Source organism: Cupriavidus sp. C2SS-8b, assembly GCF_057073745.1.
In genome coordinates this window covers 849,530-907,200 of record NZ_CP172716.1, presented here as the reverse complement: position 1 = coordinate 907,200, position 57,671 = coordinate 849,530, and the positions used below count along the sequence as shown (strand labels likewise).

45 protein-coding genes, 1 tRNA gene and 1 pseudogene (1 of these 47 cut by a window edge) are annotated in these 57,671 nt (G+C 65.8%); 22 read left to right on the top strand and 25 right to left on the bottom strand.

What is annotated here, in order from left to right; translation table 11 throughout:
• From ACIGJB_RS04135 to rpoD, 4 genes are all read right to left on the bottom strand, one after another.
• Positions 1-1,318: the 5' portion of an MFS transporter gene (locus ACIGJB_RS04135; RefSeq protein ID WP_483731528.1), read on the bottom strand. The gene continues 32 nt to the left of window position 1, outside the view; 1,318 of the gene's 1,350 nt are visible here — the first part of the coding sequence; its start codon is at positions 1,316-1,318; its stop codon lies beyond the left edge, outside the window.
• A 209-nt stretch (positions 1,319-1,527) separates the two neighbouring features.
• Positions 1,528-1,887 carry a single-stranded DNA-binding protein gene (locus tag ACIGJB_RS04130; protein ID WP_483731527.1) on the bottom strand — a complete coding sequence of 120 codons (360 nt, stop codon included), beginning with the start codon at positions 1,885-1,887 and terminating at the stop codon, positions 1,528-1,530.
• Between the two features lie 115 nt (positions 1,888-2,002).
• Positions 2,003-2,081: transfer RNA gene (locus tag ACIGJB_RS04125), tRNA-Ile, on the bottom strand.
• Positions 2,082-2,091: 10 nt separating this feature from the next.
• Positions 2,092-4,362, bottom strand: a complete 2,271-nt coding sequence (gene rpoD, locus ACIGJB_RS04120) for an RNA polymerase sigma factor RpoD (protein ID WP_483731526.1) — start codon at positions 4,360-4,362, stop codon at positions 2,092-2,094.
• Here rpoD and ACIGJB_RS04115 point away from each other — a divergent pair.
• On the top strand, positions 4,352-4,753 hold the full coding sequence (locus tag ACIGJB_RS04115; protein ID WP_483731525.1) for a hypothetical protein: 402 nt from the start codon (positions 4,352-4,354) through the stop codon (positions 4,751-4,753). The two genes, rpoD and ACIGJB_RS04115, sit on opposite strands and share 11 nt — an antisense overlap.
• A gap of 97 nt (positions 4,754-4,850) precedes the next feature.
• Here the strand turns inward: ACIGJB_RS04115 and dnaG are convergent, their stop codons facing one another.
• The 3 genes from dnaG to ACIGJB_RS04100 all read right to left on the bottom strand — a co-directional run bounded on the left by dnaG (position 4,851) and on the right by ACIGJB_RS04100 (position 8,784).
• The gene (dnaG, locus tag ACIGJB_RS04110) at positions 4,851-6,665 is read right to left on the bottom strand and encodes a DNA primase (RefSeq protein WP_483731524.1); all 1,815 of its coding nucleotides are present in this window, start codon (positions 6,663-6,665) and stop codon (positions 4,851-4,853) included.
• Between the two features lie 196 nt (positions 6,666-6,861).
• On the bottom strand, positions 6,862-7,308 hold the full coding sequence (locus ACIGJB_RS04105; RefSeq protein WP_483731523.1) for a GatB/YqeY domain-containing protein: 447 nt from the start codon (positions 7,306-7,308) through the stop codon (positions 6,862-6,864).
• A gap of 225 nt (positions 7,309-7,533) precedes the next feature.
• Positions 7,534-8,784: a BaiN/RdsA family NAD(P)/FAD-dependent oxidoreductase gene (locus ACIGJB_RS04100; RefSeq protein ID WP_483731522.1), complete on the bottom strand. Its 1,251-nt coding sequence runs from the start codon at positions 8,782-8,784 to the stop codon at positions 7,534-7,536.
• Between the two features lie 165 nt (positions 8,785-8,949).
• On the opposite strand from ACIGJB_RS04100, the gene tsaD reads away from it, so the two are divergent.
• Entirely contained in the window at positions 8,950-9,984 is a 1,035-nt protein-coding gene (gene tsaD, locus ACIGJB_RS04095) for a tRNA (adenosine(37)-N6)-threonylcarbamoyltransferase complex transferase subunit TsaD (RefSeq protein ID WP_483731521.1), read from the top strand.
• A gap of 69 nt (positions 9,985-10,053) precedes the next feature.
• On the opposite strand, the gene folE2 is transcribed toward tsaD, so the two are convergent.
• The 4 genes from folE2 to ACIGJB_RS04075 all read right to left on the bottom strand — a co-directional run bounded on the left by folE2 (position 10,054) and on the right by ACIGJB_RS04075 (position 14,243).
• On the bottom strand, positions 10,054-10,866 hold the full coding sequence (folE2, locus tag ACIGJB_RS04090) for a GTP cyclohydrolase FolE2 (protein ID WP_483731520.1): 813 nt from the start codon (positions 10,864-10,866) through the stop codon (positions 10,054-10,056).
• A gap of 233 nt (positions 10,867-11,099) precedes the next feature.
• Entirely contained in the window at positions 11,100-13,016 is a 1,917-nt protein-coding gene (dxs, locus tag ACIGJB_RS04085; protein WP_483731519.1) for a 1-deoxy-D-xylulose-5-phosphate synthase, read from the bottom strand.
• Positions 13,017-13,059: 43 nt separating this feature from the next.
• On the bottom strand, positions 13,060-13,944 hold the full coding sequence (locus tag ACIGJB_RS04080) for a polyprenyl synthetase family protein (protein ID WP_483731518.1): 885 nt from the start codon (positions 13,942-13,944) through the stop codon (positions 13,060-13,062).
• On the bottom strand, positions 13,941-14,243 hold the full coding sequence (locus tag ACIGJB_RS04075) for an exodeoxyribonuclease VII small subunit (RefSeq protein ID WP_483731517.1): 303 nt from the start codon (positions 14,241-14,243) through the stop codon (positions 13,941-13,943). Before ACIGJB_RS04075 ends, ACIGJB_RS04080 begins: the two co-directional genes overlap by 4 nt.
• Positions 14,244-14,608: 365 nt before the next feature.
• Here ACIGJB_RS04075 and ACIGJB_RS04070 point away from each other — a divergent pair, with 365 nt between their 5' ends.
• From ACIGJB_RS04070 to ACIGJB_RS04060, 3 genes are all read left to right on the top strand, one after another.
• Positions 14,609-15,712 (top strand): aromatic ring-hydroxylating oxygenase subunit alpha, encoded by a 1,104-nt coding sequence (locus ACIGJB_RS04070; RefSeq protein WP_483731516.1) that lies wholly within the window; start codon positions 14,609-14,611, stop codon positions 15,710-15,712.
• Between the two features lie 196 nt (positions 15,713-15,908).
• Positions 15,909-16,832: a DMT family transporter gene (locus ACIGJB_RS04065; protein WP_483732252.1), complete on the top strand. Its 924-nt coding sequence runs from the start codon at positions 15,909-15,911 to the stop codon at positions 16,830-16,832.
• Between the two features lie 34 nt (positions 16,833-16,866).
• Positions 16,867-17,730: a sulfurtransferase gene (locus ACIGJB_RS04060; RefSeq protein WP_483731515.1), complete on the top strand. Its 864-nt coding sequence runs from the start codon at positions 16,867-16,869 to the stop codon at positions 17,728-17,730.
• A gap of 14 nt (positions 17,731-17,744) precedes the next feature.
• Here the strand turns inward: ACIGJB_RS04060 and ACIGJB_RS04055 are convergent, their stop codons facing one another.
• The 4 genes from ACIGJB_RS04055 to polA form a co-directional block, all read right to left on the bottom strand.
• Positions 17,745-18,557, bottom strand: coding sequence for a ZIP family metal transporter (locus tag ACIGJB_RS04055; protein WP_483711522.1), 813 nt, complete (start codon positions 18,555-18,557; stop codon positions 17,745-17,747).
• Between the two features lie 160 nt (positions 18,558-18,717).
• Positions 18,718-19,593, bottom strand: a complete 876-nt coding sequence (locus ACIGJB_RS04050) for a dienelactone hydrolase family protein (protein WP_483731514.1) — start codon at positions 19,591-19,593, stop codon at positions 18,718-18,720.
• 119 nt (positions 19,594-19,712) lie between these two features.
• A complete protein-coding gene (locus tag ACIGJB_RS04045) occupies positions 19,713-21,047 on the bottom strand; it encodes an NAD(P)/FAD-dependent oxidoreductase (RefSeq protein WP_483731513.1) in 1,335 nt (444 codons plus the stop codon).
• A 219-nt stretch (positions 21,048-21,266) separates the two neighbouring features.
• Complete coding sequence (gene polA, locus ACIGJB_RS04040) at positions 21,267-24,095, bottom strand: DNA polymerase I (protein WP_483731512.1); 2,829 nt, start codon at positions 24,093-24,095, stop codon at positions 21,267-21,269.
• A gap of 4 nt (positions 24,096-24,099) precedes the next feature.
• Between polA and ACIGJB_RS04035 the strand changes: the two genes are divergently transcribed.
• The 4 genes from ACIGJB_RS04035 to ACIGJB_RS04020 all read left to right on the top strand — a co-directional run bounded on the left by ACIGJB_RS04035 (position 24,100) and on the right by ACIGJB_RS04020 (position 27,569).
• Complete coding sequence (locus ACIGJB_RS04035) at positions 24,100-25,041, top strand: LOG family protein (RefSeq protein ID WP_483731511.1); 942 nt, start codon at positions 24,100-24,102, stop codon at positions 25,039-25,041.
• A gap of 223 nt (positions 25,042-25,264) precedes the next feature.
• A complete protein-coding gene (locus ACIGJB_RS04030) occupies positions 25,265-25,666 on the top strand; it encodes a hypothetical protein (RefSeq protein ID WP_483731510.1) in 402 nt (133 codons plus the stop codon).
• 113 nt (positions 25,667-25,779) lie between these two features.
• The gene (locus tag ACIGJB_RS04025; RefSeq protein WP_483731509.1) at positions 25,780-26,775 is read left to right on the top strand and encodes a homoserine kinase; all 996 of its coding nucleotides are present in this window, start codon (positions 25,780-25,782) and stop codon (positions 26,773-26,775) included.
• Positions 26,776-26,780: 5 nt separating this feature from the next.
• Positions 26,781-27,569 (top strand): BPSS1780 family membrane protein, encoded by a 789-nt coding sequence (locus tag ACIGJB_RS04020; protein WP_483731508.1) that lies wholly within the window; start codon positions 26,781-26,783, stop codon positions 27,567-27,569.
• Positions 27,570-27,656: 87 nt separating this feature from the next.
• On the opposite strand, the pseudogene ACIGJB_RS04015 reads toward ACIGJB_RS04020, so the two are convergent.
• Positions 27,657-30,016 (bottom strand): annotated as a pseudogene (locus ACIGJB_RS04015) (UvrD-helicase domain-containing protein).
• Between the two features lie 931 nt (positions 30,017-30,947).
• Between ACIGJB_RS04015 and ACIGJB_RS04010 the strand changes: the two are divergent.
• Both ACIGJB_RS04010 and galU read left to right on the top strand, forming a co-directional pair.
• A complete protein-coding gene (locus ACIGJB_RS04010) occupies positions 30,948-33,815 on the top strand; it encodes a valine--tRNA ligase (protein ID WP_483731507.1) in 2,868 nt (955 codons plus the stop codon).
• Positions 33,816-33,926: 111 nt separating this feature from the next.
• Positions 33,927-34,823, top strand: a complete 897-nt coding sequence (galU, locus tag ACIGJB_RS04005; RefSeq protein ID WP_483731506.1) for a UTP--glucose-1-phosphate uridylyltransferase GalU — start codon at positions 33,927-33,929, stop codon at positions 34,821-34,823.
• A 74-nt stretch (positions 34,824-34,897) separates the two neighbouring features.
• On the opposite strand, the gene ACIGJB_RS04000 is transcribed toward galU, so the two are convergent.
• The 6 genes from ACIGJB_RS04000 to ACIGJB_RS03975 form a co-directional block, all read right to left on the bottom strand.
• The gene (locus tag ACIGJB_RS04000) at positions 34,898-35,125 is read right to left on the bottom strand and encodes a sulfurtransferase TusA family protein (RefSeq protein ID WP_211954366.1); all 228 of its coding nucleotides are present in this window, start codon (positions 35,123-35,125) and stop codon (positions 34,898-34,900) included.
• Between the two features lie 27 nt (positions 35,126-35,152).
• Positions 35,153-35,737, bottom strand: coding sequence for an NUDIX domain-containing protein (locus ACIGJB_RS03995; protein ID WP_483731505.1), 585 nt, complete (start codon positions 35,735-35,737; stop codon positions 35,153-35,155).
• A 67-nt stretch (positions 35,738-35,804) separates the two neighbouring features.
• A complete protein-coding gene (locus ACIGJB_RS03990) occupies positions 35,805-36,839 on the bottom strand; it encodes a threonine aldolase family protein (protein ID WP_483731504.1) in 1,035 nt (344 codons plus the stop codon).
• A gap of 27 nt (positions 36,840-36,866) precedes the next feature.
• The gene (locus ACIGJB_RS03985; RefSeq protein ID WP_483731503.1) at positions 36,867-37,055 is read right to left on the bottom strand and encodes a 4-oxalocrotonate tautomerase; all 189 of its coding nucleotides are present in this window, start codon (positions 37,053-37,055) and stop codon (positions 36,867-36,869) included.
• Between the two features lie 54 nt (positions 37,056-37,109).
• Positions 37,110-37,883, bottom strand: coding sequence for a class II aldolase/adducin family protein (locus ACIGJB_RS03980; protein ID WP_483731502.1), 774 nt, complete (start codon positions 37,881-37,883; stop codon positions 37,110-37,112).
• Between the two features lie 90 nt (positions 37,884-37,973).
• Positions 37,974-39,233: a YbfB/YjiJ family MFS transporter gene (locus ACIGJB_RS03975; protein ID WP_483731501.1), complete on the bottom strand. Its 1,260-nt coding sequence runs from the start codon at positions 39,231-39,233 to the stop codon at positions 37,974-37,976.
• A 147-nt stretch (positions 39,234-39,380) separates the two neighbouring features.
• Between ACIGJB_RS03975 and ACIGJB_RS03970 the strand changes: the two genes are divergently transcribed.
• The 3 genes from ACIGJB_RS03970 (at position 39,381) to ACIGJB_RS03960 (ending at position 42,611) form a co-directional block, all read left to right on the top strand.
• Positions 39,381-40,274, top strand: coding sequence for a LysR substrate-binding domain-containing protein (locus ACIGJB_RS03970; RefSeq protein ID WP_483731500.1), 894 nt, complete (start codon positions 39,381-39,383; stop codon positions 40,272-40,274).
• Between the two features lie 94 nt (positions 40,275-40,368).
• Positions 40,369-41,838 carry an NfeD family protein gene (locus ACIGJB_RS03965; RefSeq protein WP_483731499.1) on the top strand — a complete coding sequence of 490 codons (1,470 nt, stop codon included), beginning with the start codon at positions 40,369-40,371 and terminating at the stop codon, positions 41,836-41,838.
• Positions 41,839-41,840: 2 nt separating this feature from the next.
• The gene (locus ACIGJB_RS03960) at positions 41,841-42,611 is read left to right on the top strand and encodes a slipin family protein (RefSeq protein WP_483731498.1); all 771 of its coding nucleotides are present in this window, start codon (positions 41,841-41,843) and stop codon (positions 42,609-42,611) included.
• Between the two features lie 275 nt (positions 42,612-42,886).
• On the opposite strand, the gene alaS is transcribed toward ACIGJB_RS03960, so the two are convergent.
• Positions 42,887-45,511 carry an alanine--tRNA ligase gene (alaS, locus tag ACIGJB_RS03955; RefSeq protein WP_483731497.1) on the bottom strand — a complete coding sequence of 875 codons (2,625 nt, stop codon included), beginning with the start codon at positions 45,509-45,511 and terminating at the stop codon, positions 42,887-42,889.
• 289 nt (positions 45,512-45,800) lie between these two features.
• Between alaS and ACIGJB_RS03950 the strand changes: the two genes are divergently transcribed.
• From ACIGJB_RS03950 to ACIGJB_RS03940, 3 genes are all read left to right on the top strand, one after another.
• The gene (locus ACIGJB_RS03950) at positions 45,801-47,021 is read left to right on the top strand and encodes a CaiB/BaiF CoA transferase family protein (protein WP_483731496.1); all 1,221 of its coding nucleotides are present in this window, start codon (positions 45,801-45,803) and stop codon (positions 47,019-47,021) included.
• Positions 47,022-47,163: 142 nt separating this feature from the next.
• Positions 47,164-47,619, top strand: coding sequence for a DUF2214 family protein (locus tag ACIGJB_RS03945; protein ID WP_483731495.1), 456 nt, complete (start codon positions 47,164-47,166; stop codon positions 47,617-47,619).
• 40 nt (positions 47,620-47,659) lie between these two features.
• On the top strand, positions 47,660-48,664 hold the full coding sequence (locus ACIGJB_RS03940) for a Bug family tripartite tricarboxylate transporter substrate binding protein (protein WP_483731494.1): 1,005 nt from the start codon (positions 47,660-47,662) through the stop codon (positions 48,662-48,664).
• A 4-nt stretch (positions 48,665-48,668) separates the two neighbouring features.
• Here the strand turns inward: ACIGJB_RS03940 and ACIGJB_RS03935 are convergent, their stop codons facing one another.
• Entirely contained in the window at positions 48,669-50,435 is a 1,767-nt protein-coding gene (locus ACIGJB_RS03935) for a potassium/proton antiporter (protein ID WP_483731493.1), read from the bottom strand.
• Positions 50,436-50,783: 348 nt separating this feature from the next.
• On the opposite strand from ACIGJB_RS03935, the gene ACIGJB_RS03930 reads away from it, so the two are divergent.
• Both ACIGJB_RS03930 and ACIGJB_RS03925 read left to right on the top strand, forming a co-directional pair.
• Positions 50,784-51,245 carry a tripartite tricarboxylate transporter TctB family protein gene (locus tag ACIGJB_RS03930; protein ID WP_483731492.1) on the top strand — a complete coding sequence of 154 codons (462 nt, stop codon included), beginning with the start codon at positions 50,784-50,786 and terminating at the stop codon, positions 51,243-51,245.
• 12 nt (positions 51,246-51,257) lie between these two features.
• Complete coding sequence (locus ACIGJB_RS03925; RefSeq protein WP_483731491.1) at positions 51,258-52,760, top strand: tripartite tricarboxylate transporter permease; 1,503 nt, start codon at positions 51,258-51,260, stop codon at positions 52,758-52,760.
• A gap of 107 nt (positions 52,761-52,867) precedes the next feature.
• On the opposite strand, the gene ACIGJB_RS03920 is transcribed toward ACIGJB_RS03925, so the two are convergent.
• Complete coding sequence (locus ACIGJB_RS03920) at positions 52,868-53,752, bottom strand: LysR substrate-binding domain-containing protein (RefSeq protein WP_483731490.1); 885 nt, start codon at positions 53,750-53,752, stop codon at positions 52,868-52,870.
• Between the two features lie 204 nt (positions 53,753-53,956).
• Here ACIGJB_RS03920 and ACIGJB_RS03915 point away from each other — a divergent pair, with 204 nt between their 5' ends.
• The 3 genes from ACIGJB_RS03915 to ACIGJB_RS03905 all read left to right on the top strand — a co-directional run bounded on the left by ACIGJB_RS03915 (position 53,957) and on the right by ACIGJB_RS03905 (position 57,657).
• Entirely contained in the window at positions 53,957-54,934 is a 978-nt protein-coding gene (locus ACIGJB_RS03915; protein ID WP_483731489.1) for a Bug family tripartite tricarboxylate transporter substrate binding protein, read from the top strand.
• Positions 54,935-54,990: 56 nt separating this feature from the next.
• Positions 54,991-56,616 carry a gamma-glutamyltransferase gene (gene ggt / locus ACIGJB_RS03910; protein ID WP_483731488.1) on the top strand — a complete coding sequence of 542 codons (1,626 nt, stop codon included), beginning with the start codon at positions 54,991-54,993 and terminating at the stop codon, positions 56,614-56,616.
• Positions 56,617-56,796: 180 nt separating this feature from the next.
• Positions 56,797-57,657 (top strand): PhzF family phenazine biosynthesis protein, encoded by an 861-nt coding sequence (locus tag ACIGJB_RS03905; RefSeq protein WP_483731487.1) that lies wholly within the window; start codon positions 56,797-56,799, stop codon positions 57,655-57,657.
• Positions 57,658-57,671 lie beyond the last annotated feature (14 nt).

The window sequence follows — 57,671 nt, the reverse complement described above, 5'->3', positions numbered from 1 at the left end:
CAAAGCGCGTGCCGGCCAGGCTGATGGCGGCCGCGATCATGACGTAGATCGCGGGCGCCATGCTGCTGCCGGTGGTGGCGATCAGCCAGGTGATGATGAACGACGCAAAGCCGCCGAAGATCGTCACCGCGAAGTTGTAGGCCACGGACAGGCCGGTCGACAGCACGCGCGCGGGGAACAGCTCGGAGAACGCGGCCAGGATCGGGCCGGTATAAGCAGCGATCAGGATGCCGAACACCAGCTGGAACACCAACAGCGACAACAGGCCGGGCACATGGTTGATGTACGCGAACATCGGCCAGGCCAGCACCAGGATCAGCAGCGCCGATCCGCTCAGCAGCACGCGGCGGCCGATGCGGTCCGCGAGCCTGCCGACCAGCGGCGCGAACAGCATGATGGTGCAGCCGCCCACCATGCCGGCGATAAAGCCGTCCGACTGCGGCACGTTCAGCACCTTGACGGCATAGGTCGGCATGTAGAACAGCAGCACGTAGGTGCACACCGTCCACAGGATCACCATCGAGAAGCTGGCGAACGTTTCGCGCGGGTAGGCCTGGAACACCTCCTTCAGCGGCGAGTCGGCGCGCTCGGCGGTTTCGCGGAAGGTCGGGGTCTCGTCGAGATGGTGGCGGATGTAGTAGCCAACGGGCCCGATCACGATGCCGAGCAGGAACGGCAGGCGCCAGCCCCAGCTGTTGAGCGCTTCGGGGCTCAGCGAACGCGTGACGAAGGTGCCGACCGCCGCGCCGAGCAGCACGGCCACGCCGATGCTCGCCTGGATCCAGCTCGAGTAGTAAGCGCGCTCGCGCTCGGGCGCGTATTCGGTCAGAAAGGCCGTGGCGCCGCCCATCTCGCCGCCGGCGGAGAAGCCCTGCAGCAGGCGCGCCACCACGATCAGCAGCGGCGCGAAGATCCCCACTTGCTGGTAGGTCGGCGCGATGCCGATCAGCGTGGTGCCCAGCGCCATCAGCAGGATGGTCATCGACAGCGCAGCCTTGCGGCCGACGCGGTCGGCATAGATGCCGAGCACGATGCCGCCGACCGGCCGCATGAAGAAGCCCACGCCAAAGGTGGCCACGGCCAGCAGCAGCGAGCTGAGGTCATTGCCGGTGGGAAAGAACAGCTTCGCGATGATGATCGCGAAGAAGCTGTAGACGGTAAAGTCGAACCACTCCAAACCATTGCCGATCACCGTGGCGATGATGGCGCGACGCCGTTGGGCGGGCTCGATGACAGGCTCGATCACGGGTTCGGACATGGCCCGGCCTGTCGGCGAATAGGTGGCGGTGGCGCTCGTGGGCGCGGCGCTGTTGTGCATGGGTCTCCTCATCGGTAACCACTGCCGCGGTTCATGGCGGGGATGCAACGCACGCCCGGCTGGCAGATGGTGAGGCGATGTTAGGAGAACAGGCGCAGCGAGCGTTAGCGATATCTCTGCATGCGGGCATGCGCGTAGCGCATGGGTCGGTCAGGGCCGCTATGAATCATTCCACCGCACGGAAAGGAGACTTCATCCGGCGCGCACCGTTACCGCGGGATGTCGTCGTTCTCGACCCCGCGCTCACCCTCCATCGCCTCGCGCTTGTGCTTCACGTGGTAGGGCGTCAGCACGGCATGCGCCACCAGGTCGAGCGCGGGTCGTACTTGGCCATTCTTGTCCGTCCAGACCTTCGGCGTCAGCGAACCAGACAGCGACACGCTGTCGCCGTCCTGCAGGGCCAGGAGCGAATCTCCCACGCTATGCGTGAACGTGATCACGTTCACAATCACGGGTTCGTTGTCGCCGGCCGCGGCGCGCACTCTGGCGGTGACGAAGCGGTGGCCACCGTTGCCGGTGCGCTCGGCCGGCTGGCCGTACAGCTTTCCTGAGATCAGGGCATCAATCATTGGGGGTCTCTTATGGTGGTAGTCGGTGTGGATGGCGACTGTCGGGCAAAGTCTCCCGCCAGGCAAAAAACAAAAGGGGTTGCGGAAAAATTCCCGCAACCCCTCGCGTGGTAATTGGTGGGCCTCCCGTGAGTCGAACACGGCACCAACGGATTATGAGTCCGCTGCTCTAACCAGGCATGAGCTAGAGGCCCGTGGAAGCGTTTAACTGCCTTCCAGGAAACTCTTGAGCTTATCAGAGCGGCTCGGATGGCGCAGCTTTCTTAGTGCCTTGGCTTCTATCTGGCGGATCCGTTCACGCGTGACATCGAATTGCTTGCCGACCTCTTCCAGCGTGTGGTCGGTGCTCATTTCAATGCCGAAGCGCATGCGCAGCACCTTGGCTTCGCGCGGCGTGAGCGAATCGAGCACGTCCTTGACGACGCCGCGCATGGAGCCGTGCAGTGCCGCTTCGGCCGGAGCCAGCGTGTTGGTGTCCTCGATGAAGTCGCCCAGATGGGAGTCGTCGTCGTCACCGATCGGCGTTTCCATGGAGATCGGCTCCTTGGCGATCTTCATGATCTTGCGGATCTTGTCTTCCGGCATCTCCATCTTCTCGGCCAGCGTTGCCGGATCCGGCTCATTGCCGGTTTCCTGCAGGATCTGGCGCGAGATGCGGTTCATCTTGTTGATGGTCTCGATCATATGCACCGGGATACGGATGGTGCGCGCCTGGTCGGCGATCGAGCGCGTGATGGCCTGGCGGATCCACCACGTCGCATACGTCGAGAACTTGTAGCCGCGGCGGTATTCGAACTTGTCCACCGCCTTCATCAGGCCGATGTTGCCTTCCTGGATCAGGTCGAGGAACTGCAAGCCGCGGTTGGTGTACTTCTTGGCAATCGAGATCACCAGGCGCAGGTTGGCCTCTGTCATCTCGCGCTTGGCTTCGCGCGCGCGCTTCTCGCCCTCGGCCATCTTGCGGTTGACGCCCTTGAGTTCCTTGAGCGGCAACACCACGCGCGCCTGCAGGTCGATCAGCTTCTGCTGCAACTCATGCACGGCCGGCACATTGCGCTCGACGATGGTGCTGTACGGCTTGCCGTCGGCAACCACCGTGTGGATCCATTCGAGGTTGGTCTCGTTGCCCGGGAAGCGGGCAACGAAATCCGCGCGCGGCATGCCGCACTTGTCTACCACGTTGTTCAGGATGGCGCGTTCGAGCTTGCGCACTTCGTCCACCTGGCCGCGCAGCGTATCGCACAGGCGCTCGACGCTGCGGGCGGTGAAGCGGATGCCCATCAGCTCGGACTGGATGGCTTCCTGCGCCTTGACGTAAGGCTTGGACTTGTAGCCTTCCTTTTCGAAGGCGCGGCGCATCTTGTCGAACTGCTCGGCGATCACGCGGAATTTCTCGAGCGCGGACAGCTTCAGCTCTTCGAGCTGGCGCGCCGAAGCACCGGCGCCGGCAGCGTCGTCGTCCTCGTCGTCTTCGTCGGATTCCTCTTCGTCTTCCGACTCCAGCTCTTCCTCGTCCGCCGCCGATGCGCCGGCAGCGTCTTGCGCCACGTCATCGGCGTTCGGGTCGATCAGGCCATCGACGAATTCGTCGATCTTGATCTCGTCGCTGGCGACGCGCTCGGCATTGGCCAGGATCTCCGAGATCGTCACCGGGCAGGCGGAAATGGCCATCACCATGTCCTTCAGGCCCGCCTCGATGCGCTTGGCGATCACGATTTCGCCTTCGCGCGTCAGCAGCTCCACCGTACCCATCTCACGCATATACATGCGCACGGGGTCCGTGGTGCGGCCGAATTCGGAGTCCACCGTCGACAGCGCGGCCTCGGCTTCTTCTTCAGCCTCTTCCTCGCTGGTGGCCGACGGGGCGTTGTCGTTCAACAGCAGCGTTTCGGCGTCCGGCGCCTGCTCGTACACGGCGATGCCGATGTCGTTCAGGGTGGCGACGAGCGTGTCGATCGTCTCCGAATCGACCATGTCGTCCGGCAGGTGATCGTTGATCTCGGCGTACGTGAGATAGCCGCGCGACTTGCCGAGCTTGATCAGCGCCTTGAGCTTCTGGCGGCGCAGCTCGAGTTCTTCCTCGGTGCCCTGCCGGGTCGAGGCGAACTCCTTGAGCAGCGCCTTTTCCTTGGCCTTGCGGTCCTTGGCTTTCTGCTTTTCGGACTTCGGTGCCGCGGCAGGCGTCGCGGTGCGGGTCTCGTTCTCGTCGAACTCGTCGGTCACGTCGCCCGTCGTGCTGTCATCGTGCTGCATCTCGGCCTTGGGCTTGCGGCCGCGCTTTTTCGGCTCGGGCTTGCTGGCCGGCGCTGCGGGACGCTCGGATGCAACGGCTGCAGGAGATGCCGCGCGTGCCTTCGGCGCCGGCGCAGCAGCGCCTGCCTTGGCGCTCGCGCTCCTGGCACCGGCGGCGGCCGGCTGTTTGCTCTCGACTTCGGTATTCTGCTGTTTCGCCACGGTGATACTCTTGCCTTTCACTGGTGCAGATGCGGCGACCTTGCCGCTGGTACTGGCGCTCCTGGCGCCCTTGCCGCTCTCGCGTGCCGAAGTCGAGGCTTTTGTCTCAGATGTGCGATTTCTGGTGGCAGTGATCTCGGCGGGCGATTCAGCGCCTCGCGCGGACTTTGATGGCGCAGACCGGGCTGGCGTCTTGACAGGAGCGGTCGATGTTTTCGCCGCCGCGGATTTCACAGACGCCTTGCCGCTCCCGGATTGGGGAGCCTTTACGGAAACCTTTTCGGTTGCTTTGGCCTTTGCCATTGGCACGCTCACTTTCACCAGATATGGAGAGAAAGATTTCGCAATCCAAACTGCCTATTGTAGCACGCCACAGATAGCCAGCTTCCTGTCAGGTATGGGTTTCACCTGAAAAATCAAGGGTTAAGCTCAACACTGCGATGGCTTTCCCCTTTACCGCCTCGTTGGCGCCACCTCCCAATGCACCACCGATTGTGCTTATCTGCGCACTAGCCAAGCCGCCTGCGGCGATGGACTTCGCCAACCAGCCAGCGCATGCGCTCCTTCCCTGCCTCGTCGGCCGTGCCCGCGATCACGGCGGCCTGAAGCCGTTCCAACTCACGATTCAACGGCTCAGCGAGCAGTTTGGTAACGGCGGCGTCGAATTCCTGTGTCGCCGGCTCCTCTTCAATCTCTTCACGCAACACCGCGGTACGCGCTGCCGCGTACGCCTCGGCGAAGGGCGATTGCGCCAGATGCTCGCTGAATGCCGCGAAATTCACCTGGCCCTCCACCTCGTCGCAGGCAGCGACCAGATGCGCGAGAACGTCGGCTTCGCCGCCCTCCGAATCTAACAGAAGTGCACGACTGTCCTCGTCCAGCCGAGCCGATAATGACGGATAGCACATCAGCAACTGCAATACGCGCTGCTCCAGGCCCGTTGGCGCCTGGCGCCGGGTGCGCGGTCGCGGCTGGGCAAAGCGGCCAGCGCGCGCCGGGTCGCTGCGCAGGCCGCAGAGCGCCTCGATTTCGGCGGGCGTCGTACCGGTAGCATCGGCAAGCTCGCGGATAATCTGTAGCCGCAGGCCGCCAGCCGGCATGGCCTGCAGCAGGGGCTTGGCCTCATACTGCGCGCGGGCGCGGCCTTCCGGCTGGCGCAGGTCGAGTTCTTCCGTCACCGACTGCAGCAGGAAGCGCGACAGCGGCATGGCATCGCGCACCTGCGCCGCGAACGCCTCGGTGCCCTCTTCGCGCACATAGCTGTCGGGGTCATGCTCGGCCGGCAGGAACAGGAAGCGGATGGACTTGTTGTCCGCCACATGCGGCAAGCAGGCTTCCAGTCCCCGGCGGGCAGCACGGCGGCCCGCCGCGTCACCGTCGAATGAAAACACCACGGAATCGGTCTGCCGCAACAGCTTCTGCACGTGCACGGGCGTACACGCCGTGCCGAGCGTCGCCACGGCATTGGCAAACCCGAGCTGCGCCAGCGCCACCACGTCCATATACCCTTCGACCACGAGGACGTAGCCAGTTTCCCGGATCGCATGACGTGCCTCGAACAGCCCGTACAGCTCGGTGCCCTTGCTGAACAGCGGCGTCTCGGGCGAGTTGAGGTATTTGGGCTCGCCCTGTCCCATGACGCGGCCGCCGAAGCCAATCACGGCCCCTTTGGTGTTGCGGATGGGGAACATGATGCGGTCGCGGAAGCGGTCATAGCGGCGCGGCTTGCCGTCCGCATCGCGCTTTTCGCTGCTCTCGATCAGCAGGCCGGCCTCCACGAGCGGCGCCGCAATGCCGTCGTCGCGGTAGCTGCCAAACACCGCTTCCAGCCCCTGCCAGTCATCCGGCGCGTAGCCCAGGCCGAAACTGGCCGCAATCTCGCCCGTCAGGCCGCGCCCTTTCAAGTACTGAATGGCTTGGGGCGCACCACGCAACTGGCGCCGGTAGAAATCGGTGGCCCGCGTCATGGCGTCGGAGAGCGCCAATGAACGCGCCTGCTGCTCCGCACGCTGCCCCGGGGGCAATCGATCGCGCTCCTCGGGCACGGTCATGCCGACCGACTGGGCGAGTTCGCGCACCGTTTCCGGATAAGACTGCCCGGAATACTCCATCAGGAAACCGATGGCCGATCCGTGCGCACCGCAGCCAAAGCAGTGATAGAACTGTTTGGTCGGCGATACCGTGAACGACGGCGACTTCTCGTTATGGAACGGGCACAGCCCCATGAAATTGGCGCCGCCCTTCTTCAGCTGCACATACTTGCCCACCACATCGACAATGTCGACACGGTTGAGCAGGTCCTGAATGAAGGATTGCGGAATCACCCGACTGACCGTCCTGATGGCATGGCCGCCCGGTGGCCGGGCAGCCGCTTTTTTGAAAATGCGTGACCGGAAAGGCTCCCGGCTGCTATCGAATAATTGTAGTGTAGGCGCGACATTGCACCCGCATTATCTGCATCACCGGCCATTTTCCTGCTATCTGCCGGCAATCTTCGACCTTACTGGGTCAAATGCGCAGTTACTTGCTTAGTGCCGCCTTGACCAGCGCCGAGACGGCGGTCATGTCGGCACGGCCCGCCAGCTTGGGCTTGAGCACGCCCATGACCTTGCCCATGTCCTGGGGACCGGCAGCGCCGGTATCGGCCACGGCTTGCTGGACTTCGGCGGCGATCTCGGCATCGGAGAGCGCGGCGGGCATATAGACCTTGAGCACATCGACCTCGGCTTGCTCCTTCTGCACCAGGTCGTCACGGCCAGCCTGCTGGAACTGGGTGATCGAGTCCTTGCGCTGCTTGAGCATCTTGTCCACAACGGCGAGCACCGCGGTGTCGTCCAGCTCGATGCGCTCGTCGACTTCGCGCTGCTTGATCGCGGCCAGCAGCAGGCGGATGGTGCCGAGACGCTCGGTTTCGCGGGCGCGCATGGCGGCCTTCATGTCGTCGCTGATTCTGGCTTTGAGGGACATCGTGATCTTCCGGAAACGGGTTGGCAGGCGGCTGCGGCAAGCCAGAAACGCAAAAACCCGCCGCGGCCTGGCCACAGCGGGCCTGCGCGCAAAGGCGGGCGCCGTCAGTACAGCAATGTTGGGCAGCACCTGGCTGCCAATGTGCTTGTCGCAGGGCCAGTTATGCAGAGTTGTCGATTGTAGCACCACGCCTCATCGGCGGAAAATGTGCCCCGGACACCTCACTCAGGCGATGGCGCGCCCGCTATGCGCCGTCTCGGCCAGCGCCTGTCCGGCCGCGACGGCGGAAGCCCAGGCCCACTGGAAGTTGTAGCCGCCCAGCCAGCCGGTCACATCGACGACTTCGCCAATGAAGTACAGGCCCGGAACGTCCCGCGCCATCATGGTGGTGGAAGACAGCCCGCGCGTATCCACCCCGCCCAGCGTCACTTCGGCCTTGCGATACCCTTCGGTGCCCGACGGCACCACGCGCCAGTCGTTCAGCGCTGCGCCAAGCCGCCGCAGCGCCTTGTCGGCAATGTCGTGCAGCGGCAGGCCGCCGTCCACGCCAGCCGCCGTGCACCACGCATCCGCAAGGCGGGCCGGCAGGCGCTGCCCCAGCAGGTTAGCCAGGTGCTTGCGGCTGCCCGCCTTGTGCTCCAGCAGCCAGTCGGCGGCATCTTCGCCGTCGAACAGGTCGATCTTGATGGGCGTCGCCGGCTGCCAGAAGCTCGATATCTGCAATACAGCCGGACCGGAGAGTCCGCGGTGCGTCCACAGCAGGTCTTCGCGGAAGGCGCCGGCGGTCTTGCCCGAGCCAGTGGAGATATCCACCTCCAGCGACACCCCGGCCAGCGGCACAAACGGCTGCCAGGCCTGGCCATCGAAGGTCAGCGGCACCAACGCCGGCCGGGTCTCCACGACCTTCAGCCCGAACTGGCGTGCAATACGGTAGCCAATGTCGGTGGCGCCGATCTTGGGAATCGACAGGCCGCCGGTGGCCACCACGATCGCGCCCGCGCGCACGGCGCCCTGCGAGGACAGCAGCAGGTAGTCGTCGCCCTCACGCCGGATCTCGGCGATGCTGCAGCCGGTCTGCCAGCGCACGTGGCCGGCATCGCACTCGGCGCGCAGCATGGCGATGACGTCTTCGGCGCTGTCATTGCAGAACAGTTGGCCGCGGTGCTTCTCGTGCCAGTCGATACGGTAGCGCCGCATCAGGTCAAGGAAGTGCTGTGGCGTGTAGCGCGCCAGCGCCGAGCGGCAGAAGTGCGGATTGGCCGAGAGATAGTTGGCCGGCCCCGCCTGCAGGTTGGTGAAATTGCAGCGGCCGCCGCCCGAAATGCGGATCTTCTCGGCCAGCCGCGTGGCGTGGTCGATCAGCACCACGCGCGCGCCGCCCTGGCCCGCCACGGCGGCACACATCATGCCGGCCGCGCCAGCGCCCAGCACGGCCACGTCATACCGGCCCGCCTGCAAGCCCGCCGAACCGCTCATCCCATTCCTCGCCAAATCCAGACCCTGCCACGCAGGAAAGCGCAGATTGTAGCGAAAAGCAGGGCACGCGCCGGTGTGCTACCCTGCTACGCTTCACGCAACCCGTTGTTTTGACGGCTGTTTCGTCCGGCTCCGCGACCGGACCGGACCGCCGCACCGCTCCCCATGCTTGTCCTCGGCATCGAATCCTCCTGCGACGAAACCGGCCTCGCCCTCTACGACACCGAGGCCGGCCTGCTCGCCCACGCCCTGCATTCGCAGATCGCCATGCATCGCGACTACGGCGGCGTGGTCCCCGAACTGGCATCGCGCGACCATATCCGCCGCGTGTTGCCGCTGCTGCAGCAGGTGCTTGACGATGCCGGCCGCAGCCGCGCCGACATCGATGCCATCGCCTTCACGCAGGGCCCGGGGCTGGCCGGCGCGCTGCTGGTGGGCGCCTCGGTCGCCAATGCACTGGGCTTCGCGTTGAACGTGCCGATGATCGGCGTGCATCATCTCGAAGGCCACCTGCTGTCGCCGCTGCTCACGCCAGAGCCGCCGCCGTTCCCGTTCGTGGCACTGCTGGTTTCCGGCGGCCACACCCAGTTGATGGAAGTGAAAGGCATCGGCGACTATGCCCTGCTCGGCGAAACACTCGACGACGCCGCCGGCGAGGCCTTCGACAAGACCGCCAAGCTGCTGGGCCTGGGCTACCCCGGCGGCCCCGAGGTCTCGCGCCTGGCCGAATTCGGCACGCCCGGCGCGTTCGAGCTGCCGCGGCCGATGCTGCATTCGGGCAACCTCGATTTCTCGTTTGCCGGCCTCAAGACCGCCGTGCTGACGCAGACGCGCAAGCTGGCCAATACCTGCGAGCAGGACCGCGCCAACCTGGCCCGGTCCTTCGTCGACGCCATCGTCGACGTCCTGGCCGCCAAGTCGATGACCGCCCTCAAGCAGACCGGGCACAAGCGGCTGGTGGTAGCCGGCGGCGTCGGCGCCAATCGCCAGTTGCGCGAACGCCTGGACCAGCTTGGCAAGCAGCGCAAGATCGACGTCTACTACCCGGATCTGGCTTTCTGCACCGACAACGGCGCGATGATCGCCTTCGCCGGCGCCATGCGGCTGCAGGCGGCGCCGCAACTCGCGCAGCGCAACTACGGCTATGGCGTGACGCCGCGCTGGGACCTGTCGGATATCCGCCTGCCTTCTGCCGCCTGAACGGGCTGCCTGCGCAGGAAACAAAAAGGCCACCGGAAAGGTGGCCTTTTTGTTTGGATGGAGACGGGCTTACGCAGCCGGTTCCAGCCGCTTGTCACGCTCGATCACCGCATAGGCACTGTGGTTGTGGATCGATTCGAAGTTCTCGGCTTCGAGCACGTAGGCCACGATGCGATCATCGGCGTTGAGCCGCATGGCAATGTCGCGCACCAGGTCTTCCACGAACTTGGGATTCTCGTAGGCGCGCTCGGTCACGAACTTCTCGTCGGGACGCTTGAGCAGGCCCCACAGCTCGCACGAGGCCTCTTCCTCGGCCATGCGCACCAGCGCCTCCACCGGCAGGTCGCCGGCCAGTTCCACGTTCATCGTGATGTGCGAACGCTGGTTGTGCGCGCCGTACTGCGAGATCTTCTTCGAGCACGGGCACAGGCTGGTCACCGGCACCAGCGCCTTCAGGAACACGCGCGTCACGCCGTTGCGGATCTCGCCGGTCAGCGTGACCTCGTAGTCCATCAGCGACTCCACGCCCGACACGGGCGCAATCTTGCTGATGAAGTAGGGGAACGTGACCTCGATGCGGCCGGCCTCGGCTTCGAGCTTCTCCAGCATCTTGTCGAGCAGCACGCGGAAGCTCGCCAGTTCCAGCGGCGCGCGCTCTTCTTCCAGCAGCGCGACGAAGCGCGACATATGCGTGCCCTTGACCTCGGCAGGCAGGTGCACGTCGAGGTTGAAGGTGCCCACGCTCGGGACCACGCCGGCCGGCGTCTTCAGCGAGACGGGGTAGCGCACGCCCTTGACACCGACACGCTGGATGGGGATCTGGCGGGTGTCACGGCTCGACTGGACGTCGGGCATCACGAAGGCGGGATTGATGTCATTCATCTACGGTTTCCTCCAGGACCACACCAGGGGGTGGCGCAAGTCCTTACGGTCGCGGCATTTTCGCAGTCCATCCATGCCGCGCAACGAGTGTGAAACCACGGCGCCGGCAAAATTCAAGCCGACCCGCAGCTGCGAACACAAAAAAAAAGGGAGTTTAAGGGAATTCACACGGAGCCGCCCGAAGCGGCTCCGTACCCTTACAGATCGTACGGGTGATCAGCGCCCTGGCCGTGTCAGGCCACGCGCGAAGCGATCGCGACGGGCGCCTGGCCAATGCCGAAACGTTCGCGCACCGAGCGTTCGATGCCGGCGGCGTCGAGTCCGCACTGCGACAGCAGCAGGGCCGGGTCGCCATGGTCGATAAAGCGGTCGGGCAGGCCCAGCACCAGCACCGGGATATCGATGCCGGCTTCGGCCAGCGCCTCGAGCACGGCGCTGCCTGCGCCGCCCATGACGCTGCCCTCTTCCACCGTGACCAGGTAGTCGTTGTCCCGGGCCAGGCGCTTGACCAGTTCGACATCGAGCGGCTTGACGAAACGCATGTCGGCCACCGATGCGTCCAGCGCCTGTGCCGCGCCGAGCGCCGGGTGCACCATCGAACCGAAGCCCAGCAGCGCCACCCGCTGGCCCGCGCGTGCGCCGCCGGTGCGGCGCATCACGCCCTTGCCCACCGGCAGGTCCTTCAGCGCAGCCTCGGTGGCAACGCCCTGGCCAGCGCCGCGCGGATAACGCACGGCGGTCGGGCAGTTTTGGTGGAACGCGGTCGTCAGCAACTGGCGGCACTCGTTCTCGTCGGACGGCGTCATCACCATCATGTTGGGGATGCAGCGCAGGTAGGGGATATCGTAGGCCCCGGCGTGCGTGGCACCGTCGGCGCCGACGAGGCCCGCGCGGTCCAGCGCGAATACCACCGGCAGGTTCTGCAGCGCCACGTCGTGGATCAGCTGGTCATAGCCACGCTGCAGGAACGTCGAGTAGATCGCCACGACCGGCTTCAGGCCTTCGCAGGCCATGCCGCCCGCGAACGTCACCGCGTGCTGCTCGGCGATGCCGACGTCGTAGTAGCGTTCCGGAAAGCGCTTCTCGAACTCGACCATGCCCGAGCCCTCGCGCATCGCCGGCGTAATGCCGACCAGGCGCTTGTCGGCGGCGGCCATGTCGCACAGCCATTCGCCGAAGACCTGCGTATAGGTCTTGCGCGCCGGCTTGGCGGCCGGGCGGATGCCCTCGGCCGGGTTGAACTTGCCCGGACCGTGGTACAGGATCGGATCGGCCTCGGCGAGTTTGTAGCCCTGGCCCTTCTTGGTCACCACGTGCAGGAACATCGGGCCCGCACCTTCCAGCGCGCGCTTGCGGATGTTTTGCAGCGTCGGCACGAGCGAATCGAGATCATGGCCGTCGATCGGCCCGATGTAGTTGAAGCCGAATTCCTCGAACAGCGTTGCCGGCACCATCATGCCCTTGGCGTGTTCCTCGAAACGCTTGGCGAATTCCAGCACCGGCGGCGCCACCGACAGCACCTTCTCGATGCCCTTCTTTGTGGCCGCATAGAACTGGCCGCTCAGCAGCCGCGCCAGGTGCTTGTTGAGGGCGCCGACGGGCGGCGAGATCGACATGTCGTTGTCGTTCAGCACCACCAGCAGCGGCAGGTCCTTGTAGACGCCGGCATTGTTCAGGGCCTCGAAGGCCATGCCCGCGGTCATCGCCCCGTCGCCGATCACGGCGATCGACACACGCTTCTCGCCCAGCGTGCGCGCGCCCAGGGCCATGCCCAGCGCGGCCGAGATCGAGGTCGACGAATGCGCCGTGCCGAAGGTGTCGTACTCGCTTTCGCTGCGGCGCGGGAAGCCCGAGATGCCGCCGAACTGGCGCAGCGTATTCATGCGGTCGCGCCGGCCGGTCAGGATCTTGTGCGGGTAGCTCTGGTGACCGACGTCCCAGACGACGCGGTCGTCGGGGGTGTGGAAAACGTAATGCAGCGCGATGGTCAGTTCCACCGTGCCGAGATTCGACGAAAGGTGGCCGCCAGTCTGCGAGACCGACTCCAGCACATAGGCGCGAAGTTCATCGGCCAGTGTCCGCAATTCGCGCCGGTCCAGCTTGCGCAGGTCTGCGGGGGCGTCAATCTTTTTGAGCAGTGCGTAGGTCATGATGTCCGTTCGGCCGCCGGTTTCTGCTGTCCGGCTTGTCAGTTCAATGTGTGCGCAGCACGATCAGGTCAGCCAGATCGGCCAGGCGGGTCGCCCGTGCGCCGAATCCGGCCAGGGCGTCATGCGCCGACTGGCGCAGTTCCGCCGCCAGGGCGCGCGCCGCTTCCAGTCCCATCAGCGAGACATAGGTCGGCTTGTCATGCGCGGCGTCCTTGCCCGCGGTCTTGCCCAGCGTGGCGGTATCGGCGGTGACGTCCAGAATATCGTCCACCACCTGAAACGCCAATCCCACGGCCGCGGCGTACCGGTCCAGCGCCGCCAGGCCCTGGGCGTCGATTTCACCACACAGCGCGCCCATGCGCACGCTCGCGCGCAGCAGCGCGCCGGTCTTCATGCGGTGCATGGCCTCCAGCGCCTCGCGCGACATCGCCTTGCCGACGTTCTGCAGGTCGATGGCCTGTCCGCCGGCCATGCCGACCGAACCCGACGCCATGGCCAGTTCGGCGACGAGCTTCAGCCGCGCCTCGGGCTGTACCGCCTGCGCCTGGGCCAGCACGATGAAGGCCTGGGTCTGCAGCGCATCGCCCACCAGCAGCGCGGTGGCCTCGTCATAGGCCTTGTGCACGGTCGGCCGCCCGCGGCGCAGGTCGTCGTCGTCCATGCAGGGCATGTCGTCGTGCACCAGCGAATACGCGTGGATCATTTCCACCGCGCAGGCCGCGGCATCGCAGGCCTCGGCACGCGCACCCGTCACATCGCCGGCGGCATGCACCAGCAGCGGCCGCACGCGCTTGCCGCCGCCGAGCACAGCATAGCGCATGGCCTCGTGCAGTGTCTGGGGCACGGTGTCGGCATTTGGCAACGCCTGGTCCAGCGCGGTCTCGGTCCGGGCGCCCTGCGCCCGCATCCAGCTTGCGAAATCCGTCATTCCTGCTCCAGGCCGTTGGCGTTGCCGGCATTTCCGGCGTCTGCAGCCATGGGTTTCAGCACGTCGCCTTCCAGCACCCGGACCTGCTGCTCCACGCGTTCGAGTTTCTGCTGGCAATAGCGGACCAGCTCGGCGCCGCGGCGATACGCCGCGAGCGACGCTTCCAGCGGCAGTTCGCCGCTTTCCATGCTGGCGACCAGCGTTTCCAGTTCGGCCATTGCCGCTTCATACGACGCGGGCGGCGCGGAGCCCGCGGCAGTGTCTTCGGTCTGGACCGGATCGGTCGTGGTTCTTGGCATGTCAGGCCCTGAATCAGTGGGAAGCCGGATTTTACGCCAAAGCTGGCTCCCGCCCCACTCCGGCGCCAGGCGAATCCGTCACCTCGCGTTCACCATTTGGTGGAATGTGACTTGTGCGCTTGGGTCGTCTTTCCGAATGCGCCCAGTACGGCACCCAAAAGACGACCCGGGTCGACTTTTTCGCTAAAAAGGCAAAAAAATCAGGCCCTTAACTTTTTGGCCGGGGTACAATCCCCGGCTCGTCGCCGCAGTCCGCGCCAGCCCTGCCAGGCCCGCAAGGCGGTCGACAAAGTTTCCCAAATCGATTCATTTTTCGATGGTTGGGTTGTTCACTGCTTTCACCTAGTTATCTGGGAGTGGGGATAATGTCCAATCTCAGCACCGCGCTCCAACTGGCGCCGGCTGATACGCAACTGCCCGTTGATGTTTACTTCGATGAGGCGCTGCATCAACAAGAACTAGAACTGCTGTTCAGGAATGGTCCGGGCTATGTCGGCCACGAACTGATGGTTCCGGAGGTCGGCGACTACCACACGCTGAAGGCCGAGGATGAAGGCCGCATGCTGGTCCGCAACGCGGCTGGCGTGGAGCTGATGTCCAACGTCTGCCGCCATCGCCAGGCCATCATGCTTAACGGCAAGGGCAATTCGAAGAACATCGTCTGCCCGCTGCACCGCTGGACCTACGACCTGAAGGGCGAGCTGCTCGGCGCGCCGCATTTCGACCAGCAGCCCTGCCTGCACCTGAAGCGTTCGCCCCTGCAGAACTGGAACGGCCTGCTGTTCGACGGCAAGCGCGACGTGCGCGCGGATCTTGCCCGGCTGGGTGTCGCCGACGACCTGAACTTCGAAGGCTACCTGCTCGACCACGTCGAGGTCCACGAGTGCAACTACAACTGGAAGACCTTTATCGAGGTCTATCTGGAGGACTACCACGTCGTGCCGTTCCACCCGGGACTGGGCAGCTTTGTCTCGTGCGACGACCTGAAGTGGGAGTTCGGCGAGTGGCACAGCGTGCAGACCGTGGGCCTGCACGCCGGCCTGAAGCGGCCCGGCAGCATGACGTACCAGAAGTGGCACGACGAAGTCCTGCGCTTCAATAACGGCGTGCTGCCCAAGCACGGGGCGATCTGGCTGACGTACTACCCCAACATCATGGTGGAGTGGTACCCAAACGTGCTGGTGGTCTCCACGCTGCACCCGCTGGGCCCGCGCAAGACCCGCAACGTGGTCGAGTTCTACTACCCCGAGGAAATCACGCTGTTCGAGCGCGAGTTCGTCGAGGCCGAGCGCGCCGCCTACATGGAGACGTGCATCGAGGACGACGAGATCGCCGAGCGCATGGATGCCGGCCGCCTGGCGCTGCTCAAGCGCGGCACCAGCGAAGTCGGCCCGTACCAGTCGCCGATGGAAGACGGCATGCAGCACTTCCATGAGTGGTACCGGCGCGCCATGGCCTACCAGGACTGACCCGACGGTCGATTACCGCACAAGGCAGACAGGAACGGACCGCCCAGGCGGTCCGTTCTGCGTTGGCGGCATCACAACGCACGCTACAATGCTCGCTTCGGCCGAGGCCCCCGCCTCGCCACACCGATTCGCGACGCGGCCCCGCACCATGAAGCCCCGCTCGCGCACCCATTCGATCCGCCCCCTCCTCCCCGCCATGCAATCGCTCTGGATGTTGTTTGCCGCCTTCTCGTTTTCGTTGATGGGGGTGGGCGTCAAGCTGGCATCCGAGTTCTACACCACGGGCGAAATCGTCTTCTACCGCAGTGTGATCGGCGTGGCCATCATGTGGGCGCTGATGGCGTCGCAGGGCGTGTCGGTGCGCACGCCGCACATGGTGACGCACATCAAGCGCAGCCTGTTCGGCGTGACCGCGCTGTTGCTGTGGTTCACGTCCATCACGCTGCTGCCGCTGGCCACGGCCATGACGCTGAACTACATGTCGCCCGTGTGGATCGCGCTGATCCTGGGCGCCAGTGCCGCGCTCGCGGGCACCGCGGGCACGGCGGATAAAAAGCTGATCGTGGCCATCCTGATGTCCTTCGCCGGCGTGCTGTTCCTGCTGCAGCCGTCGGTGGGCAAGGACCAGCTCACCGGCGGCCTGATCGGGCTGATCTCGGGCATGTTCACCGCGCTGGCCTATGTCGAGGTCCGGCAGCTCGGACAGCTTGGCGAGCCCGAGCACCGCATCGTCTTCTACTTCTCGGCCGTCGGCCTGGTGGTCGGGCTGGTCTGGATGCTGTATGCCGGCCCCACCGCTCACACCTGGCACGGCATTGGCCTGCTGCTCGCCATCGGCGTCCTGGCCACGCTCGGCCAGACCGCCATGACGCGCGCCTACAAGCGCGGCAATACGCTGCTGACGGCCAACCTGCAGTACGCCGGCATTGTGTTTTCGAGCATCTGGGGCATGCTGATCTGGTCGGACAAGCTGAACTGGATTTCGTGGCTCGGCATGGGGCTGATCATTGCCAGCGGCATCGCCACCACGCTCGCCCGCGCGCGCCAGGACTCCGGTCACAAGCCGACGCCGGATACGCCGGTCAAATCGCTGGAGGCGGAAGTGCACCCGGAGGTGTAGCATTTTCGGGGTCACTCACTGTTTCAGGAGCCCCATGCCAAATCCCCTGATTTCCGTCGCCGCGCTGCAGGCCTTGCAGGCCGCGCCGGGGCGCCACGTTGTGGTCATCGACTGCGGCTTTGACCTGGCCAACCCGGCCGCCGGCCGCGAAGCCTACCAGGTCGGCCATTTGCCCGGCGCGTTCTACCTGCATCTCGACAACGAACTATCCGGGCCGAAAACAGGCCGCAACGGCCGCCACCCGCTGCCAGACCCCGACGCCTTCACGGCCCGGCTGCGCGCGCTGGGCGTGAACAGCGACACCGAAGTCGTTGCCTATGACGCGCAAGGTGGCATGTACGCCGCCCGCCTGTGGTGGATGCTGCGCTGGATCGGCCACGCCGCCGTGAGCGTGCTCGATGGCGGCAAGCCCGCCTGGGTCAAGGCCGGACTACCGCTCGAACATGGCGCAACACCGGACCCTGAGACGCCAGGCAATCTGGAGCGCGGCCAGCCGCTGGTCGCCACCGTGGACGCCGCCGCGCTGCTCGAAAACCTCGACCGCCCGACACGGCTGGTCGTGGACGCCCGCTCGCCGGACCGCTTCCGCGGCGAGAACGAGACGCTGGATCCCGTCGGCGGACACATCCCGGGCGCGGCCAACCGCTTCTTCAAGGACAACCTGACTTCGGAAGGCCAGTTCAAGCCAGCGGCCGAACTGCGCGCGGAGTTTGCGGCCGTGCTGGGTCAGCATGCGGCGGCGAACGCCGTGATGCAATGCGGCTCGGGCGTTACCGCCTGCCACAACCTGCTGGCGCTGGAAGTGGCCGGGCTGGAAGGCGCCGCGCTGTATCCCGGTTCATGGAGCGAATGGTGCGCCGATCCGGCTCGCCCGGTCGCGACCGGCGCCGCGGGCTGATCCTCGCGGAAGACTCAGTCGGCAGCCACGGCTGCCGCGTGGCCATGGCCGACGTGGGCGTGGCGCTCGTGAACCCCATTGGTGATGAAGACGATCGCCGTGATGCCGGCGGCCACTAGCACCACCTGGATGGCCGACTCGCGCCAGCGCGGCTTGCGCTGCATCTGCGGCATCAGGTCGCTCACGGCGATGTAGAGGAAGCTGCTGGACGCGATCACCAGCACATACGGAATCCATCCACTCATCTGGTCGAGCAGGAAATACCCGACCAGGCCGCCGGCCACGGCCGCGACACTCGACAACAGGTTGAAGGCGAACGCGCGTGCCTTCGAGAAGCCGGCGTTGAGCAGCACGATGAAATCGCCGACTTCCTGCGGAATTTCGTGCGCGGCAATGGCCAGCGCCGTGACCAGGCCGATATGCGGGTCGGCCAGGAAAGCCGCCGCGATCACGATGCCGTCGGCAAAGTTGTGGAAGGTGTCGCCGACCAGGATGGTTAGGCCGCTGCGGCCTGCTTCCTCGCGGTCATGCCCGTGGTGATGGTGGTGCCCGTCGCCTTCATGATGGTGCGAATGGCGCAGCAACGAGATCTTTTCCAGCAGGAAGAAGCCGAGCAGGCCGGCCAGCAGCGTGCCGAACAGCGCCCGCGGATCGGCGCCCGATTCGAACGCCTCCGGCAGCGAGTGGAGCAAGGCGGTGGCCAGCAGCACGCCGACCGAGAAGCTGACCATGCGCTCGACCACGCGCCCGGCCATCGTCAGCGACAGCAGCGCCGCGCCAAAAATGCTGCCCACGCCGGAAATGGTGGCGGCGAGCAGGATATACAGAAGGGTCGAGTGGATGATGGGCTCCCGGGGCGGCCATGCCGCATCCGCCCGGCGCTGGTCGGACGGCAAACGCAACAATGTTGCAACTACTGGAAGGCCGCATTGTACGTATTCCGGCGCCGACTTTGCAATCCTTGCGCGCCGGCGCCCGCATAGTCCGTCAGGCGACGCCGTGTTGCCGGAGCCAGTCCAGGCACTTGTTCCAGCCGTCCTTGGCATCCGCTTCCCGATAACTGGGCCGGTAATCAGCGTGGAAAGCGTGGCCCGAGTCCGGATAGACGATCAACCTGGACGCCTTCGACTCCGGGTCGGAGGACGCTGACAGCGCCGCCTTCATTTTTTCCACCTGCTCCTGCGTGATGCCCGTGTCCTTGCCGCCATAAAGGCCCAGCACCGGCGCGTCCAGCTTGCCGACCAGGTCCAGAGGGCTCTTTGGCTTCAGCGGCGTGGGCTCGCCGGCCAGTTGACCGTACCAGGCCACTGCCGCCTTCAGGCGCTCGTTGTGCGCAGCATACAGCCACGTGATGCGGCCACCCCAGCAGAAACCCGTGATCGCCAGCCGCGACACATCGCCGCCATTGGCGCCGGCCCAGGCCACCGCCGCGTCGAGGTCGCCCATGACCTGCGCGTCGGGCACCTTGGCGATCACGTTGGCCTGCAGTTCCTGGATGGTGCCGAAGCTCTGCGGGTCGCCTTGGCGCGCAAACAGCTCCGGCGCGATCGCCAGGTAACCGAGCTTGGCAAAACGGCGGCAGACATCGGCGATGTACTCGTGCACGCCGAAGATTTCGCTGACCACCAGCACCACCGGCAACTTCGTCTTGCTTTCAGGCTGCGCCCGGTAGGCCGGCATGCCGAATCCGCCCGAAGGGATCGTCACCTCGCCGGCGGTCAGGCCCGCGAAGTCAGTCTTGATCGCCTGCGCCATCACGGGCAAGGCGGCCGCGGCGAACGCCGAGCCCAGCGCTGTCTTGACGAAGCCGCGGCGATTGAAAGTCTGCCCGGGTACCAGGCTCTCCACTTCGGGTTTCAGCATGCATGTCTCCAGGATCGATGGCGGTTGGGTGGCCGCCCCGGGAAACGCCCGAGGCGACGCCAACCGCCGATTCTAAGCAAACATGCCGTCCCGTGCACCCGCCCTCGCGCGGGGGCCGCTCAGTGCAGCTTTACGCGCGGGCTCGTCTTGCTGCGCAGCCAGTGCGTCACCGTGTCCAGCCCCATGCCGACTGCGCCGTGCAGCGCCAGCACGTGCATGCGGTAGAGCGAGGTGTACATGAAGCGCGCCATCAGCCCTTCGATAAACATCGAGCCGCCGATCAGCCCGCCCATCAGGCTGCCCACCGCGCTGAAATGCCCCAGTGACACCAGCGAGCCGAAATCCTTGAACCCGAATTCCGGCAGCGGCTTGCCGGCCAGCCGCGCGCGCAGCGCATCGAACAGGAAGGTGGCCTGCTGGTGCGCGGCCTGGGCACGCGGCGGCACCGCGGTCTGCTTTTCGGGCCATGGGCAGCTTGCGCAATCGCCGAACGCGAAGATGTCCGGATCGCCCTCGCTCTGCAGCGTCGGGCGCACCAGGATCTGACCCTGACGGCCGACGGGCAGCCCGAGCTCGGCCAGGACCGGCGGCGCCGTGATGCCCGCCGCCCACACCGTCAGGTCGGCATCGATGCGCTTGCCGCTGGCGGTCAGCACTGCTTCGGTGGTCACCTCGGTCACGCGCTCGCTGGTGAAGACATCGACATCGAGCTTGCGCAGCAGCTTCGCCGTCTCGGCCGAGACGCGTTCGGACAGTGCCGGCAGGATGCGCGGGCCGGCCTCGATCACGTGGATGCGCACATCGCGGCGAGGGTCGAGCTGGTGCAGTCCGTAAGCATTGAGCACGTGCGCGGTGTTGCGCAGTTCCGCCGACAACTCCACGCCAGTCGCGCCCGCACCGATGATGGCCACATCCACGCGTGGCCGGCCGTCTTCGCCGACACGCCCGCGACCGTTCTGCGCGCGCACGCAGGCCGCAATCAGCCTGCGGCGGAAACGCTCCGCCTGCGCGACGGTATCGAGCGCAATCGCGTTCTGCGCCGCGCCGGGCACGCCGAAGAAATGCGTGACGCAGCCGATGGCCAGCACCAGCGTGTCGTACCGCAGCTCGCGCGCCGGCAGCAGTTCCGCGTCGTCCGGGTCCATGCACGCGGCAACCGAAATCGTCTTGCGCGTGCGGTCGATGCCGGTCAGTTCGCCCTGCTGGAACTCGAAGTGGTGCCAGCGCGCCTGCGCCGCATATTCGAGCTGGTGCGTGTTGGGATCCATGCTGCCCGCGGCAACTTCGTGCAGCAGCGGTTTCCAGATATGCGTGGGCAAGCGGTCCACGAGCACCACCTCGGCGACACCCTTCTTGCCGAGCTTGTCGCCCAGCCGTGTCACCAGCTCCAGTCCGCCTGCCCCGCCCCCTACAACGATGATGCGATGCGCCCTGCCGTCTGCTCCTGTGGTCATGGTCTACCCGATGCTTTTTTTGCTGAGAAACGCTTGGCCGTTCGGCACTTGCCCTCAGTTTGCTGCATTGCAATAGCCCAGGCAAGACGGCAATTACCGATTCAGCGGTCGCTTCATTCTGTACATGAGGTGTCGTATTTTCGAGGCTTCAAGGGCATGCAAATGAATACGGCCGGGTACTCCCCGGCCGTATTCATTCATTGCGTGCGCAACGTGGTCTTAGTGCGCTTCTTCCCAGTTCGCGCCGGTGCCGACTTCCGCGACCAGTGGCACGCGCAGCTGCGCCACCGAACACATCAGTTCCGGCAACCTGACCTTGACCAGCTCCAGCTCGCCCTGCGGCACTTCGAGCACCAGTTCATCGTGCACCTGCATGATTTGGCGTGTCTGCAAGCCGTCGCGTTCCAGCCAGCCCTGCACCGCGATCATCGACAGCTTGATCAGGTCCGCGGCCGTGCCTTGCATCGGCGCGTTGATGGCCGCGCGCTCCGCAGCCTGCCGGCGCGGCCCGCTGCCGCCCTTGATATCCGGCAACCACAGGCGCCGGCCGAACACGGTCTCGACATAGCCCTGTTCGCGCGCGGTCTGGCGCGTGTCTTCCATGTATTGCGCCACGCCGGGGTAGCGCATGAAGTAGCGGTCGATATAGTGCTTGGCGGCCTCGCGCTCGATGCCCAGGTTGCTGGCCAGCCCGAACGCGCTCATGCCGTAAATCAGGCCGAAGTTGATCACCTTGGCATAGCGGCGCTGCTCGCTGTTGACGGCCTCGCGCTCCACGCCGAAGATCTCCGCCGCGGTGGCGCGGTGGATGTCCTCGCCGTTGGCAAACGCGCGCAGCAGGTTCTCGTCGCCCGAGATATGGGCCATGATGCGCAGCTCGATCTGCGAATAGTCGGCTGACACGATCACGCTGCCCGGCGGCGCGATAAACGCTTCGCGGATGCGTCGGCCTTCTTCCGTGCGCACCGGGATGTTCTGCAGGTTCGGCTCCGTCGATGCCAGCCGGCCGGTCACCGCCGTAGCCTGACCGTAGCTGGTATGCACGCGGCCGGTGTTCGGGTTGACCATCTTCGGCAGCTTGTCCGTGTAGGTGGACTTGAGCTTGGCCAGGCCGCGGTAGTCCAGCAGCACCTTGGGCAGCGGGTAATCCTCGGCCAGCTTCTGCAGCACCTCTTCGTCGGTCGACGGCGCGCCGCTCGCGGTCTTCTTGACCACCGGCAGCTTCATCTGGTTGAACAGGATCTCGCCGATCTGCTTGGGCGAGCCCAGGTTGAACGGTTGCCCCGCCGCGTCGTACGCCGCCTGCTCCAGCGCGAGCATGCGCTGGCCCAGTTCGGCGCTCTGCGTGGCAAGCCTTTCGGCATCGATCAGGACGCCGTTGCGTTCGATCTTCTGCAGCACCACGGACACCGGGATCTCGATCTCCTCGTACACGCGGCGCAAGCCCGGCGCAGCGTGCACCTGCGCGAACATCTTGCGATGCAGGCGCAGCGTGACGTCGGCGTCTTCGGCCGCGTATTCCGTCGCGCGTTCAAGGTCGATCTGGTCGAAACCGATCTGGCTCGCGCCCTTGCCGCAGACTTCTTCGTAGGTGATGGTCTTCAGGTTCAGCAGGCGCTCAGCCAGGCTGTCCATGCCGTGATTGCGGTGCGAGGCCAGCACGTAGCTTTCCAGCATGGTGTCCTGCGCAACACCGCGCAGCGTCACGCCATGGTTGGCGAACACGTGGATGTCGTACTTGATGTTCTGGCCGAGCTTTGGCTTGCTGTCGTCCTCGAGCCATGCGCGCATGCGGGCGAGCACGGCATCGCGCGAAAGCTGGCCGTTGTTCTCCATGCCGGCGACGTCGGGCCCGCGATGGCCGACCGGGATATAGCACGCCTCGCCAGGCTCTACCGACAGCGAGATGCCGACCAGCTGGGCGAGCATCGGATCGAGAGATGTGGTCTCGGTATCGAGCGCCGTCAGCGGCGCGCTTTCGATGCGCTGCATCCACGCTTCGAACGCGGCTTCACTCGTCACCCGCTCGTAGCGGATTTCACTCGGCGCCGCGTCCTCGGCGGGCATGGCATCCGGCGCGGCCGATGGGGTGGCCGATGCGGCGGGCGCATCGAACAGGCCGCCTTGCGCCGGTGCCGCCGCGGCGCGTGCGCGTGCCTGCGCGCGCGGATCAGGCAAGCTTTCGCCGGTCGCCTCGCGCAGCCACGTCTTGAAGCCATAGCGCGTGAAAAACGCGATCAGCTTTTCCTTGTCCTCGCCCATTTCGCGCAGCGCGTGGAAATCCGCCACCGAGGCATTGAGGTCGCAGTCGGTCTTCACCGTGACCAGCTCGCGCGCCTTCGGCAACCAGTCCAGCGTATTGCGCAGGTTCTCGCCGACCACACCCTTGATGCCCGCGGCGTTCGCCATGATCGCGTCGAGCGTGCCGTGTTCGGTCAGCCATTTCACGGCGGTCTTGGGGCCGACCTTGGGCACGCCGGGCACGTTGTCGACCGCATCGCCGATCAGCGACAGGTAGTCGACGATGCGTTCCGGCGGCACGCCGAACTTGTTGCTGACGCCGGCCGGGTCGAGCACTTCGCCGCTCATGGTGTTGACCAGCGTGACGTGGTCGTTGACGAGCTGCGCAAGATCCTTGTCGCCGGTGGACACCACCGTGCGCACGCCCTGCTCGCACGCCTGGCGCGCGAGCGTGCCGATCACGTCGTCGGCCTCCACGCCGTCGACCACGACGATCGGCCAGCCGAGCGCGCGCACGGCTTCGTGGATCGGCTCGATCTGGCGCGCCAGGTCTTCGGGCATCGACGGGCGATGCTCCTTGTACGCCGGGTACATGTCGTCGCGGAAGGTCTTGCCCTTGGCGTCGAACACGCAGGCGCTATACTCTGCCGGGTAATCGTTGCGCAGCTTGCGCAGCATATTGATCATGCCGTAGATTGCCCCTGTGGGCAGACCCTCACCATTCCTCAGGTCCGGCAGCGCGTGATAAGCGCGATACAAATAGCTCGATCCATCGACGAGCAAGAGTGTTTTTGGACTATCCGACATTCCCATGGACTCAAAATTGACTGGTGCTGCAGCAGGCGGTGCCTCGACCGCCCCCCTTGCCGACCCGGATGTTTCCGATATCTCCGGCGATACCGTACAACCCCCGCCGGAAGCTGCTTCCGAACACGCGGCTGCGGTCGCCCGCGCGGCCGATGCCGCCGCCGCTGGCAACCCCGCGCAGCCGGCCGCGGATGGCCCCGCTGCGTCGCGTGCCAATCCGCGCAAGATGATTCCCAGCCTGCGTGCGCTGGCCGACGAAGATCGCGCGACCGCAAAGAAGGCGCGCGCCTCGTGGCAAATGTTCACGATTATGGCAGAGTTCATCGAGGCCACCGAGTACCTCTCGGAGATCCGGCCAGCGGTATCGATCTATGGCAGCGCGCGCCTGCGCGAAGACTCGCCTTACTACCAGCGCACCATCGAAATCGCGCGGCTGTTCTCCGATGCCGGCTTCGCGGTGATCTCCGGCGGCGGCCCCGGCATCATGGAAGCGGCCAACAAAGGCGCGCACGCCGGCAAGTCGGCCAGCGTCGGCCTGAACATCGAACTGCCGCACGAACAGCAGGGCAATCCGTACCAGGACATTGCCATGCGGTTCCGCCATTTCTTTACGCGCAAGGTCACCTTCGTCAAGAACTCCGACGCCTTCATCGTCATGCCGGGCGGTTTCGGCACGCTCGATGAACTCGCCGAGGTGCTGACGCTGGTGCAGACCGGCAAGTCGCGTTCCGTGCCCGTGGTGATGTTCGGCAGCCGCTTCTGGAAAGGCCTGCTCGACTGGTTCCGCTTTACGCTGCTGCCCATGGGCCTGATCGCCGAACACGATCTCGACCTGATGAAGATCGTCGACGAGCCGCATGAAGTGCTCGAGGCAGTCTACGAGTACTACGAGCAACGCGGCGGCGACAAGCCGATCCCGCCGAAGGAAGAAATGTTCTACCTGTAAGACAAGAGTGGTGGACAAGGGAGCCCTGCGTCACAGGCGCAAGGGCCACCCGATGCGGCGTTGCCGGGGTGCCCCAGAGGCCACGGCAGCGGCCCTTTCGCGGCAGGAATTGCTAGAATGGGAGGTATCCGCTTGCCAAAGCCCGGCGTCCCGGGTTGCAGCCAACGCCCCATTCCGCCGCGCAGCGTGCCGTCTCGACCGCTGCGCCGCACAGGAGCCCCTGATGAACTCCCCCTCACTCCGGTCCACAGCGAAAGCCACTGCTCGGACGCCGCGCCTGGCCCTGGCCGCCGCAGTGTTCGCGCTGGCCCTGCCGGGCCTGGCGCTGGCGCAGCCCGCCGAGGAAAGCAACGCCCTGACGCAGCAGGAACTGAACCGGATCAACAACCAGCCGATTGCCCCGGCCGCCAAGTCGCAGATCAACCAGCCGCGCGAGCCGAGCTTTCAGCTCAATGAGCGCGATGGCACGCAAGTGCGCGAGTACCGCGACAAGGGCCGTGCCACCGATATCCAGGTAAGGTCCGGGTTCGGCACCAAGTACCAGATGAGCAAGCCGGAAGACAGCTCGCCCAAGATCCGCGAGCATGACGTCAATCGCGTGCCTTCGGTCAACCTGCAGTTCTGATTCCGACTACCCACGGCCCGGGCACGCCCGGGCCGCGCCGGTCCTCCGGCAGTCTTGCCGCGGCGGCGGCTCCCTTTGTGCCGCCGCTTTCCGTTTCGCATCACACGACGAGTATGGCCGTATTCACCACGGTCTCGCAGGACGAGATCGCCCGCTGGCTGCTTGACTACGACCTTGGCGAAGTCCGCGCATTGCGCGGCATCGCCTCCGGCATCGAGAACAGCAACTTCTTTCTGACCATGGAGCAGGATGGCTGCACGCGCGAGTACGTGCTGACCATCTTCGAGCGGCTCACGTTCGCGCAGCTGCCCTACTACCTGCACCTGATGGCGCACCTTGCCGCACGCGACATCACCGTGCCCGCGCCCATCCCGGCGCGCGACGGCGAGATCCTGCGCACGCTCAAGGGCAAGCCAGCCACCATCGTCACGCGCCTGCCGGGCGCATCCCAACTCAAGCCCGACGCCGAGCATTGCGCGCAGGTCGGCGACATGCTCGCGCGCATGCACGTGGCCGGCGAGGACTACCCGCGCCAGCAGCCCAACCTGCGCAGCCTGTCCTGGTGGCAGCAGACCGAAGCGGAGATCGTGCCGTTCCTGGACGCGCAGCAGCGCACGCTGCTGCAGCAGGAAATCGCGCACCAGGCAGCCTTCTTCGGCAGCGCCGACTACGCGGTGCTGCAGGGCGGCCCGTGCCACTGCGACCTGTTCCGCGACAATGCGCTGTTCGAGGAAGACGGCAAGGGCCACCACCGCCTGGGCGGCTTCTTCGATTTCTATTTCGCCGGCAACGACAAGTGGCTGTTCGACCTGGCCGTGACTGTCAACGACTGGTGCATCGATCTGGCCAGCGGCGAGCTGGACAACGCCCGGGCGCAGGCACTGGTGCGGGCCTATCATGCGGTCAGGCCGCTGACCGACACCGAAACCACGCACTGGCGCGACATGCTGCGCGCGGGCGCACTGCGCTTCTGGGTGTCGCGCCTGTGGGATTTCTACCTCCCGCGCGAAGCCGACATGCTTCAGCCGCATGACCCGACCCATTTCGAACGCATTCTGCGCCGGCGCCTTGCCATGACCGCGGACGCCGCCGCGCTCGCCTGGATCTGATTGGTATGCAACTACTGGAAGTCCCCGCCAAGGAAGGCTACGTCTGGTTCCGCCAGGGCATCTGGCTGTTCCGCAAGAATCCGCTTGCGTTCCTGATGCTGCTGTTCATCTACCTGATCGCGGCACAGCTGGCCATCGTGGTACCGCTGATCGGCATCATTGCGCTGCTGGTCGTGACGCCCGGCCTGTCGGTGGGCGTGATGACGGCCTGCCGTGAAGTCATCCAGAACAAGCGCGTGCTGCCGACGGTGCTACTGGCCGGATTTCGCACCAACGGCAAGGAAGCCACGCGCAACCTGCTGGTGCTCGGCGGGGTCTATGCGGGGCTGGTGTTCCTGCTGAGCCTGATCGCCGGCGCGCTGGTGGACATGAGCGCGCTGTTGCCGATCCTGCTGAAGGAAGAGACGCTGACGGCCGAGGCCGTGCGCCAGCTCTACTACGCGCTGCTGATCGGCGCGCTGCTCTACACGCCGATCGCGATGATGTTCTGGTTCGCGCCGCTGCTGGCAGCCTGGCACGGCGTGCCGCCCGTCAAGGCGATGTTCTTCAGCTGGACCGCGTGCTGGCGCAACCGCGGAGCCTTCTTCACCTACGTGGTGCTGTTCGCCGTGCTGCTGGTGGCGATTCCGTTCTTCCTGGAGATCCTCTTCAGCGCGTTCGGCGCCGAGACCGTGCTGTCGTTCCTGGTCACGCCGTATTCGCTGCTGATGCTGGCCATCCTGTACTGCTCGTTCTACGCGACGTACCGGGGCTGCTTCAATGTCGTCCCCGCGGAAGAAGCCACGCCGACCTGAACGGCCAGGGCAACGGTCGGCGCGGCGGGAAAGGACCGCCGAAATCCGGCCACCCCTCCCCTGAATTCGCCACGAAGCCGGCCCCGCTCAGTTGATCGGGTCCAGCTTCGCCACCGCCAGCGCCAGCCACTTGGTGCCGTGGCGCTTGAAATCGATCTGGGCGCGGGCATCGGCGCCATCTCCTTCCAGCGCCTTGATCTTGCCCTCGCCAAACTTGGTGTGGAAGACCTGCTGGCCGACGCGGAAGCCCGTGCCGGCCTCGCGCTTGGCATCGGCGTAGCCGTTGCCGGTGTCCATGCCGCCGGTGGGCTTGTTGCCGGAGTACGGGACATCCTCGGGCTTGCGGAACCAGTCGCGGCCCCATGCGCTGTCGCGTTCCTGGCGGCTGACGCCGCCGTAGCCCTGCTGCTGCGGCGTCAGCCACTTCAGCGCGCCTTCGGGCAGTTCCTCGAAGAAGCGCGAGCGCACGTGGTAGCGCATCTGGCCGTGCAACACGCGGCTTTGGGCAAAGGACAGGTACAGGCGCTCGCGCGCACGCGTAATCGCCACGTACATCAGGCGACGCTCTTCCTCCAGCCCGTCCGGCTCCATCGCGCTGTTTTCATGCGGGAACAGGCCTTCTTCCAGTCCTGTGATAAACACCACGTTGAACTCCAGGCCCTTGGCGGCATGCACGGTCATCATCTGCACCGCGTCCTGGCCGGCCTGGGCCTGGTTATCGCCGGCCTCCAGCGAAGCGTGGGTCAGGAAGGCCACCAGCGGCGTCATCACCACCGGCAGCGCTTCGGGGTCGAGCACCTGCTGAGCCTGGTCGCCTTCGGCGAGCTGCGGTACGGCCTGCGCCACGCGAGATTCGAAACCGACCGGGATCACAGCGGCCAGCGCATCCAGCCCGTAGCCTTCTTCCACGACAAAGGCCTGCGCCGCGGTCACCAGTTCCTGCAAGTTCTCGATGCGGTCCTGGCCTTCCTTCTCGCCCTGGTAATGCGTGATCAGGCCGCTGGCGTTGGTCACGTACTCGACCACCTCGGCCAGCGTCATGCGGCGCGTCTCGGCGCGCATCTGTTCAATCAGGCGGACGAATGCCGCCAGCTTGCTGCCTGCTGCGCCGGCCACATAGGCGACGGCTTCGGACAGAGAACAGTTGTACTGGCGTGCGGCGTCCTGAAGTTGTTCGAGTGAGCGCGCGCCAATGCCGCGCGCCGGGAAGTTCACCACGCGGCCAAAGGCAGCGTCGTTGCGCGGGTTCTCCAGCAGTTGCAGGTAGGCGAGCGCGTGCTTGATTTCGGCGCGTTCGAAGAAGCGCAGGCCGCCGTACACGCGGTAGGCGATACCGGCCGAGAACAACGCGTGCTCGATCACGCGCGACTGCGCGTTGCTGCGGTAGAGGATCGCGATTTCCGAGCGGCTCATGCCCTGCGCGATCTGGTCGCGGATCTCCTCGATCATCCACGACGCCTCCTGCTGGTCCGAGCCGGCCTGGAACACGCGCACCGGCTCGCCGTGGCCGGCATCGGTGCGCAGGTTCTTGCCCAGGCGGCGGGCATTGTGCGAGATCAGGTGGTTGGCCGAATCGAGGATGTGGCCGTGCGAGCGGTAGTTCTGCTCGAGCTTGATCATCTTGCGCACGCGGAACTCATGCTCGAAGTCGCGCATATTGCCGACGTTCGCGCCACGGAACGCGTAGATGCTCTGGTCATCGTCGCCGACGGCGAACACCGCTGCGGGATTCTGGGTGCCATGGCCCGCCAGCAGCTTGAGCCACTGGTACTGCAGCACGTTGGTGTCCTGGAACTCGTCCACCAGTACATGGCGGAAACGGTGCTGGTAGTGCTGGCGGATTGCGTCGTTGTAGCGCAGTAGTTCGTAGCAGCGCAGCAGCAGCTCGGCAAAGTCGACCACGCCTTCGCGCTGGCACTGCTGGTCGTAGGCGGCGTACAGGTCGACGAAGCGGCGGTTGAAGTCGTCGTTGGCCTCTACGTCGGCCGGGCGCAGGCCTTGTTCCTTGGCGTTGTTGATGAAGTACTGGAGGTTCTTGGCGGGGTACTTCTCGTCGTCGACATTGAGGGCTTTCAGCAGGCGCTTGAGGGCGGAAAGCTGGTCCTGGCTGTCGAGGATGGCAAAGGTCTGCGGCAGGCCGGCATCGCGGAAATGCGCGCGCAACATGCGGTTGCAGAGGCCGTGGAAGGTGCCGATCCACATGCCGCGCGTGTTGATCGGCAACATCGAGGACAAACGCGTTTGCATTTCCTTGGAGGCCTTGTTGGTGAAGGTCACTGCAAGGATGCCCGCGGGGATACGCGTCCGTTCTGGATCAGCCAGGCGATACGCGTGGTCAGCACGCGCGTCTTGCCGCTGCCCGCGCCGGCCAAGATCAGGGCCGGCTCGTCAGGTAGCGTGACGGCGGCTAGTTGTTCGGCGTTTAGGTTGGCGAGCAAGTCGGGCATTTTTTTGGGGAGACGGCGGGGCTGGTGGTTGGGGCTGGGTTGTTGTGCTTGGCAAGCGCTGCTGTTTCGCCGGCGTAGCCGGCGAGTCACTTTTTGTCCGAGCGACAAAAAGTAACCAAAAAACGCGTTTGCTTGCCCTAACGGGCGAATATTGATCGTAGCGTGCGAAGAATTTCGTACGGGTATTCGCTTCAGAGTTTGCCTGGCTGCCTGCCGCGTGGTGCGCGTCCGTATGCAGGCTCTCCAGCAATGATTGAACGAGCCCTGAACCTGTCCGTGGCCCGGGCTCTCCAGCCATATCGCATCATCGCCTTCGGCTGCGCTACGCGCGGCTAAGTAGTCTGAGCACACAGGCCGAGCTACCAAGACAATGGCCCGTGCTCTTGTGAGCCAGTGATGGTGATGCGCCAGCTAACAGACTAGTGAGCCGCGTAGCAGCCGTAGGCGATGATGCGACAGCGTTGGCAGTGTCGGGCCACGGACAGGTTCAGGGCTCGTTCAATCATTGTCGGAGAGCCTGCATACGGGTGCGCACCATGCGGCAGGCAGCCAGGCAGTCTCTGAAGTGAATACCCGTACAACACCCTCGGCACACTACGATCAATATTCGTCCGCTAGGACAAGTAAACGCGTTTTTTGGTTACTTTTTGTCGCTCGGACAAAAAGTGACTCGGCGGCTACGCCGCCGAAACAGCGGCGCATGCCAAGCACGCCAAGGCCAGCCCAACCTCAAAACCCGCCACAAAATCAAATTCAAACCCCAAATTATACCGACCCCCCACCCCGCGGCGCGAACGAATTCCTCCCCGCCCGACGACGTTCCGTATAATTTGGGGTTTCACTGGCGCAATGCACAATGCCCCCCGCCAGCCGCAGGCCTAAGCGCACCCCGCCTGCGACAAGCCCCGACGCAAAACCTCGACATCCCAGCATGACCGCCCAAGACCAATCCCTTGCCAAGAGCTTCGAACCCGCCGCCATCGAGGCGAAGTGGGGCCCCGAGTGGGAGAAGCGCGGCATCGCCCAGCCGACGTTCGACCCGGCCAAGCCAGATTTCGCCATCCAGCTGCCGCCGCCCAACGTGACCGGCACGCTGCACATGGGCCATGCCTTCAACCAGACCATCATGGACGGCCTGACCCGCCATGCGCGCATGCTGGGCGCGAATACGCTCTGGGTGCCGGGCACGGACCACGCGGGCATCGCCACGCAGATCGTGGTCGAGCGCCAGCTCGAAGCGCAAGGCGTATCCCGCCACGACCTGGGCCGTGAAAAATTCACCGAGAAGGTCTGGGCCTGGAAGGAAGAGTCGGGTTCGACCATCACCCGCCAGGTGCGCCGCATGGGCGCGTCGATCGACTGGACCCGCGAATACTTCACGATGTCGCCGGACATGTCGAAGGCGGTCACCGAGGTCTTCGTGCGCCTGCATGAGCAGGGTCTGATCTACCGCGGCAAGCGGCTGGTGAACTGGGACCCGGTGCTGGGCACCGCCGTGTCGGACCTGGAAGTCGACAGCGTCGAGGAAGAAGGCTTCCTCTGGCATATCCGCTACCCGCTGGTCGAGGCCGATGCCAAGGGCGGCCTGACCCACCTGACCGTCGCCACCACCCGCCCCGAAACCATGCTGGGCGACGTGGCAGTCATGGTCCATCCCGAGGACGAGCGCTACGCCCACCTGATCGGCAAGGAAGTGGAACTGCCGCTGACGGGCCGCCGCATTCCCGTGATCGCCGACGAGTACGTCGACCGCGAGTTCGGCACCGGCGTGGTCAAGGTGACGCCGGCGCATGACTTCAACGACTACGCCGTTGGCCAGCGACACAACCTCCCGCAGATCTCGATCCTTACGCTGGACGCGAAGATCACTGCCGACGCACCCGGCCACTATGCCGGCCAGGATCGCTACGACGCCCGCAAGGCCATCGTCGCCGACCTCGACGCACAAGGCCTGCTGGTCGAGACCAAGAAGCACAAGCTGATGACGCCGCGCAGCGAACGCACCGGCAGCGCCATCGAACCGATGCTGACCGACCAGTGGTTCGTTGCCATGAGCAAGCCGGCGCCGGAAGGCACGTTCCACCCGGGCCGCTCGATCGCCGAAGTCGCGCTCGACGCCGTCCAGAGCGGCGAGATCAAGCTGGTGCCCGAGAACTGGAACAGCACCTACAACCAGTGGCTGGCCAACATCCAGGACTGGTGCATCTCGCGCCAGCTGTGGTGGGGCCACCAGATCCCGGCCTGGTACGACGACGCCGGCAACTGCTTCGTTGCCCGCACGGAAGAAGAAGCGCTTGCCAAGGCCAAGGCCGCCGGCAGCGCCGGCGCGCTGCGCCGCGAGGAAGACGTGCTCGACACGTGGTTTTCGTCGGCACTGGTGCCGTTCTCGTCGCTGGGCTGGCCCGAGCAAACGCCTGAACTCAAACACTTCCTGCCGTCGTCGGTGCTGGTCACGGGCTACGACATCATCTTCTTCTGGGTGGCGCGCATGGTCATGATGACCAAGCACTTCACCGGCCAGGTGCCGTTCCATACCGTGTATGTGCACGGCCTGGTGCGCGACTCGGAAGGCAAGAAGATGAGCAAGTCCGAGGGCAATACGCTGGACCCGGTGGACCTGATCGACGGCATCGACCTCGACACGCTGCTCAAGAAGCGCACCACCGGCCTGCGCCGCCCCAAGGACGCACCGAAGATCGAGAAAAAGACGAAGAAGGAATTCCCCGAAGGCATTCCCGCTTTCGGCGCCGATGCGCTGCGCTTCACGTTTGCCTCGCTGGCAACGCTGGGCCGCAACATCAACTTCGACACCGGCCGCTGCGAGGGCTACCGCAACTTCTGCAACAAGCTGTGGAACGCCACGCGCTTCGTGCTGATGAACACCGAAGGCCATGACTGCGGCATGGGCCCGTGCAACAACGACTGCGGCCCGGACGGCTACCTGCACTTCTCGCAGGCCGACCGCTGGATCGTGTCGCTGCTGCAGCGCGTGGAAGCCGAGGTCGAAAAGGGCTTTGCCGAGTACCGCTTCGACAACGTCGCCAACGCCATCTACAAGTTCGTCTGGGACGAGTACTGCGACTGGTACCTGGAACTGGCCAAGGTGCAGATCCAGACCGGCACCGAGGCCCAGCAGCGCGCCACGCGCCGCACGCTGCTGCGCGTGCTGGAAACCGTGCTGCGCCTGGCCCACCCGATCATCCCGTTCATCACGGAAGAACTGTGGCAGAAGGTCGCGCCGCTGGCCGGCCGTGCCAAGGGCGATGGCAGCGAAAGCCTCGCGCAGCAGGCCTACCCGCTGCCGGCCATGGCCAAGATCGATGAAGCCGCCGAGCAATGGGTGGCGCAGCTCAAGGCCATGGTGGACGCCTGCCGCAACTTGCGCGGCGAAATGAATATCTCGCCGGCCCAGCGTATTCCGCTCTACGTGCATGGCGACAACGCCTTCCTGCGCGAAGCCAGCGCGCACATCCAGGCACTGGCGAAGCTGTCGGAGGTACGCGTCTTCGAAGACGACGCCACCCTGCAGACCGAAGGCGCCGGCGCGCCGGTGGCCATCGTCGGTGGCAACCACCTGCTGCTGAAGATCGAAATCGACGTCGCAGCCGAGCGCGTGCGCCTGTCGAAGGAGATCGAGCGCATCGCCGGCGAGATCGGCAAGTGCCGTGGCAAGCTGTCGAACGAGAGCTTTGTCGCCAAGGCGCCGCCCGCCGTGGTGGCACAGGAAACCCAGCGCCTGACCGATTTCGAACAGACGCTGGTCAAGCTGCAGGACCAGTTGCAGCGCCTGCCGGCCTAAACTATTCGAGGGTGCATCGGCCTCTGTTCCGGCTTGCGTCGGACAGAGACCGACAGACGGGCCCCGCACGATCCGGCACGGTTATAAATCGAAACCGAAGGAATACCAGACATGGAAAATCGCGTTACCAAGGCCGTCTTCCCGGTCGCGGGCCTGGGCACCCGTTTTCTGCCGGCCACCAAGGCCAGCCCCAAGGAAATGCTGCCCGTGGTCGACAAACCGCTGATCCAGTACGCGGTGGAAGAAGCCATGGCCGCCGGCATCACCGAAATGATCTTCGTCACCGGCCGCTCCAAGCGCGCCATCGAAGATCACTTCGACAAGGCCTTCGAACTCGAAGTGGAGCTTGAGGCCAAGAACAAGCAGGCGCTGCTCGACGTGGTGCGTTCGATCAAGCCGGCCAACGTGGAGTGCTACTACGTGCGCCAGCCCGAAGCGCTGGGCCTGGGTCACGCCGTGCTGTGCGCCGCGAAGCTCGTGGGTGAAGCCCCGTTCGCGGTGATGCTGGCGGATGACCTGATCGACGGCACCCCGCCGGTGATGAAGCAGATGGTGGATCTGTACAACCACTACAACTGCTCGGTCCTGGGCGTCGAAGAGATCGCCCCGGAACAGAGCCGCTCCTATGGCGTGGTCGATGGCCGCGAATGGGACGAAGGCGTCATCAAGATGTCCGGCATCGTGGAAAAACCCGCGCCGGAAGAAGCCCCGTCCAACCTGGGCGTGGTCGGCCGCTACATCCTGACGCCGCGCATCTTCGACCACCTGCGCGAACTGAAGCCAGGCGCGGGCGGCGAATTCCAGCTGACCGACGCGATCCAGTCGCTGCTCAGCCAGGAACAGGTGCTGGCCTACCGCTACCAGGGCACCCGCTACGACTGCGGCAGCAAGCTCGGCTACCTGAAGGCGACTGTCGAGTACGCGCTGAAGCACCCGGAAGTCAGCACGGGCTTCCGCGACTACCTGGAACACCGCGGCACGTACCTGGCCGACGGTACGGTGGCCTGATCCGCAGCTCGGCCACGCGTTAACGAAGAAAGCCGCCCTCGGGCGGCTTTTCTGCTCTCTGGACGCCTGCGCGTTCAGCGGCGGCGCATATAGAACACGAACACCTTGTCGATTTCCTGGTGCGACAGCAGTTCATTGCCGGTCTGCTTGGCGAACGCCTGGAAATCGCGCGTGGCGCCCGGGTCGGTGGCCAGCACCTTGAGCACGTCGCCGCTGGCCATGTCGGCCAGCGCCTTCTTGGTACGCAGGATCGGCAGCGGGCAGTTCAGGCCGCGCGCATCCACTTCTTTCTGGAACTCCATTCCTCTCTTCCTTGCTTTTATCAGTCTTCAGACCCGGTATTGTAGCGAACCGCTCAGGACGCTGAAGTCACTCGGCTGGCGCGGGTCGGGGATGTCTTCGCCGGTGCGGCGATCGAAGAAGCGTACGGGATAGCCACGCGCGTGCAGCCAGTCGGCCACTGCGAACCCGGTGCCGGCGGACCAGATGCGCATTTTTTCGGGCGCCACCAGCTTGTACTCGACCAGTTCTTCGGACAGTGCGATGTTGCCGCTCGCCTTCACGTGATAAGCGATGATCAGCTCGTTCTTGCGCATGAACTCGTAGACGCCGATCAGCGACACGGCTTCGGTGTCGAGATTGGTCTCCTCTTTCAGCTCGCGCGCCACGCCCAGCTCGGGGGTCTCGTCACGCTCCAGGAAGCCGGTGACCAGCGCGAACATCTGTTCCGGCCACGCCGCATTGCGCGCGAGCAGCAGCTTGCCTTCGTACTCGACCACCGCGGCCAGCACCGGCAGCGGGTTGTTCCAGTGCACGAAGCCGCAGTCCGACTGGACACAGGCGTGGCGTTCGCGCCCCGACAGCGGCAGCACCTCGAGCGGCGCGCCGCATTGCGGGCAGAATCGGTATTGCATGAGGGGCTCCTGGGTATGTCTCGTTATGTTCTGCTACCGCCCGGTATCTTACGCCTGCCGGCTCGTTTCAGCAGGCGGCGCACGCCGCGCGCATATCGGCCGCCAGGGCCTCGACAGTCTCCGGCTGCAGGTCCCACGCACACATGAAGCGGCAGCCGCCCGCGCCGATGAACGTGTAGAAGCGCCAGCCTTTCGCGCGCAGCGCTTCGATCGCCGGCAATGGCAGTTCGGCGAATACGGCATTCGACTCGGTAGGGAACATGATGCGCACGCCGGGGATATCCGCGATGCGCGACTGCAGCAGTTGCGCCATGGCGTTGGAGTGGCGCGCATTGGACAACCAGACATCGTTTTCCAGCAGGCCCAGCCACGGCGCCGAGATGAAACGCATCTTCGACGCAAGCTGGCCGGCCTGCTTGACGCGATAGGCGAAATCCTCGGCCAGGCGGCGATCGAAGAACACCACCGCCTCGCCCACCGGCAAGCCGTTCTTGGTGCCGCCGAAGCACAGCACATCGACGCCGGCGCGCCACGTGATCTCGGACGGATGCACGCCGAGCGAGGCCACGGCGTTGGCGAAACGCGCGCCGTCCATATGCACGCGGAGCTGCCGGCGCTTGGCGATGGCGGCAATCGCGCGCACCTCTTCCACCGTATAGACCGTGCCGACCTCGGTGGACTGCGTGAGCGACACCACCTTGGGCTTCGGGTAATGGATGTCCGAGCGCCGCGTAACCAGTGCCTCGACCGCATCGGCCGTGAGCTTGCCGTTCTCGCCCGGTGCGGTCAGCAGCTTCGAACCGTTGGAGAAGAACTCCGGCCCGCCGCATTCGTCGGTTTCGATATGCGCCAGCTCGTGACAGATGACCGAATGGTACGACTGGCACAGCGCCGACAACGCCAGCGAATTGGCCGCGGTGCCGTTGAAGACAAAGAACACTTCGCAATCGGTCTGAAACAGGTCGCGGATCCGGTCGCAGACCTTCTGCGTCCAGGAGTCGTCGCCGTAGGCCTGCTCATGGCCGGTGCCGTTGGCCTCCAGAAAATACTTCAGGGATTCCGGGCAAAAGCCGGCGTAGTTGTCCGAGGCGAAATGCTGCATGGTCATCTGGCTATGGCGTATCGAGGATTAGGGCTTGTCGGACCACAGCTCGCCGCCTGTGGCCCAGTTCTCGCGCTTGACGTCGGTGATGATGATGTCGACCGCTGAAGCGGTGCAGCCCAGCGTCTCGCAGGTGACGCGCGTGACTTCCTCGACGAACTTGCGCTTCTGCTCGACGGTTCGGCCTTCAAACATCTCTACGTGGAAAGTCGGCATGGATGGCTCCTTGTGTTGTCTTTGCTTGTATTGGGATCGGGTGAACAGGGACGTTCAGTCCCGATATGAGGGATCGATTCTATCGAGTTTGCGCAGCAGCGCCGGCCACTCCAGCACGCCTTCGATGGCGCCGTTGTCGTAGAGCTGTTCGGACGCCTTGTCGGCCACGCCCGGCGCGGGCCGCACCAGCCGGCCACCGGCCTGCGCGCCGATCTGGATCTCGCACGCCTTGATCAGCGTCGCCATCAGCACATAGGCTTCGGCGACGGTGCGGCCGACGGTCAGCGTGCCGTGATTACGCAGCAGCATGGCCGGCTGCTGGCCCAGCGACGCCGTCAGCCGCGCACCCTCCTCCGGCGAGAACGCCAGCCCCTCGTAGTCGTGGTACGCCATGCGGCCGTGGAAGCGCATGGCATGCTGGGACAACGGCAGCAGCCCCTCCGCCTGCGCGGAGACGGCGATGCCGGCGGTGTTGTGCAGGTGCATGACGCACATGGCGTCCGCGCGCGCCGCATGCACGGCGCCGTGCAGCGCGAAGCCGGTCACGTTGACCGGATGCACCGTTTCGCCGACCACCTCGCCGCGGCTATTGATCTTGACGAGATCCGATGCGCGGATTTCCTCGAAGGCGAAGCCAAACGGATTGATCAGGAAATGGTCGGGCTCGCCGGGAACCGTGGCCGAGATGTGGGTGTAGATCAGGTCATCCCAGCCCCGCAGGGCTGACAGCCGATAGGCGGCGGCCAAATCCACGCGGACGCGCTGCTCTTCTGGCGTAGTGGGACTAGCCGCGCCGGCGGCACGCGCCGGCTGCAATGAGAAAGACATGGGGGGTCGCTCCAGCGCCGCCCGGTGTTCGTGGTGCCGGTGTGGTCCCGGCTTGGTGAATCTGGGATCCGCAAAAGGGCGGCGAAGGCGTTACTGTAGCGCAGTCTGCCGCGGCGCCGGCATCGGCCATGCGCGGCGCATCCAGACGAACATCACGGCACCGGCCAGCAACGCGGCCGAAGCGCAGGCGAGCGAGCTGGCAAAGCCGCCCGATCGCGCCACCAGCGCCGTCGCCAGCGGCGGCCCGGCGATCTGCCCGAGTCCGTAGGACGCGGTCATCAGGCCCATCAGGCGCGGCGCCTGCGGTCCCCACAAACGGCGCGCCTCGCGCATCGCAAACGACACCAGCGCGGTGAATGGCAGGCCTGCGAGCAGGCTGCTGACGGCAAACCCGGCAATCGTCGGGAGCACCACGGCGATCGCGACGCCCAGCGCCTGCATGGCGTACGACCACGCGAGCAACCGGCGGTTATCGTGCGCCATGCCAACGCGCGTGGCCAGGAACGCGCCGATCGAAACGCCAGCCCCGAAGACCGGCCAGAACAGATCGGCCCACACCGAGCCAGGCATCGCCTGCCGCGCGATCACGGGCAGGAAGGTCGCGGTGATGATGTAGCCGAAGCCCGCCAGGCCATAGGCAAGGGTCAGCGCCCCGGCCTCGCCGCCGAGCCGCGCGCCATGGGCAGGATGGGTTTCCTGGCGCGTGGCGTCGGCATGCGGCGCACCGTCGTCCGGGGTGAAGATGCGCCAAACCGCCAACACCAGCGCGGCGGCCATCACCGTGAAGGCGATCCACCCCGCCACCGCATGCCAGCCGGCACCGACCATGGCAAACACCGAGACGCCAGTGACCACGATGCCCAGACCCGGCCCGCAGAAGATCAGCCCGCCCAGCGCCGGCTGCCCAAGTTCCGCGAGCCGCTGCATGCACCAGCCCGCGGTGTAGACCATGACCAGCGCACTCGCCACGCCCGCGGCCGCGCGCCACAGCGACCACGCCAGCATGCCGCCCGGCAGCGCCATGCCGAGCGTCAGCAAGACCGTGGCCACCAGCCCGAGCCGGATCATGCGCGCCGGATCGGGCCGGATGAACAGGCACACGGCGGCGCCGACGAAATAGCCGATGTAGTTCAGCGTGGCCAGCCAGCCGCCCTCATGCAGGGTGACCGTGCCGTCGCGCAGCATCATCGGCAGCAGCGGCGTGAAGGCGAAGCGGCCGATTCCCATGACCACGGCCAGCGCAGCCAGGCCCGCCAGCCCAATGGCCCTGGCCCCCGGTTCGCGCCGCATCCGGTGCGCCGCGCCGCCGGTCGCCGGTGTCGGGCTCAGCTTGATATTCGCATGCGGCATGTCGTCTTTCCTGTGTCGCGGTCGGTGGCAAACCCGCCTGGATTCACCTATGCTACGCCTTGACGATCATCTTCAAAAATGAATTATTTAGATGCCTTGCATCATCATCTGAGATGACAGGATAGACCACCCCAACCGGAGGCCCCCATGGACTTGGCCGCGCTTGAAATCTTCCGCACGGTGGTGGAGGCAGGCGGCGTCACGCGCGCCGCCGAACGCCTGCACCGCGTCCAATCCAACGTCACCACGCGCATTCGCCAGCTCGAGGAGTCGCTCGGGGTCGAGCTGTTCCTGCGCGACGGCAAGCGCATGGTGCTCACGCCGGCCGGGCAAACGCTGTTCGACTACGCCTGCCGCATGCTGCGCCTGGCCGAAGAGGCGCGCCACGCGGTGCTGCCGTCGCGCCCGCACGGACGCCTGCGCATCGCGTCGATGGAAAGCACCGCCGCCAGCCGGCTGCCGGCCATACTGGCCGCCTATCACCAGGCCTGGCCGGAGGTTCGGCTCGAGCTGGTCACGCTCACGACCCGCCAGGCGTTCGAGGCACTGGAGCGCTTCGACGCCGACTGCGCCTTCGTGGCCGAGCCGCTCGACAACCCGGCGCTGGCATCGCGGCCCGCTTTCGAGGAGGAGCTGGTCGTGATCGCGCGCGCCGGCCACCGCCCGATCCGCAGCGCCGCCGACCTGGAAACCTCCACGCTGCTCGGTTTCGAGCCGGGCTGCAACTACCGCGCGCGGCTCGAAGCCTGGCACGCGGCCGGGGGCGGCGCGCCGCCGCGCGTGCTGGAACTCGGGTCCTACCACACCATCGTCGCGTGCGCGGCGGCCGGCATCGGCGCCGCCATCGTGCCGCGCTCGGTGCTTGGCTTGTACCGCGACCTGCCCGCCATCAGCGTGCATGGCATGGGCGAGGCCGGCCGCGTGCGCACCTTGCTGGCCTGGCATCCGGCCATGTCGAGCGCGGCGCTGAACGCGCTCGTCCAGGCGCTGCCGGCGCCGGACGCGCCGGCCGGCAACCGGCCCCTGCCGGCCGCTGCCTGAGACTTCCCGGTCCGCCGTGGCCGTGCAGGATGTGCCCGGTCGCCTACACTGAATGTGGCGCCACCATGGCACCCACTGTGCCACGCCCTTTGCGATGAGATTCGCCATTGCGCGCCTCGCGCACCCATGGCTTTATATCGGATTGCTGCTGGCCGGCTTCGCGCTTGCGGGGCTTGCAGCGTTGCCGCCCGCCTCTGTTCCGGCCGCCACCGGAGCAGGCGCCGGTCCCGTGTATGTCATACCGCTCAAGGGCGCCATCGGCCCGGCCAGCGCGGGCTTTGTGCTGCGCGGTATGGAGCGCGCGCGCCAGGGCAGCGCACAGCTGGTCGTGCTGGAAATGGACACGCCCGGCGGGCTCGACCTGTCGATGCGCGAGATCATCCAGGCGATCCTGGCCTCGCCCGTGCCGGTGGCCAGCTATGTCTTCCCTGGTGGTGCGCGCGCCGCCAGCGCCGGCACTTACATCCTGTACGCCAGCCATATCGCGGCGATGGCGCCGGGCACCAATCTGGGCGCGGCCAGCCCCGTGCAGATCGGCATCGGCGGCCCGCAGAAGCCGGAAGCGCTTCCCAACCCCTCGCCCGCCTCCTCGCCCGCCAGCGAGCCCGCCAGCGAGCCCGCGGCGCAGGACACCATGACCCGCAAACAGATGCACGATGCCTCGGCCTATATCCGCGGCCTGGCGCAACTGCGCGGCCGCAATGCCGAATGGGCCGAGCGCGCGGTGCGCGAAGCCGTCAGCCTGTCCGCGAACGAAGCCGTGGCGCAGCACGTGGCGGACATGGTAGCCACGGACCTGCCAGACCTGCTCCGCCAGGTGAACGGCAAGCGCGTGACAGCGGCAGGCGCCGCGCGCGTGCTGCAGACCAGCCACGCCACGATCGTCACGCTCGAACCCGACTGGCGCGCCCGCTTCCTGGCCGTGATCACCGACCCCAGCGTGGCGCTGATCCTGATGATGATCGGCATCTACGGCCTGATCTTCGAGTTTTCCACGCCCGGCATGGTCGTGCCCGGCGTGGCCGGTGCCATCTGCCTGCTGGTCGCGGCGTTCGCCCTGCATATGTTGCCGGTCAACTATGCGGGGCTGGGGCTGATCGCGCTGGGCATCGGCTGCATGGTGGCCGAGTTGTTCCTGCCCTCGTTCGGCACGCTGGGCGTGGGCGGCATCGTCGCGTTTGCCTTTGGCGCCGTCATGCTGATCGACACCGACGTTCCAGGATTCGGCGTGCCGATCGCCTTGATCGCCACGCTGTCGGCCATATCAGCCCTGTTCCTGTTCGGCATGTCGGCGATGCTGCTGCGCGCGCGCCGGCGGCCCGTGGTCAGCGGCGCCGACACCCTGGTAGGCAGTCGCGGCGAAGTGGTGGCCGACCTGCATGAGGAAGGCTGGGCCCAGGTGCGAGGCGAGAACTGGCGGGTGCGCAGCGCAAGCCCGCTGGCGCGCGGCACGCCGGTGCTCGTCACCGCACGGCACGGCCTGCTGCTCGACGTGGTCGCCGCTGGCAACGCCCCGCCGGACAGCGCGCCGCCAATCCCACCGATGCCAGACAAGGGAGCCTGACCATGGCCTACGGATTCAGCTTCGGCGGTGTGATCTTCCTGCTGGCATTGCTGGTGATCATGTCGTTCCGCGTGCTGCGCGAATACGAGCGCGGCGTGGTCTTCATGCTCGGGCGCTTCTGGCGAGTCAAGGGTCCGGGACTGGTGCTGCTGATTCCCGCCGTGCAGCAGATGGTCAGGGTGGACCTGCGCACCGTGGTGATGGACGTGCCCCCGCAGGATGTGATTTCGCGCGACAACGTGTCAGTGAAGGTCAACGCGGTGGTCTACTTCCGCGTGGTGGATCCCGAACGCGCCATCATCCAGGTGGCAAACTTCCTCGAGGCCACCAGCCAGCTTGCGCAGACCACGCTGCGGTCGGTGCTGGGCAAGCATGAACTCGATGAAATGCTGGCCGAGCGGGAGAAGCTCAACCTCGACATCCAGCAGGCGCTGGATGCGCAAACGGACGGCTGGGGCATCAAGGTGTCCAACGTCGAGATCAAGCACGTCGACCTGAACGAAACCATGATCCGCGCGATTGCACGTCAGGCCGAGGCCGAGCGCGAGCGGCGCGCCAAGGTGATCCATGCGGAAGGCGAACTGCAGGCTTCGGAGAAATTGCTGGAAGCGGCCCAGATGCTGTCACGCCAGCCTCAGGCGATGCAGTTGCGGTATATGCAGACGCTGACGCAGATTGCGGGGGACAAGAGTTCGACCATTGTCTTTCCGCTGCCGATGGATTTGCTGTCGGCTTTGGTGGGCAAGGCGGGGAATGCGGAGGGGCGGGAGTAGTGCTGTTTCGCTGACGTGGCCGGCAATGGGGGCCACTCCGAGATCAGCGATTTCGAAGGAGGTGGCTTCCACGAGCTTGGGCTTGTGCCCGCAGGAAAACGCGCTTTTTGGTTACTTTTTGTCGCTCGGACAAAAAGTGACTCGACGGCTACGCCGGCGAAACAGCAGCGCCCGCAAGGCACGACACCCGGACCGTCATCACGAGACCGACTGGCAACAACAAGCCAGAAAAAAAGGGCGCCGAAGCGCCCTTTCCTACAACCAAAACATAACGCTTAAACCTTCGCCGACACCCACTCCGCCACACCGGACAGCGCCTGCGGCAGATTCGCCGGATCAGTCCCACCAGCCTGCGCCATATCCGGACGGCCACCACCCTTGCCTCCAACCTGCTGTGCGACAAAGTTGACCAGTTCGCCAGCCTTGACCTTGCCCGTGGCATCAGCCGTCACGCCGGCGATCAGGCTGACCTTGCCGTCGGCCACTGCGGCCAGCACGATGGCCGCGCTCTGCAGCTTGTCCTTGAGCTTGTCCATGGTCTCGCGCAGCGTCTTCACGTCGGCGCCGTCGAGCTGGGCGGCCAGCACCTTCAGGCCCTTCACGTCGACCGCCTGCGCGGCCAGTTCGTCGCCCTGCGACGAGGCCAGCTTGCTCTTCAGGCGCTCCAGTTCCTTCTCCAGCGCGCGGACCTGCTCCTGCACCTGGCCGATGCGCGGCACCAGTTCCGAAGGCTGGGCCTTCAGCGCGGCGGCGGCTTCGTTCAGCTTGGCGTCGAGCTTCTGCAGGTAATGCAGCGCGTTGTCGCCGGTGATCGCCTCGACGCGGCGGATGCCGGCGGCCACGCCGCCTTCCACCACGATCTTGAACAGGCCGATATCGCCGGTGCGGTGCACGTGGGTGCCGCCGCACAGTTCCTTCGAGGTACCGATCGACAGCACGCGCACATCATCGGCGTACTTCTCGCCGAACAGCGCCATGGCGCCGCTCTTGACCGCGTCGTCGAACGGCATGACTTCGGCGTGCGTGTCCTGGTTGCTCAGGATCTCGGCGTTGACGATCTCTTCGACACGGCGGATCTGCTCGTCCGTCATCGGTGCGTTGTGCGAAAAGTCGAAACGGGTCTTGTCGGCGTCGACCAGCGAGCCCTTCTGCTGCACGTGGCTGCCCAGCACTTCACGCAGGGCCTTGTGCATCAGATGCGTGGCCGAGTGGTTGCGCACGGTGCGCGCGCGGCGCAGTGCATCCACCTGCGGCTGCACGGCATCGCCCACCTTCAGCGCACCGCCTTCCAGCGTGCCCTGGTGGCCAAATACGTCGGCCTGGATCTTGGTGGTGTCAGCAACGGCGAACACGGCATTGCCGGCCTTCAGCACGCCCTGGTCGCCGGCCTGACCGCCGGATTCCGCGTAGAACGGCGTGTTGTCGAGCACCACCACGCCGGTCTGTCCCGGCTGCATGGCGTCGACCGCGGCGCCGTCCACATACAGCGCGATGACCTTGGCCTGCGGCAGTTCCAGCGTCTCGTAGCCGTGGAATACCGTCTTGTCGCCCGAGTACTCCAGGCCTGCCGCCATCTTGAACTTGCCGGCGGCGCGCGCCTGCTCGCGCTGGCGGTTCATGGCGGCGTCGAACGCGGCTTCGTCCACGGCGATTTCCTGCTCGCGGCAGACGTCCTGCGTCAGGTCCAGCGGGAAGCCGAAGGTGTCGTGCAGCTTGAACGCCAGTTCGCCGTCGAGCGTCTTGCCGCCCTTGAGCTTCAGGTCGGCCAGCGCGGCATCGAGGATCGACATGCCGTTTTCGATGGTCTCGAAGAAGCGCTCTTCCTCGGCCTTCAGCACTTCGGTCACGCGGCCCTGGGCATCCGCCAGTTCCGGATAGGCCTGGCCCATCTGCGCGACCAGGTCAGCCACCAGCTTGTGGAAGAACGGGGTCTTCTGGCCCAGCTTGTAGCCATGGCGGATGGCGCGGCGCACGATCCGGCGCAGCACGTAGCCGCGGCCTTCGTTGCCGGGGATCACGCCGTCGACGATCAGGAACGAGCACGCGCGGATATGGTCGGCGATGACCTTCAGCGAGTTCTGGTTCAGGTTGTCGCAATGCGTTTCACGCGCGGCGGCCTTGATCAACGCCTGGAACAGGTCGATCTCGTAGTTGCTGTGCACGTGCTGCAGCACCGCGGCAATCCGCTCCAGGCCCATGCCGGTGTCCACGCACGGCTTGGGCAGCGGCGTCATGGTGCCCTGCTCGTCGCGGTTGAACTGCATGAACACGAGGTTCCACACCTCGATGTAGCGGTCGCCGTCTTCCTCGGGCGATCCCGGCGGGCCGCCCCACACGTCCGGGCCGTGGTCGAAGAAGATTTCCGAGCATGGGCCGCACGGGCCGGTGTCGGCCATCTGCCAGAAGTTGTCCGAGGCGTAGCGCGCGCCCTTGTTGTCCCCGATGCGCACGATGCGCTCTGCCGGCACGCCGACTTCCTTCGCCCAGATATCGTAGGCCTCGTCATCCTCGGCGTAGACCGTCACCCACAGCTTTTCCGCCGGCAGCTGGTAGACCTTGGTCAGCAGTTCCCACGCGTACTGGATGGCTTCGCGCTTGAAGTAGTCGCCGAACGAGAAGTTGCCCAGCATCTCGAAGAACGTATGGTGGCGGGCGGTGTAGCCCACGTTCTCGAGGTCATTGTGCTTGCCGCCGGCACGCACCGAACGCTGCGCCGAGGTGGCGCGGCTGTAGGGGCGCTTGTCGGTGCCGAGGAACACGTCCTTGAACTGCACCATGCCGGAATTGGTGAACAGCAGCGTCGGGTCGTTCGCCGGCACCAGGCTGGACGAGCGGACCACGGTATGGCCCTTCGATTCGAAGTACTGCAGGAACTTGCTGCGAATGTCGGAGACTTTCATGGGATGGCGGACGCTGCCCGCGGCGTGCCGGGCGCGACGAATCAGTGTTGGATTTGCAAACCGTTGATTATACGGGCAAGCCCGCTGCAAAAGGACATGGCAGCCGAGCGCGACAGAGCGACCCCGAGCCGGCCGACTATCGCCCATTTCCGGTGAAGTTAAGCGCAGCATAAAGCACTCGTCAACGTGCCTGCGCTGACCCCGGTGGTACATTTCAGGCTGCCCAGCCGGCCATGCCGCCGGTCCGGCAATCCCCTTTATACCCTGCATCCGGAGCCCCCTCACTGCCATGGGAGCCTTAAGCCATCTTCGCGTTCTCGACCTGACCCGTGTCCTTGCCGGGCCGTGGTGCGCCCAGAACCTTGCCGATTTCGGCGCCGACGTCATCAAGATCGAGCGGCCCGGCGCCGGCGACGACACCCGCACATGGGGTCCGCCGTGGCTCAAGGCCGAGGACGGCAGCGACACCGCGGAAGCCGCCTACTACCTGGCCGCCAACCGCAACAAGCGCTCGGTGACGTGCGACATCTCGTCCCCCGAAGGCCAGAAGCTGGTGCGCGAACTGGCCGCCCAGAGCGATGTGGTGCTCGAGAACTACAAGGTCGGCCAGCTGAAGAAGTACGGCTTGGACTATGAATCGCTGAAGGCAGTCAAGCCGGACATCATCTACTGCTCGGTGACCGGCTTTGGCCAGAGCGGCCCGTATGCGGCCCGGCCCGGCTACGACTTCATCATCCAGGGCATGGGCGGCTTCATGAGCCTGACCGGCGAGCGCGACGACCTGCCCGGTGGCGGTCCGCAGAAGGCCGGCGTGGCCATTTCGGACCTGATGACCGGCCAGTACGCCACCATCGCCGTGCTGGCCGCGCTGGCGTACCGCGATCGCACCGGCGAAGGCCAGTACATCGACATGGCCCTGCTCGACGTGCAGGTGGCGATGCTGGCGAACATGAACACCAACTACCTGGCCAGCGGCCAGGCGCCGCGCCGCTGGGGCAATGCGCATCCGAACATCGTGCCCTACCAGACGTTCCAGGCGGCCGATGGCTGGCTGATCGTCGCGGTCGGCAACGACGGGCAGTTCCGCAAGTTCGTCAACGACGGCGGCCAGCCGGAACTGGCGGACGATCCGCGCTTCGCCACCAACCCGCAGCGCGTGGCCAACCGCGACGTGCTGGTGCCGATCCTGGCCGAGATGGTCCGCACTCGCACCCGCGCGCAGTGGATCAGCGACCTGGAAGCCGCCGGCGTGCCATGCGGCCCGATCAACTCGCTCGACGAGGTGTTCGAGGACGAGCAGGTCAAGGCGCGCGGCCTGCGCGTGGACCTGCCCCACCCGAGCGCCGGCGAGGTCAAGCTGGTGGGCAGCCCGATCAAGATGAGCGTCACGCCGCCCGAGGCGCTGCGCCATCCGCCGCTGCTCGGCGAGCACACCGACACGGTCCTGACCGAGTCTCTTGGCTATAGCGCCGAACAGATCGCGGCGCTGCGCGCCAAGGGCGTGGTATAAGAGCCACTTGCGCCGGAACCGGCGCAAGTGGTTGTTGATCAGTCGTCCCCCGAAGCTGTTCCGCGCGGCCGGCATTGCCTGCGCCCGATGCCCCAGCGGGCCCGGGCCCCGGATCTCGTCGGTGGACCCACCCGGAGATTCCATGCTGACCGATGCCCTGCTGGCCTTCTTCCACTTCCTGGCCATCTTCCTGCTGATCACGCTGATGGCCGCCGAGGCCGTGGTGCTGCGCCCGGACATCACGCCGGCCACGGTGCGCCGGCTGTCGATCTACGATGGCGTGTATTTCGCGTCCGCGCTTGCGGTGCTGGCGACCGGCCTGCTGCGCCTGTTCTACGGCGCCAAGGGCGCCGACTTCTACCTGCACAACCCATGGTTCCACGCCAAGATGACGGTGTTCGTCATCATTGCGCTATGCTCGCTGCCGCCGACCTTCGCGATCGCTCGCTGGCGCAAGCAGAGCCGCAAGCTGCCCGATTTCGTGCCGCCGCCGTCCGAGATCAAGAAGGCCCGCCGCTGGGTCATGATCGAAGCCCACCTGGTCATCCTGCTGCCGCTGTGCGCCGTGATGATGGCGCGCGGCATCGGGGCCAGGTAAGGCACTGCAATTTCCGATTTTCCATTCCCCTGAATTCCCCATGCTGAATAAGCTGCTTGCCGCCACTGTCCTGGCGGCCATCCTGCCCGCCACGGCCGCCTTCGCGGCCACTCCGGCGACCGCTTATCCGACCAAGCCCGTCAAGTTCGTGGTGCCCTACCCAGCCGGCGGCCCGCTCGACACGGTCGCGCGCGCCATCGGCGAGAAACTGCGCGACAGCCTCGGCCAGCCGGTCGTGGTCGAGAACAAGCCCGGCGCCGGCGGCAATCTGGGCGCGGACTACGTCGCCAAGCAGCCGGCCGACGGCTACACCATCGTCATGGGCGCGGTGGCCACGCACGCCATCAACCCGACGCTGTTCAGCAAGATGCCGTATGACCCGGTGAAGGATTTCGCGCCGGTCACGCTGGTGGCGGACGTGCCCAATGTGCTGGTGATGCATCCGGGCAAGGCCGCGGAGCTGCACATCAACAATGTGCGCGAACTGGTCGAGTACGCGCGCAAGCATCCGGGCAAGCTGGACTACGCGTCCGGCGGCAACGGCAGCGCCGGCCACCTGTCGGGCGAGTTGTTCAAGAGCATGGCGAAGGTCAGCATGGTCCATATCCCGTACAACGGCGCATCGCCCGCGCAGTTGTCGGTGCTGTCGGGGCAGACCGACCTGATCTTCGACAACCTGGCCTCGGCCTCGGCCAATATCAAGGCGGGCAAGCTGAAGGCGTTCGCGGTCACCACCGCCAGCCGCGCAGCGGCCTTCCCGGAACTGCCGACCATCGCCGAAGCCGGCAAGGGCCTGGGGCTCGAAGGTTTCGATATCTCCACGTGGTTCGGCGTATTCGCGCCGGCCAACACGCCGCGCGAGATCGTTGACCGCCTCAACCACGACATCGTCGCCATCCTGAAGACCGACGATATGAAGGCGCGGCTGGCCCGCATTGGCGCGCAGCCTGCGCCGACCACGCCGGAGCAGTTCGGCGCGCTGGTGCAGCGCGAGCTGAAGAAGTACGCGCAGATCGTGCGCGTGTCGGGCGCGAAGGTCGATTGAGCAGTTAAGCCGGGCGCTTGCGGCGGATGCCCCAGCGCCGGACGCCCGTCGCGCCTTCGGTGCGGGGCAGCAGCAGGCCGACCTGGATGATGCGCGGCCCTTCCATGCGCGCCGCGGTCAGGTGCAGGCCGGCGATCACGACGCTGTCGCCCTCGACTGGCGGCGAGACGAAGCTGGCCTGCATGGCATCGCCGAGCGTCAGCGGCGACTCGGCAGCGGTCAGCTCCCGTTCGCCGTAAAGCCGCACCACATCGCGCAGGAACGCGTCGCCGGAGAGCAGGAAATCATGCGTCACCTGTTCCCACGCCGGCGCCGGGCCGGGCGCCTGGAACAGCGCCGCGAGCCGCGGCAGCACCGTGGCGGGCGCCATCACCGCCACCGTGTCGCCGGCGCGCAGCACGGTCTGGTCGAGCGGCGCGAGCGCGTCGTCGCGGGCGACCGTCAACAGCCGGCACCTGGGCGGCAACTCCAGCTGGTCGGCCCGGACATTCTCGACCGGCGCGTTGACGCTGACCCGGAACTGCATGACCTCCAGTGTCGGCCCATGGACCCCACGCAGGCGCGAGCGCGCCAGCGGCTCCGGAAATCCCGGACGCAGCACCCGGGCCAGGCGCGCGGCCGGCTTCACGGTCGTGCCTTGCAGCAGCAGGCTGGCCAGCACCACGGCAAACGCCACGCGGAAGATCAGGCCGGACTCCGGCAAGCCGCGCAGCAAGGGAAACAGCGACAGCACGATGGGCACCGCGCCGCGCAGGCCCATCCAGGCGATAAAGCCCTTCTCGCCCACGTTCAGCCGGAACGGCAGCAAGGCGAGGAACACCGACGCCGGCCGGGCCACCAGCATCAGGAACGCCGCCACGGCTATCGCGGGCAGCGCGATCTCCCAGATCCGGTGCGGCGCCACCAGCAAGCCGAGCAGCAGGAACATGGCCGACTGGGCCAGCCAGGCCATGCCGTCCATCGCGCGCATGGTGTCGGACGTCACGGCGCGGTCGCGGTTGCCGACCAGCATGCCGGCCAGGTACACCGCCAGGAAGCCGCTGCCGCTCAGGGTCTGCGTGATGGCAAAGATCATCGCGCCGCCGGAGCAGATCAGGATGGCGTGCAGGCCTTCCGCGACCTCGATGCGCTCCAGCACATGGGCCAGGCAGTAGCCGAGCCCGAGCCCCAACACAGCGCCGACGCCAAACTGCACGCCGAGCCGCATCGCCAGCGCCACCGGCGTCAGTCCGTTGGGCGCGGCAATCCACTCCATCAGGGTCAGCGTCAGGAAAATCGCCATCGGGTCGTTGATGCCCGATTCGATCTCGAGCACGCTCGCGACGCGGTCCTTCAGGCGGATGCCGCTGCTATGCAGCGTCGAAAACACGGCGGCGGCGTCGGTGGAGCCGACGATGGCGCCCAGCAGCAGGCCGAGCTTCCAGTCGATGTCCAGGATCCACGCCGCGAACACGCCGACCAGCCCGGCCGTCATCAGCACGCCCACGGTAGCCAGCGCGAGCGAGGGCCGCAGGGCGACGCGGAAGGTCGCATAGCTGGTACGCAGCCCGCCATCGAGCAGGATCACGGCCAGCGCGAGGTTGCCGACCAGGAAGCTGAGCCAGGTATTCGAGAAGCGGATGCCGCCTGGGCCATCGACGCCGGCCAGCATGCCCACCGCCAGGAACACGAGCAGGAACGGCACGCCGGCGCGTGCGGAGAAGGCGCCCACCACGATGCCCAGCGACATCACGACGGCGCCAATCAGGATGACGTGGTCAACACTTTCCAAGCGGTGCCTTTCTACCTTTCGGTACCTTACAGCGAGTGTCGCTACAGCCACCCGACTGAGCCGGGCGGAGCCTGTCTGATGATAGCGCAGCACCCCGCCAGCCTGCGCGCAGAAGCTGGCCCGATCACCCGCCAGCCCGCCTCCAGTCTCGCTTTGCCGCTTTTAAGCGCAATCTCATTAGGAGATACCCTCAGCATGACCAATATTGCAGACATCTGAAAGGTAGCTGAAAGGTCGCACCCTTACCTTGCACCCTGCCCGAGAGAAGGGCCGGCAGTGCGTCCGCTGTATGGCACCGCACCACCGGCTCCCGGCAGATTTCAAGCAGTCTTATCGAGGAGAATCATTTTGCGCATACGTAGCCAAAAGGACTTTGCCTCCGGCCTGATGTTCATCCTGGTCGGATTCGGCTTTTCCTGGGTCGCACGCGGCTATTCCATGGGAACCGCCGCAAAGATGGGGCCGGGATACTTCCCGTTCTGGCTCGGGATCGTGCTCGCCCTGCTGGGCGCGCTCGTGCTGTGGGGTTCGTTGTCCGCCAAGGCGGAAGAAGACCACCTGGCCCGCTGGGACATCAAGACGTTGTTGTGGATCCTCGGTTCGGTGGTGCTGTTCGGCCTGCTGCTCAAGCCTCTGGGCATGGTGCTGTCGGTGCTGGTGCTGGTGCTGGTGTCGTCGATGGCCAGCCACGAATTCAGCTGGAAGGGCGCGATCCTGAACGCGATCATCCTGGTGCTGATCAGCCTTGGCGCGTTCGTGTACGGCATCAACCTGCAGATGCCGGTGTGGCCGGCTTTCCTCGCAAGCTAAGGAGCCGCGAACATGGAATTGCTCTCTAACCTGGGGCTGGGCTTCGCTACCGCCCTCTCCTTCCAGAACCTGGCCTATGCCTTCCTGGGCTGCGTGCTGGGTACCCTGATCGGCGTGCTGCCGGGCCTGGGGCCGCTGGCCACCATCGCCATGCTGCTGCCGGTGACCTACACGCTGCCGCCGGTGGCCGCGCTGATCATGCTGGCCGGTATTTACTACGGCGCCCAGTACGGCGGCTCGACCACGGCCATCCTGGTGAACCTGCCCGGTGAATCGTCGTCGGTGGTGACCACCATCGACGGCTACCAGATGGCAAGACGAGGGCGAGCGGGGGTCGCGCTGGCCACAGCGGGCCTCGGCTCGTTCTTCGCCGGCTGCGTGGCCACGCTGATCCTGGCCGCCTTTGCCGCGCCGCTGTCGGAACTGGCGTTCAAGTTCGGCCCCGCCGAGTACTTCTCGCTGATGGTGCTGGGCCTGATCGGCGCCGTGGTGCTGGCTTCGGGTTCGCTGGTCAAGGCGATCTCGATGATCGTGCTGGGCCTGCTGCTGGGCCTGGTCGGCACCGACGTGAACTCGGGCGCCGCGCGCTTTTCGTTCGACGTGCCTGAACTGACCGACGGCCTGAACTTCGTGTCGGTGGCCATGGGCGTGTTCGGCTTCGCGGAAATCATCGCGAACCTGGAACAGAAGGACGCCCGCGAGACGTTCACCGACCACATCACCAACCTGTTCCCGACCAAGGCTGACTTCAAGCGCATGATCCCGGCCGTGCTGCGCGGCACAATGCTGGGTTCGGCGCTGGGCATCCTGCCGGGCGGCGGTGCGGCGCTGGCTTCGTTTGCGGCCTATTCGCTGGAAAAGAAGACCTCGAAGTACTCGCATGAGTTCGGCAAGGGCGCGATCGAAGGCGTGGCGGGTCCGGAATCGGCCAACAACGCCGCGGCACAGACCTCGTTCATTCCGCTGCTGACGTTGGGCATTCCGCCCAACGCTGTGATGGCGCTGATGGTCGGTGCGATGACCATCCACAACATCCAGCCTGGTCCGCAGGTGATGTCGAGCAACCCGGCGCTGTTCTGGGGCCTGATCGCCTCGATGTGGATCGGCAACTTCATGCTGATCGTGCTGAACCTGCCGCTGATCGGCATCTGGGTGAAGCTGCTTAAGGTGCCTTACCGCTACCTGTACCCGGCCATCCTGACGTTCTGCTGCATCGGCGTCTATTCGGTCCAGAACACCACCTTCGACGTGTTCCAGACCGCGGCCTTCGGCGTGATCGGCTACCTGTTCATCAAGCTCAAGTGCGAACCGGCGCCGCTGCTGCTCGGCTTCGTGCTGGGACCGATGATGGAAGAGAACTTCCGCCGCTCGCTGCTGCTGTCGCGTGGTGACTTCAGCGTGTTCGTGACCCGTCCGCTGTCGATGGGCCTGCTGATCGCCGCTGCAGTGCTGGTGCTGATCGTGGCCTCGCCGTCGATCAAGGCCAAGCGCGAGGAAGCATTCCAGGAAGAATAAAAAGTAGGACCGCCGGCCATTGGCCGGCAATGCTGTGCAATGCCGGGGCGTCGCGAGACGCCCCTTTTTTCATTGCGCGTCGACGTCCGCCGCGACCGCTCCGCCGCTCAGCCGCCAAACAATTCGGCGCAAGCCGTCCTGACCGCGCTGGTCACATGTCCCCTGCCATGATCGCGCCGCTCCAGCATGCCGATGGTCCGCATGACAGGCTCGTCATTGACCAGCAGCGGCAGGATCCGCAGCGCCCCATCATCGCGCCAGCGCGCGCGCTGCAGCAGCGGCACTACGGTCACGCCAACCTCCTGCCGTACGAGTTCGACGAGTGCCTCGATCGAGTTCAACTCCAGGAACTCGTTGACACGCAGGTGCGCCCGCCGCAGCGCGCGATCGACCAGCATGCCGGTGCGCTGGCTGCGGTCGAAACGCAGGTAGGGATTGGCCGCCAGCGCTTCGCGCACGTCCTGCCCGGCACTGCCCTGTGCGGCAATGGCAACCAGCGGTTCATCGTAGAGCGGCGTCCAGCGCAGCGTGCCGGGTATCCGCGCGGCGCCTTCGACCAGGATGGCGGCATCGAGCTCGCCCGACTCGACCATCGCCGCCAGTTCGATGGACTTGGCCCCGACCAGCCTGACTTCCAGCGCCGGATAGGCCCGCTTCATGCGCGCCACGACATGCGACAGGCCGCCCATCACCGATACCACCGCGCCCACGGCCACCGCGCCGGCCATGGCCTCTGGCTGGGCCTGCGGCAGGCGCATCTCGTCATACAGGGCGAGCAGGTGCCGCGCGCGCGGCAACAGCTCGCGCCCGTCGGCATTCAGGACGGCGACGCGACCGCTGCGGTCGAACAGCTCGCGGCGCAGCTCGGTTTCCAGCGATCTCATCTGCAGGCTTACAGCGGCCTGCGTGAGCGCGACATGGCCGGCGGCGGCGGCGAAGGAACCATGTTCGGCCACGGCAACAAAGGTACGCAGGAATCGGATCGTGCTCATCGGGACATCGGCAAAGCGCCATTGGACTAGGCGCGAACCACAAGGAAAACTTGTGTCAAGGAAAAGAAATATTAGCTTTCTTTGTGATACCGGGCGCGGAATAATAATGGGCAGGCACCCGTGATGCTGCGAGCATCCGGTCTGCCGGCCCTGACGTTGTTCCGCTGTTCCGCCGACCTGATTCGCCCGATTCCGGAGAACCGAATGAAATCCTGGCTGCGCCTGCTCGGCTTCGGCCTTGCCTCTGGTCTTTGCCTGGCCGCGACGCCGGCCCTGGCCGACAACTACCCCAGCAAGCCGATCCGCCTGATCGTGCCGTTCCCGGCCAGCGGCGCCACCGACCTGCTCGCGCGCGCGATCGCGCAAAAGGTCGGCGCCAACATCGGGCAGCAGATCGTGGTGGACAACCGGCCCGGCGCGGGCGGTGCCATCGGCTCGGACATGGCGGCGAAGGCGCCGCCTGACGGCTACACGCTGCTGATCGCCACGACCAGCACGCATTCGATCGGCCCGTACATCAACACGCGCCTGCCCTACAACACCGAATCCGACTTCACGCCGGTCGGCCAGGTCGCGATTGCCACCAATGTGCTGGTGGTGCCCAACAGCTTGCCTGTGAAGAACGTGCGCGAGCTGATCGACTACGCAAAGAAGCACCCGGGCGAACTGAACTACGCGTCCAGCGGCAACGGCACCGTCGTGCACCTGACCGCGGAGGCGTTCAAGGCCCAGGCCGGCGTCTTCATCACCCACATCCCCTACCGTGGCACGGCGCTCGCGGTACCGGACCTGATCTCGGGCAAGGTGCAGGTGCTGTTCGACAGCATCGTGTCCGGCCTGCCGCACGTGAAGGACGGCAAGCTGAAGGCGCTGGCCGTGACGAGCCTGAAGCGTTCGCCGCTGGCGCCGGAGATTCCGACCGCCAGCGAATCGGGCCTGCCCGGCTTTGAATCGGATACCTGGTTCGGCATCTACGGCCCCAAGGGCATGCCGGCCGACCTGGTCAACCGGCTCAACGCCGAATTCAACAAGGCCATCCAGTCGCAGGACGTGAAGGACCGCCTGGCCAAGCTCGGCGCCGAGCCCGTCGGCGGCACGCCGGCACAGTTCGCGGCGATGGTGAAGAAGGACAGCGCCCGCTGGGGCAAGCTGATCAAGGATCGCAAGATCACGGCAGAATGACGTGATGCCGCGGCCGGCTCCGCCAGGCCGGCGGCCACGAGACAACGGACAAGACCATGCAGAACTTCAACTGGACCAACCCCTACCCCTCCGTCCGCATTCCGCTGTTCGCGCGCAACGTGGTGTCGACCTCGCATCCGCTCGCCGCGCAGGCGGGCCTGCGCATGCTGCTCAAGGGCGGCAATGCCGTGGATGCGGCAATAGCGGCCGCGGCAACGATCACGCTCGTCGAGCCCGTGTCCTGCGGCCTGGGCAGCGACGCCTTTGCCATCCTGTGGGACGGCAAGGCACTGCACGGCCTGAACTCGTCCGGCGTCGCGCCGGCCGCCTGGAACCCAGAGTATTTCAAGAGCAAGTACGGCACCGATGCCAACGGACTGGCGAACCGCCCGATCCGCGGGTGGGACTCGGTCACGGTTCCCGGCGTGGTCGCGGGCTGGGCCGCGCTGCATGAACGCTTCGGCAAGCTGCCGTTTGCCGACCTGATGGAACCGGCTATCGAGATCGCCGAACGTGGCTACGCCGTGCCGCCCGTGGTGGCGCACAAGTGGGCCGCGGCGGTGCCGGAGCTGAAGGACCAGCCGGGCTTTGCCGAGACCTTCATGCCCAACGGCCGCGCGCCGCAGGTCGGTGAAAAGTTCACGATGAAGGCCGCCGCCGAGACGCTGCGCAAGATCGGCGAGACGCGTGGCCGCTCGTACTACGAAGGCGAGATCGCCGAAAAGATCGCCGCCTTCAGCAAGCAGTGCGGCGGCGCGATGACGCTGGACGACCTGCGCAACTACCGGCCCGACTGGGTCAAGCCGATCAGCAAGTCCTATCGCGGCTACGAGCTGCACGAGATCCCGCCGAACGGCCAGGGCATCGCGGCGCTGATCGCGCTGGGCATCCTCGATCAGTTCGACATGAGCGCCCTGCCGGTCGACTCGGTCGATTCGCAGCACCTGCAGATCGAAGCGATGAAGCTGGCGTTCGCCGACCTCTACCGCTACGTGGCCGACCCGCGCAGCATGGAAGTCACGCCCGAGCAGATGCTCGATGACGCCTACCTGAAGTCGCGCGCGAAGCTGATCGACATGCAGCGCGCCACGCATTTTGATTTCGGCATGCCCAAGGTTGGCGGCACCATCTACCTGACCGCGGCCGATGAGAACGGCATGATGATCTCGTTCATCCAGTCCAACTACATGGGCTTCGGCTCGGGCGTGGTGGTGCCGGGTACCGGCATCAGCCTGCAGAACCGTGGCGTGGGCTTCTCGATGGATCCGAAGTCCGCCAACGTGGTCGCGGGCGGCAAGCGGCCGTTCCACACGATCATCCCTGCGTTCCTGACGAAGGACGGCCAGCCGGTGATGAGCTTCGGCGTGATGGGCGGCGACATGCAGCCGCAGGGCCACCTGCAGACGGTGGTCCGCATGCTCGACTACAAGCAGCAGCCGCAAGCGGCCTGCTGCGCGCCGCGCTGGAAGGTCAACCGAGACTTCACGCTGGACGTGGAAAGCACGATGGACCCGGCCACCGTCGAAGGCCTGAAGGCACGTGGCCACCAGCTCAAGTCGGTGGACGATCCGTACATGGATTTTGGCTCGGGCCAGTTCATCTGGCGCTTGTCGGATGATGCCGAGCATGGTTATGTCGCCGCCAGCGACAGCCGGCGCGACGGACAGGCCGTCGGCTACTGACCGCCGTCCCCGCCACAGCACGAAGGGCGCTTCCGGATACGGGCAGCGCCCTTTTTGTTGGACGCGTTTCGCGGTTCACGCATCCGCGGTAACTGGCCCGTCGGCCGGCAGCGCAACTGTCCATGGCACCCCGATGTCACGCGGCTACACTGTGGTGCAATCCCGGCTGCAAAGACCATCATGACCACCTACGCCTTTCGCCTGCTCAACGTCTTTGCCGAATCCACGTTCGGCGGCAACCCGCTGTGCGTCTTCGAGGATGCCCGTGGCATGGACGACGCCACCATGCAGGCGCTGGCGCTGCAGTTCAACCTGTCCGAAACCACCTTCATCCTGCCTTCGGAACAGGCGCATGCGCAGGTGCGGATCTTCACGCCCGGCTATGAAATGCGTTTTGCGGGACATCCGACACTCGGCACCGCGCATGTCGTGCGCGACCTGGCTGGAAGCGGCGACCGGCTCACGCTCGAATTCAAGGCCGGCGTGGTGCCTGTCGAAGCCAGCGGCGACGTCTGGACCTTCACGGCCCCGCACGCCGGCCCGCCCAAGACCGCCGCGGTCAACCTGCCCGATGCGGAAATGGCGGCACAGCTGGGACTGGAAGCGCGCGACCTGCTGACCTCCCCAATGTGGGTCGATACCGGTGCGGACCAGTTGCTGGTTGCGGTCCGCAGCACGGATGCCGTACATCGCGCCCGGCCGGACACCGCGCGGCTGGAGCAATGGCCGCAAAGCAGCCTGGGCCGCAAGACCGCCTATGTATTCGCCTTTGATCCGACCCGGCCCGGCCGCGTGCTCGCGCGGTATTTCTTCAGCAAGCAAGGCGGCGGGGTGTCGGAAGATCCGGGCACCGGGTCCGCATGCGCCAACCTTGGCGGCTGGCTGCTGGCCAATGCGCACGTACTGCCGGCCGAGTACGAAGTCGACCAGGGTGCCGCCGTCGACCGTCCCTGCACGCTGCGGCTGGCCGTGACCGCGGCCGGCGCGATCCGTGTCGGCGGACGCGTGATCGAGATTGGGCGCGGCACGGTGACGCTGTAAGGGCCGTCCCGCTT

Coding starts and splice junctions, on each gene's coding strand:
- ACIGJB_RS04130 (WP_483731527.1), bottom strand. CDS start 1,887: ATGATTGATGCCCTGATCTCAGGAAAGCTGTACGGCCAGCCGGCCGAG.
- ACIGJB_RS04105 (WP_483731523.1), bottom strand. CDS start 7,308: ATGTCCCTCAAAGCCAGAATCAGCGACGACATGAAGGCCGCCATGCGC.
- ACIGJB_RS04100 (WP_483731522.1), bottom strand. CDS start 8,784: ATGAGCGGTTCGGCGGGCTTGCAGGCGGGCCGGTATGACGTGGCCGTG.
- tsaD (WP_483731521.1), top strand. CDS start 8,950: ATGCTTGTCCTCGGCATCGAATCCTCCTGCGACGAAACCGGCCTCGCC.
- folE2 (WP_483731520.1), bottom strand. CDS start 10,866: ATGAATGACATCAATCCCGCCTTCGTGATGCCCGACGTCCAGTCGAGC.
- dxs (WP_483731519.1), bottom strand. CDS start 13,016: ATGACCTACGCACTGCTCAAAAAGATTGACGCCCCCGCAGACCTGCGC.
- ACIGJB_RS04080 (WP_483731518.1), bottom strand. CDS start 13,944: ATGACGGATTTCGCAAGCTGGATGCGGGCGCAGGGCGCCCGGACCGAG.
- ACIGJB_RS04075 (WP_483731517.1), bottom strand. CDS start 14,243: ATGCCAAGAACCACGACCGATCCGGTCCAGACCGAAGACACTGCCGCG.
- ACIGJB_RS04070 (WP_483731516.1), top strand. CDS start 14,609: ATGTCCAATCTCAGCACCGCGCTCCAACTGGCGCCGGCTGATACGCAA.
- ACIGJB_RS04065 (WP_483732252.1), top strand. CDS start 15,909: ATGCAATCGCTCTGGATGTTGTTTGCCGCCTTCTCGTTTTCGTTGATG.
- ACIGJB_RS04060 (WP_483731515.1), top strand. CDS start 16,867: ATGCCAAATCCCCTGATTTCCGTCGCCGCGCTGCAGGCCTTGCAGGCC.
- ACIGJB_RS04050 (WP_483731514.1), bottom strand. CDS start 19,593: ATGCTGAAACCCGAAGTGGAGAGCCTGGTACCCGGGCAGACTTTCAAT.
- ACIGJB_RS04045 (WP_483731513.1), bottom strand. CDS start 21,047: ATGACCACAGGAGCAGACGGCAGGGCGCATCGCATCATCGTTGTAGGG.
- polA (WP_483731512.1), bottom strand. CDS start 24,095: ATGTCGGATAGTCCAAAAACACTCTTGCTCGTCGATGGATCGAGCTAT.
- ACIGJB_RS04035 (WP_483731511.1), top strand. CDS start 24,100: ATGGACTCAAAATTGACTGGTGCTGCAGCAGGCGGTGCCTCGACCGCC.
- ACIGJB_RS04030 (WP_483731510.1), top strand. CDS start 25,265: ATGAACTCCCCCTCACTCCGGTCCACAGCGAAAGCCACTGCTCGGACG.
- ACIGJB_RS04025 (WP_483731509.1), top strand. CDS start 25,780: ATGGCCGTATTCACCACGGTCTCGCAGGACGAGATCGCCCGCTGGCTG.
- ACIGJB_RS04020 (WP_483731508.1), top strand. CDS start 26,781: ATGCAACTACTGGAAGTCCCCGCCAAGGAAGGCTACGTCTGGTTCCGC.
- ACIGJB_RS04010 (WP_483731507.1), top strand. CDS start 30,948: ATGACCGCCCAAGACCAATCCCTTGCCAAGAGCTTCGAACCCGCCGCC.
- galU (WP_483731506.1), top strand. CDS start 33,927: ATGGAAAATCGCGTTACCAAGGCCGTCTTCCCGGTCGCGGGCCTGGGC.
- ACIGJB_RS04000 (WP_211954366.1), bottom strand. CDS start 35,125: ATGGAGTTCCAGAAAGAAGTGGATGCGCGCGGCCTGAACTGCCCGCTG.
- ACIGJB_RS03995 (WP_483731505.1), bottom strand. CDS start 35,737: ATGCAATACCGATTCTGCCCGCAATGCGGCGCGCCGCTCGAGGTGCTG.
- ACIGJB_RS03990 (WP_483731504.1), bottom strand. CDS start 36,839: ATGCAGCATTTCGCCTCGGACAACTACGCCGGCTTTTGCCCGGAATCC.
- ACIGJB_RS03985 (WP_483731503.1), bottom strand. CDS start 37,055: ATGCCGACTTTCCACGTAGAGATGTTTGAAGGCCGAACCGTCGAGCAG.
- ACIGJB_RS03980 (WP_483731502.1), bottom strand. CDS start 37,883: ATGTCTTTCTCATTGCAGCCGGCGCGTGCCGCCGGCGCGGCTAGTCCC.
- ACIGJB_RS03975 (WP_483731501.1), bottom strand. CDS start 39,233: ATGCCGCATGCGAATATCAAGCTGAGCCCGACACCGGCGACCGGCGGC.
- ACIGJB_RS03970 (WP_483731500.1), top strand. CDS start 39,381: ATGGACTTGGCCGCGCTTGAAATCTTCCGCACGGTGGTGGAGGCAGGC.
- ACIGJB_RS03965 (WP_483731499.1), top strand. CDS start 40,369: ATGAGATTCGCCATTGCGCGCCTCGCGCACCCATGGCTTTATATCGGA.
- ACIGJB_RS03960 (WP_483731498.1), top strand. CDS start 41,841: ATGGCCTACGGATTCAGCTTCGGCGGTGTGATCTTCCTGCTGGCATTG.
- alaS (WP_483731497.1), bottom strand. CDS start 45,511: ATGAAAGTCTCCGACATTCGCAGCAAGTTCCTGCAGTACTTCGAATCG.
- ACIGJB_RS03950 (WP_483731496.1), top strand. CDS start 45,801: ATGGGAGCCTTAAGCCATCTTCGCGTTCTCGACCTGACCCGTGTCCTT.
- ACIGJB_RS03945 (WP_483731495.1), top strand. CDS start 47,164: ATGCTGACCGATGCCCTGCTGGCCTTCTTCCACTTCCTGGCCATCTTC.
- ACIGJB_RS03940 (WP_483731494.1), top strand. CDS start 47,660: ATGCTGAATAAGCTGCTTGCCGCCACTGTCCTGGCGGCCATCCTGCCC.
- ACIGJB_RS03925 (WP_483731491.1), top strand. CDS start 51,258: ATGGAATTGCTCTCTAACCTGGGGCTGGGCTTCGCTACCGCCCTCTCC.
- ACIGJB_RS03920 (WP_483731490.1), bottom strand. CDS start 53,752: ATGAGCACGATCCGATTCCTGCGTACCTTTGTTGCCGTGGCCGAACAT.
- ACIGJB_RS03915 (WP_483731489.1), top strand. CDS start 53,957: ATGAAATCCTGGCTGCGCCTGCTCGGCTTCGGCCTTGCCTCTGGTCTT.
- ggt (WP_483731488.1), top strand. CDS start 54,991: ATGCAGAACTTCAACTGGACCAACCCCTACCCCTCCGTCCGCATTCCG.
- ACIGJB_RS03905 (WP_483731487.1), top strand. CDS start 56,797: ATGACCACCTACGCCTTTCGCCTGCTCAACGTCTTTGCCGAATCCACG.